Source organism: Lysobacter arenosi, assembly GCF_016613475.2.
Lineage (GTDB): Bacteria > Pseudomonadota > Gammaproteobacteria > Xanthomonadales > Xanthomonadaceae > Lysobacter_J > Lysobacter_J arenosi.
Window position 1 is genome coordinate 3,715,001 of record NZ_CP071517.1, and the last position, 57,027, is coordinate 3,772,027.

At 67.5% G+C, this 57,027-nt stretch carries 49 protein-coding genes, 2 rRNA genes, 1 other RNA gene and 1 pseudogene (2 of these 53 only partly in view); 33 read left to right on the plus strand and 20 right to left on the minus strand.

The genetic code is table 11. The annotated features are described in order from the left end of the window. A 23S ribosomal RNA gene (locus HIV01_RS17025) occupies positions 1-1,056 on the plus strand (it extends 1,807 nt beyond the left edge of the window). A gap of 164 nt (positions 1,057-1,220) precedes the next feature. Further along, positions 1,221-1,335: ribosomal RNA gene (gene rrf, locus HIV01_RS17030) — 5S ribosomal RNA — on the plus strand. Positions 1,336-1,516: 181 nt separating this feature from the next. On the opposite strand, the gene rpiA is transcribed toward rrf, so the two are convergent. From rpiA to HIV01_RS17065, 7 genes are all read right to left on the minus strand, one after another. Continuing rightward, entirely contained in the window at positions 1,517-2,179 is a 663-nt protein-coding gene (rpiA, locus tag HIV01_RS17035; RefSeq protein WP_200604080.1) for a ribose-5-phosphate isomerase RpiA, read from the minus strand. Positions 2,180-2,236: 57 nt separating this feature from the next. After that, positions 2,237-2,707: an EVE domain-containing protein gene (locus tag HIV01_RS17040; RefSeq protein ID WP_200604081.1), complete on the minus strand. Its 471-nt coding sequence runs from the start codon at positions 2,705-2,707 to the stop codon at positions 2,237-2,239. Continuing rightward, the gene (locus HIV01_RS17045) at positions 2,704-3,297 is read right to left on the minus strand and encodes a 5-formyltetrahydrofolate cyclo-ligase (RefSeq protein WP_200604082.1); all 594 of its coding nucleotides are present in this window, start codon (positions 3,295-3,297) and stop codon (positions 2,704-2,706) included. The genes HIV01_RS17040 and HIV01_RS17045 overlap by 4 nt, the downstream gene beginning before the upstream one ends. Before the next feature lie 152 nt (positions 3,298-3,449). Next, positions 3,450-3,636: non-coding RNA, 6S RNA (ssrS, locus tag HIV01_RS17050), on the minus strand. Positions 3,637-3,764: 128 nt separating this feature from the next. Beyond that, a complete protein-coding gene (locus tag HIV01_RS17055; RefSeq protein ID WP_158734165.1) occupies positions 3,765-4,070 on the minus strand; it encodes a cell division protein ZapA in 306 nt (101 codons plus the stop codon). Next, positions 4,067-4,288 (minus strand): TIGR02449 family protein, encoded by a 222-nt coding sequence (locus tag HIV01_RS17060; protein WP_158734166.1) that lies wholly within the window; start codon positions 4,286-4,288, stop codon positions 4,067-4,069. Before HIV01_RS17060 ends, HIV01_RS17055 begins: the two co-directional genes overlap by 4 nt. Before the next feature lie 107 nt (positions 4,289-4,395). Further along, complete coding sequence (locus HIV01_RS17065) at positions 4,396-8,970, minus strand: EAL domain-containing protein (protein WP_207527021.1); 4,575 nt, start codon at positions 8,968-8,970, stop codon at positions 4,396-4,398. A 193-nt stretch (positions 8,971-9,163) separates the two neighbouring features. On the opposite strand from HIV01_RS17065, the gene HIV01_RS17070 reads away from it, so the two are divergent. Next, positions 9,164-9,703 carry a UPF0149 family protein gene (locus HIV01_RS17070; RefSeq protein WP_200606199.1) on the plus strand — a complete coding sequence of 180 codons (540 nt, stop codon included), beginning with the start codon at positions 9,164-9,166 and terminating at the stop codon, positions 9,701-9,703. A 94-nt stretch (positions 9,704-9,797) separates the two neighbouring features. Beyond that, a complete protein-coding gene (locus HIV01_RS17075) occupies positions 9,798-11,123 on the plus strand; it encodes an aminopeptidase P N-terminal domain-containing protein (RefSeq protein ID WP_200604084.1) in 1,326 nt (441 codons plus the stop codon). A gap of 16 nt (positions 11,124-11,139) precedes the next feature. On the opposite strand, the gene HIV01_RS17080 is transcribed toward HIV01_RS17075, so the two are convergent. After that, positions 11,140-12,051, minus strand: a complete 912-nt coding sequence (locus HIV01_RS17080) for an AraC family transcriptional regulator (protein ID WP_200604085.1) — start codon at positions 12,049-12,051, stop codon at positions 11,140-11,142. A gap of 103 nt (positions 12,052-12,154) precedes the next feature. Between HIV01_RS17080 and HIV01_RS17085 the strand changes: the two genes are divergently transcribed. Continuing rightward, positions 12,155-12,898, plus strand: a complete 744-nt coding sequence (locus HIV01_RS17085) for an SDR family oxidoreductase (RefSeq protein WP_200604086.1) — start codon at positions 12,155-12,157, stop codon at positions 12,896-12,898. Positions 12,899-13,042: 144 nt separating this feature from the next. Next, the gene (locus HIV01_RS17090) at positions 13,043-14,251 is read left to right on the plus strand and encodes a hypothetical protein (RefSeq protein ID WP_245156860.1); all 1,209 of its coding nucleotides are present in this window, start codon (positions 13,043-13,045) and stop codon (positions 14,249-14,251) included. Positions 14,252-14,255: 4 nt separating this feature from the next. Here HIV01_RS17090 and HIV01_RS17095 read toward each other — a convergent pair whose 3' ends face one another. From HIV01_RS17095 to rph, 9 genes and pseudogenes are all read right to left on the minus strand, one after another. Next, complete coding sequence (locus tag HIV01_RS17095) at positions 14,256-14,735, minus strand: hypothetical protein (protein ID WP_200604088.1); 480 nt, start codon at positions 14,733-14,735, stop codon at positions 14,256-14,258. A gap of 99 nt (positions 14,736-14,834) precedes the next feature. After that, the gene (pepQ, locus tag HIV01_RS17100) at positions 14,835-16,157 is read right to left on the minus strand and encodes a Xaa-Pro dipeptidase (protein ID WP_425600241.1); all 1,323 of its coding nucleotides are present in this window, start codon (positions 16,155-16,157) and stop codon (positions 14,835-14,837) included. 124 nt (positions 16,158-16,281) lie between these two features. Next, entirely contained in the window at positions 16,282-16,632 is a 351-nt protein-coding gene (locus HIV01_RS17105; protein ID WP_200604090.1) for a PilZ domain-containing protein, read from the minus strand. 52 nt (positions 16,633-16,684) lie between these two features. Further along, the gene (locus tag HIV01_RS17110; protein ID WP_280633571.1) at positions 16,685-19,003 is read right to left on the minus strand and encodes a DUF1631 domain-containing protein; all 2,319 of its coding nucleotides are present in this window, start codon (positions 19,001-19,003) and stop codon (positions 16,685-16,687) included. Positions 19,004-19,235: 232 nt separating this feature from the next. Further along, a pseudogene (gene hemW, locus HIV01_RS17115) lies at positions 19,236-20,387 on the minus strand (radical SAM family heme chaperone HemW); the annotation flags it as partial. A 26-nt stretch (positions 20,388-20,413) separates the two neighbouring features. After that, the gene (locus tag HIV01_RS17120; RefSeq protein WP_200604093.1) at positions 20,414-20,719 is read right to left on the minus strand and encodes an antibiotic biosynthesis monooxygenase family protein; all 306 of its coding nucleotides are present in this window, start codon (positions 20,717-20,719) and stop codon (positions 20,414-20,416) included. A gap of 6 nt (positions 20,720-20,725) precedes the next feature. Continuing rightward, positions 20,726-21,322, minus strand: a complete 597-nt coding sequence (gene rdgB / locus HIV01_RS17125) for an RdgB/HAM1 family non-canonical purine NTP pyrophosphatase (protein ID WP_200606206.1) — start codon at positions 21,320-21,322, stop codon at positions 20,726-20,728. An 8-nt stretch (positions 21,323-21,330) separates the two neighbouring features. After that, entirely contained in the window at positions 21,331-21,720 is a 390-nt protein-coding gene (locus tag HIV01_RS17130) for a VOC family protein (RefSeq protein WP_200604094.1), read from the minus strand. 17 nt (positions 21,721-21,737) lie between these two features. Next, positions 21,738-22,511, minus strand: coding sequence for a ribonuclease PH (gene rph, locus HIV01_RS17135; RefSeq protein ID WP_200604095.1), 774 nt, complete (start codon positions 22,509-22,511; stop codon positions 21,738-21,740). 71 nt (positions 22,512-22,582) lie between these two features. Here rph and HIV01_RS17140 point away from each other — a divergent pair, with 71 nt between their 5' ends. The 5 genes from HIV01_RS17140 (at position 22,583) to HIV01_RS17160 (ending at position 27,398) form a co-directional block, all read left to right on the plus strand. Beyond that, positions 22,583-23,443 carry a YicC/YloC family endoribonuclease gene (locus HIV01_RS17140; RefSeq protein WP_200604096.1) on the plus strand — a complete coding sequence of 287 codons (861 nt, stop codon included), beginning with the start codon at positions 22,583-22,585 and terminating at the stop codon, positions 23,441-23,443. 13 nt (positions 23,444-23,456) lie between these two features. Further along, entirely contained in the window at positions 23,457-24,074 is a 618-nt protein-coding gene (gmk, locus tag HIV01_RS17145) for a guanylate kinase (RefSeq protein ID WP_200604097.1), read from the plus strand. Between the two features lie 179 nt (positions 24,075-24,253). Next, entirely contained in the window at positions 24,254-24,553 is a 300-nt protein-coding gene (rpoZ, locus tag HIV01_RS17150) for a DNA-directed RNA polymerase subunit omega (protein ID WP_158734183.1), read from the plus strand. A 226-nt stretch (positions 24,554-24,779) separates the two neighbouring features. Continuing rightward, positions 24,780-26,966, plus strand: coding sequence for a RelA/SpoT family protein (locus HIV01_RS17155; protein ID WP_200604098.1), 2,187 nt, complete (start codon positions 24,780-24,782; stop codon positions 26,964-26,966). 48 nt (positions 26,967-27,014) lie between these two features. Further along, on the plus strand, positions 27,015-27,398 hold the full coding sequence (locus HIV01_RS17160) for a RidA family protein (RefSeq protein WP_200604099.1): 384 nt from the start codon (positions 27,015-27,017) through the stop codon (positions 27,396-27,398). 49 nt (positions 27,399-27,447) lie between these two features. On the opposite strand, the gene HIV01_RS17165 is transcribed toward HIV01_RS17160, so the two are convergent. Further along, positions 27,448-28,485: an AraC family transcriptional regulator gene (locus HIV01_RS17165; RefSeq protein WP_200604100.1), complete on the minus strand. Its 1,038-nt coding sequence runs from the start codon at positions 28,483-28,485 to the stop codon at positions 27,448-27,450. 170 nt (positions 28,486-28,655) lie between these two features. Between HIV01_RS17165 and HIV01_RS17170 the strand changes: the two genes are divergently transcribed. The 11 genes from HIV01_RS17170 to HIV01_RS17220 all read left to right on the plus strand — a co-directional run bounded on the left by HIV01_RS17170 (position 28,656) and on the right by HIV01_RS17220 (position 42,368). Further along, complete coding sequence (locus tag HIV01_RS17170; protein ID WP_200604101.1) at positions 28,656-29,909, plus strand: parallel beta-helix domain-containing protein; 1,254 nt, start codon at positions 28,656-28,658, stop codon at positions 29,907-29,909. Further along, entirely contained in the window at positions 29,906-31,078 is a 1,173-nt protein-coding gene (locus HIV01_RS17175; protein WP_200604102.1) for an SO2930 family diheme c-type cytochrome, read from the plus strand. The genes HIV01_RS17170 and HIV01_RS17175 overlap by 4 nt, the downstream gene beginning before the upstream one ends. 96 nt (positions 31,079-31,174) lie before the next feature. Beyond that, positions 31,175-33,598 (plus strand): TonB-dependent receptor, encoded by a 2,424-nt coding sequence (locus HIV01_RS17180; protein ID WP_200604103.1) that lies wholly within the window; start codon positions 31,175-31,177, stop codon positions 33,596-33,598. A 79-nt stretch (positions 33,599-33,677) separates the two neighbouring features. Beyond that, a complete protein-coding gene (recG, locus tag HIV01_RS17185) occupies positions 33,678-35,798 on the plus strand; it encodes an ATP-dependent DNA helicase RecG (RefSeq protein ID WP_200604104.1) in 2,121 nt (706 codons plus the stop codon). Between the two features lie 120 nt (positions 35,799-35,918). Further along, on the plus strand, positions 35,919-36,935 hold the full coding sequence (locus tag HIV01_RS17190; protein ID WP_200604105.1) for a glucokinase: 1,017 nt from the start codon (positions 35,919-35,921) through the stop codon (positions 36,933-36,935). A gap of 57 nt (positions 36,936-36,992) precedes the next feature. Then, on the plus strand, positions 36,993-38,000 hold the full coding sequence (locus HIV01_RS17195) for a glycosylasparaginase (protein ID WP_200604106.1): 1,008 nt from the start codon (positions 36,993-36,995) through the stop codon (positions 37,998-38,000). Continuing rightward, positions 37,997-38,728, plus strand: a complete 732-nt coding sequence (locus HIV01_RS17200) for a copper homeostasis protein CutC (RefSeq protein ID WP_200604107.1) — start codon at positions 37,997-37,999, stop codon at positions 38,726-38,728. Before HIV01_RS17195 ends, HIV01_RS17200 begins: the two co-directional genes overlap by 4 nt. 37 nt (positions 38,729-38,765) lie before the next feature. Then, positions 38,766-39,701: a nucleoside hydrolase gene (locus tag HIV01_RS17205; RefSeq protein ID WP_200604108.1), complete on the plus strand. Its 936-nt coding sequence runs from the start codon at positions 38,766-38,768 to the stop codon at positions 39,699-39,701. A gap of 96 nt (positions 39,702-39,797) precedes the next feature. After that, positions 39,798-40,043, plus strand: a complete 246-nt coding sequence (locus HIV01_RS17210) for a type B 50S ribosomal protein L31 (RefSeq protein ID WP_158734120.1) — start codon at positions 39,798-39,800, stop codon at positions 40,041-40,043. Between the two features lie 503 nt (positions 40,044-40,546). Further along, complete coding sequence (locus HIV01_RS17215) at positions 40,547-41,848, plus strand: citrate synthase (RefSeq protein WP_200604109.1); 1,302 nt, start codon at positions 40,547-40,549, stop codon at positions 41,846-41,848. A gap of 16 nt (positions 41,849-41,864) precedes the next feature. Continuing rightward, the gene (locus HIV01_RS17220) at positions 41,865-42,368 is read left to right on the plus strand and encodes a hypothetical protein (RefSeq protein WP_207527023.1); all 504 of its coding nucleotides are present in this window, start codon (positions 41,865-41,867) and stop codon (positions 42,366-42,368) included. 101 nt (positions 42,369-42,469) lie between these two features. Here the strand turns inward: HIV01_RS17220 and HIV01_RS17225 are convergent, their stop codons facing one another. Together HIV01_RS17225 and HIV01_RS17230 are read right to left on the minus strand one after the other, a co-directional pair. Then, positions 42,470-43,135, minus strand: a complete 666-nt coding sequence (locus tag HIV01_RS17225) for a hypothetical protein (RefSeq protein ID WP_200604111.1) — start codon at positions 43,133-43,135, stop codon at positions 42,470-42,472. Positions 43,136-43,373: 238 nt separating this feature from the next. Continuing rightward, entirely contained in the window at positions 43,374-45,866 is a 2,493-nt protein-coding gene (locus HIV01_RS17230) for a penicillin-binding protein 1A (RefSeq protein ID WP_200604112.1), read from the minus strand. Positions 45,867-46,111: 245 nt separating this feature from the next. Here HIV01_RS17230 and HIV01_RS17235 point away from each other — a divergent pair, with 245 nt between their 5' ends. The 11 genes from HIV01_RS17235 to HIV01_RS17285 form a co-directional block, all read left to right on the plus strand. Continuing rightward, positions 46,112-47,170 (plus strand): pilus assembly protein PilM, encoded by a 1,059-nt coding sequence (locus tag HIV01_RS17235; RefSeq protein ID WP_158734115.1) that lies wholly within the window; start codon positions 46,112-46,114, stop codon positions 47,168-47,170. Next, a complete protein-coding gene (locus HIV01_RS17240; protein WP_200604113.1) occupies positions 47,170-47,955 on the plus strand; it encodes a PilN domain-containing protein in 786 nt (261 codons plus the stop codon). The genes HIV01_RS17235 and HIV01_RS17240 overlap by 1 nt, the downstream gene beginning before the upstream one ends. Continuing rightward, positions 47,952-48,626, plus strand: a complete 675-nt coding sequence (locus HIV01_RS17245) for a type IV pilus inner membrane component PilO (protein ID WP_200604114.1) — start codon at positions 47,952-47,954, stop codon at positions 48,624-48,626. Before HIV01_RS17240 ends, HIV01_RS17245 begins: the two co-directional genes overlap by 4 nt. Before the next feature lie 46 nt (positions 48,627-48,672). Next, positions 48,673-49,176 (plus strand): pilus assembly protein PilP, encoded by a 504-nt coding sequence (locus HIV01_RS17250; protein ID WP_200606207.1) that lies wholly within the window; start codon positions 48,673-48,675, stop codon positions 49,174-49,176. A gap of 19 nt (positions 49,177-49,195) precedes the next feature. Next, entirely contained in the window at positions 49,196-51,133 is a 1,938-nt protein-coding gene (locus HIV01_RS17255; RefSeq protein ID WP_200604115.1) for a type IV pilus secretin PilQ, read from the plus strand. 174 nt (positions 51,134-51,307) lie between these two features. Then, complete coding sequence (locus HIV01_RS17260; RefSeq protein WP_200604116.1) at positions 51,308-52,300, plus strand: AAA family ATPase; 993 nt, start codon at positions 51,308-51,310, stop codon at positions 52,298-52,300. A 23-nt stretch (positions 52,301-52,323) separates the two neighbouring features. Next, positions 52,324-53,274 carry a DUF58 domain-containing protein gene (locus HIV01_RS17265; RefSeq protein ID WP_200604117.1) on the plus strand — a complete coding sequence of 317 codons (951 nt, stop codon included), beginning with the start codon at positions 52,324-52,326 and terminating at the stop codon, positions 53,272-53,274. Beyond that, on the plus strand, positions 53,274-53,750 hold the full coding sequence (locus HIV01_RS17270) for a DUF4381 family protein (RefSeq protein ID WP_200606209.1): 477 nt from the start codon (positions 53,274-53,276) through the stop codon (positions 53,748-53,750). The genes HIV01_RS17265 and HIV01_RS17270 overlap by 1 nt, the downstream gene beginning before the upstream one ends. Positions 53,751-53,773: 23 nt before the next feature. Then, entirely contained in the window at positions 53,774-54,787 is a 1,014-nt protein-coding gene (locus HIV01_RS17275; protein WP_200606211.1) for a vWA domain-containing protein, read from the plus strand. Continuing rightward, the gene (locus HIV01_RS17280; RefSeq protein ID WP_200604118.1) at positions 54,784-56,493 is read left to right on the plus strand and encodes a VWA domain-containing protein; all 1,710 of its coding nucleotides are present in this window, start codon (positions 54,784-54,786) and stop codon (positions 56,491-56,493) included. Before HIV01_RS17275 ends, HIV01_RS17280 begins: the two co-directional genes overlap by 4 nt. Before the next feature lie 41 nt (positions 56,494-56,534). Continuing rightward, positions 56,535-57,027 carry the start of a BatD family protein gene (locus HIV01_RS17285; RefSeq protein WP_200604119.1) on the plus strand. The gene runs 1,193 nt beyond the window's last position, so only the first 493 of its 1,686 coding nucleotides appear in the window; the start codon lies at positions 56,535-56,537; its stop codon lies off the right edge, out of view.

Below are 57,027 nucleotides of genomic sequence, written 5' to 3' on the forward strand. Positions count from 1 at the left end.
GTTAATTGATGGGGTCAGCCGCAAGGCGAAGCTCTTGATCGAAGCCCCGGTAAACGGCGGCCGTAACTATAACGGTCCTAAGGTAGCGAAATTCCTTGTCGGGTAAGTTCCGACCTGCACGAATGGCGTAACGACAGCGGCGCTGTCTCCACCCGAGACTCAGTGAAATTGAAATCGCTGTGAAGATGCAGCGTTCCCGCGGCAAGACGGAAAGACCCCGTGAACCTTTACTATAGCTTTACACTGAACGTTGAGTTCTTCTGTGTAGGATAGGTGGGAGGCTATGAAACCGAGGCGCTAGCTTCGGCGGAGCCATCCTTGAAATACCACCCTGAAGTGCTTGACGTTCTAACCTAGGTCCGTAATCCGGATCGGGGACCGTGTATGGTGGGTAGTTTGACTGGGGCGGTCTCCTCCCAAAGTGTAACGGAGGAGCACGAAGGTACGCTCAGCGCGGTCGGACATCGCGCACTGTGTGCAAAGGCATAAGCGTGCTTGACTGCAAGATCGACGGATCAAGCAGGTACGAAAGTAGGTCTTAGTGATCCGGTGGTTCTGTATGGAAGGGCCATCGCTCAACGGATAAAAGGTACTCCGGGGATAACAGGCTGATACCGCCCAAGAGTTCATATCGACGGCGGTGTTTGGCACCTCGATGTCGGCTCATCACATCCTGGGGCTGTAGTCGGTCCCAAGGGTATGGCTGTTCGCCATTTAAAGTGGTACGCGAGCTGGGTTCAGAACGTCGTGAGACAGTTCGGTCCCTATCTGTCGTGGGCGTTGGAGATTTGAGAGGGGCTGCTCCTAGTACGAGAGGACCGGAGTGGACGAACCTCTGGTGTTCCGGTTGTCACGCCAGTGGCACTGCCGGGTAGCTATGTTCGGAAGCGATAACCGCTGAAAGCATCTAAGCGGGAAGCGCGCCTCAAGATGAGATCTCCCGGGACTTTAAGTCCCCTAAAGGAACCATCAAGACCAGGTGGTTGATAGGCAGGGTGTGTAAGTGCAGCAATGCATTGAGCTAACCTGTACTAATGATCCGTGTGGCTTGACCATATAACCTCAAGTTGCTTTGGCTTCCGACGCGTCGGACACCATTCGCCAAAAACTTGCTACAATTCCCAACCCATTCGCCGACACGGAGTTCATCCCGTGAAAGCAAACCAACGAGAGCGTGTGCGCGACTCAGTACATCGAGATCCGCGACCCTCCACCCTCTCCCTGGTGATAATAGCTGTGTGGTCCCACCCGATCCCATTCCGAACTCGGAAGTGAAACGCACATGCGCCGATGGTAGTGTGGCTTAAGCCATGCAAGAGTAGGTCATCGCCAGGGGCTTTACCCCGAAACCCCCAGCCAACAGGCTGGGGGTTTCTTTTTGCGCGCAGGAAAGTCAATGCCCGCAAGTTAATGCCGGCAAGTTAATGCCGGCAGCGGATTATCTGGCGGATGTGGGTTTGCCGGGGGCAAACCAAGGAAGAACCCCGGGGCGGGATGCCTGCCGGGGCTGCACTGATTACAGCAGCGTCGGTGGCTCGCCGCCGATGATCACCACGTCGGCGGGACGGCGGGCGAACAGGCCCACGCTGACCACGCCCGGAATCTGGTTGATCGCCTGCTCCATCGCGACCGGATCGACGATCGCCAGGCCGTGGATGTCGAGGATGATGTTGCCGTTGTCGGTGACAACGCCATTGCCGGCGGCGTCCTGGCGCCACACCGGCTGGCCGCGCGTCATCGCCAGGATCTCCCGCGCCACCAGGCTGCGCGCCATCGGGATCACCTCGACCGGCAGCGGAAACTTGCCCAGCACGTCGACGCGCTTGCTCGGGTCGACGATGCAGACAAATTTCTGGCTGGCCTCGGCGATGATCTTCTCGCGGGTCAACGCCGCTCCACCGCCCTTGATCAGGCGCTTGTGCGGATCGCACTCGTCGGCGCCGTCGACATACAGCGACAGCGGGCCGGTGGCATTGAGGTCGAGCACTTCGATGCCGTGCGCACGCAGGCGCTGCGTGCTCTGTTCCGAGCTCGACACCGCGCCCTTGATGCGGTCCTGGATGCGGGCCAGGGCATCGATGAAGAAGGCGACCGTGGAACCGGTGCCGACGCCGACGATCATGCCGTGCTCGACGTACTCGATGGCTTTTTCGCCGGCCAGGCGCTTGGCTTCGCTCATGGTTTCAACTCGTTGGTCTGGATTCTTTCTCGCTGCGCTCGGAGGGAGGCAGGGCGGTTACTCGAGCGACAGCAGGTACTTCCACTGCGCCGCCTGCACCGGGAACACCGACAGCCGGTTGCCCTTGCGGATCAGCGCGAAGTCCTCGCCGAGCTTGTCGGCGTGCTGCTTGATCTCGTCCAGCGAAATCGTGCGCTTGAGCTTGCGATCGAAGGCGACATCGACCAGGAACCAGCGCGGTTCCTCGCGCGTGCTCTTGGGATCGAAGTAGTCGGATTTCGGTTCGAACTGGGTTTCGTCCGGGTAGGCCTTGCTGGCCACCGTGGCGGTGCCGACGATTCCGGGAATCTCGGTATTGGAGTGGTAGAACAGCACGCCGTCGCCGATCTGCATGCCGTCGCGCATGAAGTTGCGCGCCTGGTAGTTGCGGACGCCATTCCACGGCTCGGTGCCGACCCGCTGAAGGTCGTCGATCGAGAACGCATCCGGTTCGGACTTCATCAGCCAGTAACGGCGGCGTGCGGTCATGCGGTGGCCCTGCTGCTGCAATCGATGGTCGTCGATTCGGTGCAGACCGCGTCCAGGGCGACGTCCCAGTCGGCGCGGTCGAGCGTTTCGACCCGTTGCGTGTCGAACGCCGCGCCGACCAGCCACGGCGGGGCCGGGCGCTGGTGGCGGAATGCGAAGCTGCGATCGTACCAGCCGCCCCCCATGCCCAGCCGGTGGCCGCGCAGGTCAAAGCCCACCAGCGGCGTCACCACCAGGCTCATCTGCTCCGGATCGAGCAGGGAGCTGGGTGCCACGTCGGGCTCGGGGATGCCATGGCGGTTGCTGACCAGCGGGTCGCCGGAGCGCCACGGCGCGAAGCGCAGGCGGCCGTCCTCGTTCAGCACCGGCAGGCAGTACACGCATTCGCGCGGCAACCGTAGCTGCCAGACGTGCAGAGCGATCTCGCCATCGGTGGCCCAATAGCCGGAGACGTAGCCGGTGGCCGGCGCGAACGGCAATGCCAGCAGGTGCGCGGCCAGGCGTTCGGCGGCGGCAATACGGTCGCCTGCGCCAAGGGCGCGGCGGCGGTCGCGGAGTTCGCGGCGCAGCGCCGCGCGGTCAGCCGTCATGCGGCGCTCGATCCTTTGCTGCGGCGGGCAGGAAAGCCGCCGGGTGGGGACAGGGTAAAAAAGATCGGGCGCGAAGTCGCGCCCGGTCCTGGGTTTGATCGTTGGTGCAACGATCGAGGCGGCGATCGCGGTGATCGTCGCCCCTGAATGAGTAGTCCTCCGCCGATGGCGATGCTTGCGAAACGACCTTGAACCCGGGGTTCAAGTGGGAACGCTTGGATGCCTTCGGGCTTCCCGCTACGAGGCGGACCTGCACTCCGGGCCTCCGTCGCGCCCCCGGTGTCGTCAATAAGGGACAAGGCGAATGTTTGCGCACGCTGTCGCGCACAGCAGAGGACGTTGCGAAGTATAGCGCGCAGCTTGTTAAGTGCATGCCCGCTCGTCGGCATCGCGATGGAACGGTTCAGTGCACGCGTGTGCACGATTCACGCAACGCGGATACGAAGCGCTACGGAGAGCCTCGCGACTCAGCGCGCAGGCAGGTCGAACAGATCGTCGAGGCGGCGATGCAGGTCGGTCAACGTGCGCGAAAATTCGCGGTCACGGCTCGACTGTTCGTTGCGCAACTGCTGCAGGTCGTGGGCGAGATTGAGTGCGGCCAGCACGGCGACGCGGTCGAGCGCGGCCATGCGGTTGTTGCCGCGTATCTCGCGCATCTTGGCATCGAGCAGCTTGGCCGCCGACAGCAGGCTGTCGCGCTCGTCGGGTTCGCAGCCGACGGTGTACTCGCGATCGAGCAGGCGGATGCTGACCGGTTCGCTGGCACTGCTCACGTATGCTGCTCCAGGGACTTCAATCGCGCGATCATCGCCTCGACACGGGCGCGTGCCTGTTCGTTCTTGGCAAGCAGCGCCGAGCGTTCGCCCATCAGCTGTTCCTGCTGTTGGCGAAGGCTGCGGTTCTCCTCGCCCAGCCGGCGCGAGCGCTCGGCAAGCTGCTCGACCCGGTCGGAGAGCGACTTGAGTTGGGCAAGAAGTTCGGCTTGATCCATGCCGCGCACGATAGCAGGGCCGGGGGACCGGTCAAGGACCCCGGTTCAGGCCGGAGTGGGATGGTCGGTTCCGCCCTGTTCAATCCGCCCCGTTCAATCCGCCCTGATCAACCGGGCGAACCGACCTTGCCGACCGAGCCGTTCCCCGTGGGGCCGGTTCCAGCCGCGCCGCTTCCAGCCGGGTCCGCATCAGTGGCTACGCTCCCGCCCGGCATCGATTGCGGCGTCCAGGCACGGATGAAGGCCAGGCAGTCAGCCGCTTCCAGCGGTCGCGCCAGCCAGTAGCCCTGGATCTCGTCGCAGCCGCGACCGCGCAGGAACTGCATCTGCGCTTCGGTCTCCACGCCCTCCGCTATAACCGTCAGCCCCAGCGAATGCGCCATGGCGATGACCGTCGTGGTGATCGCCTCGTCGTCGGCGTCGCGGGTGAGGTCGCCGATGAATTCCTTGTCGATCTTGAGCGTGTTGATCGGCAGGCGCTTGAGGTAGGCCAGCGACGAGTAGCCGGTGCCGAAGTCGTCGATGGCCAGGCCGACGCCGAGCGAGCGCAATGCATCGAGCGTGGCCGAAGTCTGGCCGGCGTTGGCCATGATCACGCTTTCAGTCAGCTCCAGCTGCAGCATCTCCGGCGGCACGCCACTTTCGACCAGTGCGCGTGCGACCTGCTTGGGCAGGTTGCCGCGCAGCAACTGCAGCGACGACACATTGACCGCCATCGTCAGCTGGTCCAGGCCGTTGTGGCGCCAGCGCTTGAGCACGCCGCAGGCTTCGCGCAGCGCCCATTCGCCGATGTCGAGGATCAGGCCGCTCTCTTCGGCGAGCGGGATGAACTGCGCCGGCGAGATGTCGCCCAGTTCGAAGCTGCGCCAGCGCAGCAGTGCTTCCACGCCGGTGATGCGCGACTGGTCCAGCGACAGCTTGGGCTGGAACACCAGGCGCAGTTCGTTGCGGTCGAGCACGCCGCGCAGCGCTGCAGAGATCGTCGCGCGACCGCGGATCTCCACGTCCATCGCCTCGGTGTAGCGCATGAACGTGCGACGGCCGGCGGCCTTGGCCTGGTACATCGCCGTGTCGGCGTGCTTGAGCAGATCGGTCGGAACAAGCGCGTGGTCGGGGTACAGGCTGATGCCGATGGACGGCGAGATCACCACGTCGTGGCGCTGGTCGATGTCGAGCGGCGTTTCGAAGGCGACCAGCACGTCGCGCGCGACCTGCTCGGCCTGCTCGACGTGTTCAAGGTTCTCCAGCAACACGGTGAACTCGTCGCCACCGAGGCGGGCCACGGTGTGCTGCGGTCCGACCGCCTGCTGCAGGCGGATCGCCGCGGCGCGCAGGATGCGGTCGCCGGCGGCGTGGCCGAGCGAGTCGTTGATGTCCTTGAAGCGGTCCAGGTCGAGGAACAGCATCGCGATGCGGCTGCCGTGGCGGCGTGCGCGCACGATCGCCCGCGACAGGCGCTCCGACAGCAGCGCGCGGTTGGGCAGGCTGGTCAGCGTGTCGTAGTTGGCCAGGTAGCGCAGTTCCTGCTCGGCGCGCTTCTGGTCGGTGATGTCGCCGAGCACGGCGACGTAATGGCCGTGCTGGCCGCTGGAGTCGAGCACTTCGCTGCCCTGGAACCAGCACAGGAATTCATCGCCATTCTTGCGCTGCTGCCAGATCTCGCCGGACCAGCGTCCGTTGCGACGCAGCTCGCTGCGCACGTGCTGGTAGAACGCCGGATCGTGCTGGTCGCTGTCGAGCAGGCGGGTCGGACGCCCGATCACTTCCGAATCGGCGTACCCGGTCATGCGGGTGAAGGCGGGATTGACCGAGACGAACTGGAACTCGCGGTCGAACACCGCGACCGCCTCGATCATGCTGTTGAGCACCTGGCCGGCGATCAGGCGATCGCGCTCGGCGCTGCGGTTGGCGGTGATGTCGCGGGCGGTGCCGGCCACGCGCAGGGCGCGACCGTTGGGCGAGCGTTCGACCACCCGGCCGCGTGCACGCATCCACACCCACTTGTTGTCTTCGCGCACGCGGTGTTCGGACAGGAACAGCGCAGCGTCGCCGCGCAGGTGGCGCTTGAGCTGTTCGACCGCCTGCGGCTGGTCTTCGGGATGGATCTGCAGATTCGAATCGACCAGCGTCTGCACGCCCAGGTCCGGAGTGAGCCCGGCCTGGTCGTCGGCGCGCGTGCGGCGCAGCACGCGGCTGTCGAGGTCGTAGTCCCAGAACTGCTCGCCCGATGCCCACAGCGCCAGTTTCAGGCGTTCGTCGCGCTCGCGGATCTGGGCGAAGTAGCCACGCTCGCGACGGCGATCGCGATGGCGGCGCCATGCCAGCACCAGCGCCAGGGCCAGCGCCGCCAGCACCGCACCAGCGGTCACCAGCGGATGACGCCACAGCGGCGGTGCGATGCGCACCGGGATCTCCAGCGTCTGCTCGTTCCAGACGCCGTCGCGGTTGGTGGCCTGGGCGAGGAAGGTGTAGTTGCCCGCCGGCAGTCGCGTGTAGGTGACGTCCTGCCCGCTGCCGTTGTCGACCCAGTCCTTGTCGAAGCCGTCCATGCGGTAGCGGTAGCGGATGCCGGCCGCCGGGGCGAAGTCGAGCGAGCCGATGCGCAGGCGCAGCAGGCCGGCGGCATCGGGCAGGTCGAGCCGGGTCTGCTGCCAGAGCGCGCGCGGTTCGGCGGTCGCTTCGCTGCCGACCCAGGCGCCGAGCAGCTTGATCGGTGCGCTGTAATCGGAGTCGACGATGCGCGTGGGATCGAACAGGTTCAGGCCGCGCACGCCGCCGAAGACGATGCGGCCGTCGCCCAGTTGCGCCATCGAACCGCCATGGAACTCCAGGTCCTGCAGGCCATCGGCGAGGCCGTAGCTGCGGGTGCGCTCGCTGCCCATGTCGAAGCTGATGATGCCGGCCTGCGTGCTCAGCCACAGCCGGCCGGCCGGACCTTCGGCGATCGCGAACACGACCGGCACCATGTCGCTGTTGAGCGTGCCGGTGAGCGGGTGGGCAAAACTGACGCCGCCGTCGGCCGCTTCGACCACGCGGCTCAGGCCGGCATGCGTGCCGACCCAGAGCGTGCCGTCGCGCGCCACGTGCAGGGCGCGCACGCGATTGCCCGGCAGGCTTGCCGGGTTATTGCTGTCGTGTCGGAAGTGACGCACCTTGCCGGTGGCGGGATCGAGCACGTCCAGGCCATCGCCGGTGCCGATCCAGACATGGCCGTGGCGGTCTTCCACGATCGCGTGCACGACCGGGAAGCTCAGGCCGTCGGGATCGTTCTCGCGATACCGGTAGTGGGTGACCTTGCCGCTCTCGGGAACGTAGTGGAACGCGCCATTGCCATGGCTGCCGATCCAAAGCGAGTGATCGCGCGCGACCGCCAGCGAACGCATCGGCTGGCGCTCCATGCCCGTCACCGCCAGGTGGCGGGCCTCGCGCCGCTGCGGGTCGAGCAGATAGAGGCCGACGTCGGTGGCTACCCACAGTTCGCCTGCGGTGGCTGGTGCGAATGCGGTCACGCGCGGTGGCGTCGCCTGGTCACCGAGCAGCGGGGTGAGATCGTCGAAGCGGTCTTCCGCCAGCTCGTATCGCAGCAGGCGGGTGTTGTCGGTGCCGAGCCAGAGCGCGCCGTCCTCGGACTGCGCGATGGTGCGAATGCTGTCGGCGGCAGCCGGGCTGCGCGGGCGCGAATGCTCGAGATTGAAGACGTAGCGGAAGCGCGTGCCGCGCGGATCGGCGACGGCGACGCCGCGGAACTGGCCGCCCACCCAGAGCATGCCGCCACGGTCGACCAGCAATGCATTGACGGCATCGTCGGGAAGGCTGGCCTCGATGCGAGGCTCCTCGTGCACTTCTTCGGCGTTGCCGGTGGCGGGATCGAAGCGGCGCAACCCATAGCCGTAGACCGACAGCCACAGCCGGTGGTCGGGCGTCTGCGCGATCGCCCGGACCGACGTCGCAGCCGGATCCGCCGGCGCTTGCAGCGGCCACGCCTTCACAAGGTCGCGGCCGTTACTGTGCAGCCGGAACAGGCCATCGCTGCGGCCCACCCACAGCTGGCCTGCCTGGTCCTGTTGCAGCGACAGCACCGGCTCCTGCGGGCCGACGCGTTGCACAGTGCCGGCCGGATCGATGCGATGCAGTCCGAGCGGACCGCCATACCAGGCCATGCCGTCGCGGGTCGCCAGCAGCGTCTGCCGGCTCGTGGCTCCGGCAGGCTGCGACTGCAACGACAGCACGGTCTGGCGCGTGCCGCTGTCCGGATTCAGCCGTTCCAGTCCGGCCGTGGTGCCGACCCAAAGCAGCCCGCGGTAGGGCAGGACCGCCACCACCTGGCGATGGGGGTGGCTGGGCGCCGACGCCGCGTAACGGCGGATCTTGCCGTTGCCCAGATCGAGGCGGCTCAGGTATTCCGAAGAGGTGCCCACCCACAATGCCCGTCCGCCCTCGAGCGCGAGCGCGGTGATGTTGCTGTCTGGCAGGCTCTGGGGGTCGCGCGGGTTGTGCCGGAAGGGCAGGTAGCGCTGGCCGTCGTAACGGTGCAGGCCGCCCTGGGTGGCAACCCAGACGAAGCCCTGCGGGTCCTGGACCATGGCCGTGACGGTGTTCTGGGTGAGGCCGCGCTCGCTGCCCAGGCGCGAGAAGTAGAAATCGCGCGTCGCCGCCGCTGCCGGCGCGGTCGCCAATGCCAACGCCAGTACCGGTCCGGCAAGCCGGACGAGCCAGACGATCCGGACGGGGAAGCAGGCTAGGGAGGGCGGACGCACGGACACCCGGGGTTTGAGTATTGCAGCGCGCAGTGTAGGCAAGCGTTCAGCCCGGCAACAAGACGCGCCTGCGTTGCTACACTGCCGTGACTCCCCCGAGCCTTGTCCCGTGCCCGAAATTGAACTGCCCGATTTGACCGCCATCGAGGCCGAGAGCCGCCAGCTGGCCCTTGCTGCTTCTCCCTTTGAGCTCCATGGCGGCCTGTGCGGCTGGCTCGCCGGCGGCGGTACGGCGGTGCGCGAATGGCCGGCCAAGGTGCTGGCCGACGATGCGCTGCCGACGCCTGCCGAAGGCGGCGCCCTGGACGAATTGCGCGAAGCCAGCGCGGCCCAGCTGGCCGACCGCAGCTTCGACTTCGCCCTGTTGCTGCCTGCATCCGACACCTCGCTGGCCGAGCGCAGCGGCGCGCTGTTCGACTGGTGCCGCGGATTCCTCGGCGGCTTCGGCCTGGCCGGCGGCGGCAAGATCAAGCTGTCCGACGAGGGCCAGGAAGCACTGGCCGACCTGGGCAAGCTCGCTGCCGCGCAACCGCAGAGCGACGGCGACGAGGAAGACGAGATCGCGCTGGTGGAGATCGAAGAGTTCGTCCGCGTCGCGGTGCTGCTGTTGCACGGCGACTGCGTGCTGGCCACGCAGCATCGGCAACGCCTGAACTGATCGAGCTGTCAGGATCGAGCTGTCTGATCTGCCCGTCCATGTGTCCGGGGCGCGTTCTCCCGTAGCGGGGAGGGCGCCCACTCAACGGTTATCCATGTCCAAGTCCATCACGATTCCCGCCAAGGCCTACGCCCGCCGCCGCAAGCAACTCATGCGCATGGCCGGCGACGACGCGATCCTGGTGCTGCCGGCCGCGCTCGAACGCATCCGCAGTCGCGACACGCATTACCCCTATCGCCAGGACTCCGACCTGCTCTACCTCACCGGCTTCCCGGAGCCGGAGGCGGTGCTGGTGCTGGTGCCCGGTCGCAAGCACGGCGAGGTGCTGCTGTTCTGCCGCGAACGCGATGCCGAGCGCGAAAGCTGGGATGGTCCGCGCTTCGGCCCGGAGGGTGCGGTCGAAGCGTTCGGCCTGGACGATGCCTATCCGATCACCGACCTCGACGACATCCTGCCTGGCCTGCTCGAAGGCCGTTCGCGTGTCTATTACCACTTCGGTCGCGACCAGGAATTCGATCTCAAGCTGATCGGCTGGCTCAACCGCGTGCGCGCGATGGTGCGCCAGGGTGCGCAGCCGCCGCACGAGTTCCTCGAACTGGGTCATCTGCTCGATGAGTTGCGTCTGTTCAAGGACCGCGACGAGATTCGAATGATGCAGCGCGCCGCCGACATCAGCGTGCTCGCGCACGAGGCGGCGATGCGCGCTGCGCGCCCGGGCGTGCACGAGTACCAGTTGCAGGCCGAACTCGAGCGTGTGTTCCGCCAGCATGATGCCGAGCCGGCGTACAGCAGCATCGTCGGTGCCGGCAGCAATGCCTGTGTCCTGCACTACCGCGCCAACAACGCACAAGCTCGCGACGGTGACCTGGTGCTGGTCGATGCCGGCGCCGAATACCGTGGCTACGCCGCCGACATCACCCGCACCTTCCCGGTCGGTGGTCGCTTCAGCAAGGAGCAGCGCGCACTCCATGATCTGGTCGGCGCTGCGCAGGCAGCGTCGCTGGCACAGGCGCGCGCCGGCATCCCGTACGAGGCGGGTCATGTGGCGGCTGTGGAGACGCTGACCGAAGGACTGCTCAAGCTCGGCCTGCTCAAGGGTCGGCTCGAGAAGAACCTCGCCGACGGCAGCTACAAGCGGTTCTATCGCCACAAGACGGGTCACTGGCTCGGTCTGGATGTGCACGACGTCGGCGAGTACCGCATCGATGGCGAGTCGCGCCTGCTCGAACCAGGCATGGTGTTCACGATAGAGCCGGGCCTGTATGTCTCGCCTGATGACAGCACGGTCGATGCGAAGTGGCGCGGTATCGGCATTCGCACCGAGGACGATGTGCTGGTCACGCAGGACGGTCATCAGGTGCTGACCGGGAAGCTGGCGCGCAGCGCCGATGAGATCGAGGCGTTGATGGCCGGCGGTTGAGGCCAGGCAGAGCTGACTACTGGGCGCGGGCGTACCGCCCCGGTGCCTGGCCGACGTGACGGCTGAACGCAGTGCTGAAGGTGCTGGCCGAGCTGTAGCCCACGCGCTCGGCGACCTCCGCCAGTCCGAGGGAGCCGGCGCGCAGCAGATCCTTGGCCACGGCCATGCGCCACGCCAACAGGTATTCCATCGGCGGCAGGCCGACAGTACGGCTGAAGCGTTCGAAGAATGCCGAACGCGACAGCGCCGCTTTCCTCGCAAGCTCGGCCATCGTCCACGGGCGCGCAAGGTGGCCGTGCATCTGCCGGATCGCCGGGGCCAGTCGTGCATCGGCCAGGCCGCGAAGCAATCCGGGTGGCGCGTCGTCGCCGGAGGTCGAGCGCAACGCTTCGATCAGCAACACTTCGACCAGGCGTGCCAGCAACAGATCGCGTCCCGGACGATCGTCTCCGGCCTCCTCACCGACCAGGCGCACGAGCAGCGAGAGCCGTTCGACTCCGCGCACGTGCATCACCGTCGGCAACAGTGGCACCAGCAAAGACGCATCGGGCGATCCAAACAGGAAGTAGCCGCCCAGTAGCCGCACGTCGGGCTTGCCGCCGCGCCTGCCGTGGCGGATCTCGCCAGTCGGCGCAGGCGTCAGCCTCGGGTCGATGTGCGCGGGTTGCGTTGTGTCCTCGTTCGACACCGACAGGCTCGACATCGTGAAGCCGGGCGTTGCAGGCAACAGCACGAAATCTCCGGTCTGGAGCACCAGGTCGGGATGGCCATCGACCGCGAGCCGGCAACGGCCGTCGAGCACGGCGCAGAAGCTGGGCTGGCCATAGTCGCTGTAGCGCACCGCCCAGTGCCCGGCCCCGCTGATGCCCTTGGAGAACACGGCGCGCGGCTGCAACAGCGCGATCACTTCGGAGAGAGGGTCCTGCATGTCTGGACGCTCGCAAATGAAATGCGGACTTCAGATGGTAGAGAGTCCTGGTGCCTTCCGCCATCGTATCCACCGTCAAATCCCCCTCGACGGAAAATTCCCCATGAAAACCGTACTCATCACCGGCTGCTCCTCGGGCTACGGCCTGGAAACCGCCCGCCACTTCCACGCCCGGGGCTGGAACGTCATCGCCAGCATGCGCACGCCCCGCGAGGACGTGCTGCCGCAATCCGACCGCCTGCGCGTGCTGCGACTCGACGTCACCCGGCCCGACAGCATCGCCGCCGCGATCGCCGCGTGCGGACCGATCGATGTGCTGGTCAACAACGCCGGCATCGGCCTGTTCGGGGCCTTCGAAGCCACGCCAATGACGACCGTGCGCGAGGTCTTCGAGACCAACGTCTTCGGCGTGATGGCGGTGACGCAGGCGGTGCTGCCGCAGATGCGCGAACGCCGCTCGGGTGCGGTGGTGAACGTGACCTCGAGCGCGACGCTGGCGCCGATGCCGCTGGTGGCCGCCTACACCGCGAGCAAGACCGCGGTCGAGGGCTTCACCGGATCGCTTGCCCTGGAGTTGGCCGAACTCAACGTGCGTGCAAAACTCGTCGAGCCGGGTTACGGGCCGGGCACGCAGTTCTCGGCCAACAGCGGCTCGCGCATGGACGGGCTCATCCCTGAAACGTATGCCGCCTTTGCACAGCGCACGCTCGCCTCGTTCATGCAGCCTTCGGAAGTAACGCTGCCGACCGATGTGGCCGAAGTCGTGTGGCGTGCTGCCAACGACGCGAGCGGCTCGCTGCATTTCGCGGCAGGCGCGGACGCGCTGGCGCTGGCGGGTTCGAGGTGATGGAGGAAAGGCGCGCCATGTCGCGGCAATGATGGTCCCTTCACTGCCGGGCCGTACGCTGGCGAGGTGCTACTGGCGCAGCTGAAAACGAAGAGGCGTCTGCGTCCGGCATCCACGGTTGCCGGACTGCTTGTAGCGTTGTGCGTGGGGCCACTTTTCGCCGGGTCTGGCGGTGAGTCCGACTGCCGGCAACGACTGTTGCAGGAACTTGGATGGCGTTTCGTTGCGGCGGATGTCGCCGCGATCGACATCCACGCTGGCGCGCCCTGCGATCGCGCCAGCCTGGCCGAGGCCATCGCGGCCGGGGACCTGGTGGTGCGGGTTCCACGCCACCTCGACGCCGCCGCGGGAAGCCGTCTCGAAGAGGAGTTGCTGGCGCACCCTGCGACCCACTGCGCCTATGCCTTCGCGCTTGGCAATGCGACGCGGCGCGCGGTCGATCGACTGGTGGCAAACCCGGGCTTTCGCTTCTCGTCCGTGCAGATGGGATGGATCGGATTCGGGCCGACTGGCGCAGCGCACGACGGCTGGAAGCCGATCGCCACGTTCGGGCGTGGCTACCAGCCCAGCGGCGCGAATTCGCGCGCGATCGAAGCCTTCTACACGGGTCAGGTGCGCGGCGAATGCGGCCTGGGGCGACAGGTTGCACAGTACGCCGCACAAGCCGAGCTCTATGGCATGGATGGTTTCGATGCCGAGTTCGCTGCCGACGAGATCGTCATCGGCACGTTCAATCGTCTCAATGAAACGCGAAGCATCCTGCTCGGATCCTCCGCGGGCGGGTTCACCCGCGACGGGCGCGCCGCGCAGGCCTCGCAACAGGGACGCCAGGCGTTCATGGGGCTTCCGGGCTTCATCTTCCACGTGTTCGATCGCAGCAAGCTGGACGATCTCAATAACCAGGCTGAGAACTTCGTCGTCTATGACGTCAGTGCCGAAGCGGCCGCAGCGCTGCGCGAGCAAGGTGGCCTGGAGTTCTACAACGAGCGCAACCGCGAAGTGTGGTCGCTGGCGCGGTCGGTCCAGGCGCGAAAGCCGCGACGCTTCTTCGAACGGCTTCTGTTCGAGCGTGACGCCACGTTGCGTGCGGACCAGTCGGCGGCGACGCAGGCCACGCTGGAACGGATCGATCGACTGCTTGACGATCCGTTCTACCGCGGCTTCGAGGTCTATGTGCACAAGCAGGGCGTGAAGCCGGTCGGCTTCCATGTCGCGCGGCTGCTCGATCGCAATCCGCGCACGCCGTTTCGCATTGAACTGGGACTGCACAACCTGCACACGACGTTGTACCGGCGTTACCTCGACCACCGTCTGCGCGAATGTGAAGCAGGCTTGCCGCAGGCGTCGCCGTGAACGCTCACGGAGCCGGGCCAAGCGTGGTTTCGATGATCGTGCGCAACGAGGCGGCCGGCGCGCCTGCCTCGTCGACGATGCTGCGCGCGCATGCCTGCACGCGCGCCTGACCGCACAGGCCGACGTAGTTGTTCCAGTAGACATCGAGTTCGCGGTCGACCGGACGCACCGTCACCACCACCGAGTAGACCGTGCGGCGACCGATGTTGTCGTCGGGATCGAGCGTGGCGATCTTCAGGCGGACGCGCGCACCGTTGGCGACATCGACCGGCACCAGATCCGTGGACTGGCGCAGTTGCTCGGCGATGGCCTCGACGAACTGCCTGCCGACGGGGTCCACGGCGGAGGCGGAGACATGGACAGTGAGGGGGGCCTCCGGCGCGGGAGCGGCAGGTGCGGCGGTAGTCTCCGGCACGACGTCCTGCGCATGGGCCAGCGCCCCGGCGAACGCCAGCAAGATTCCCGGCAATGACGATCGCAGCATGGTGCTTCCCGACGCAGGCCCGTGATGAAGCTAACGTCGTGCGGGTCAATTGCAGGTAATCGCAGCCGCCCTCCCGGCAGGGAGGGCGGCTGGACGTGGTCAGGCGGCCGCGTCGAAGCCCTCGCGGGTGAGATTGGCCGGCGCGCCGTCGGTGCAGGCCACGTCATCCTCGATGCGGATGCCGCCGTAGGGCTTGAAGGCCTCCACGCGGGCCCAGTCGATGCTGTCGGCGTGGCCGTTGGCCTTCACTTCGTCGAGCAGCATGTCGATGAAGTAGATGCCCGGCTCGATGGTGACCACCATGCCCGGCTCCAGCACGCGGGTCAGGCGCAGGTAGGGGTGGCCGTCGGGCTTGGCGATCGTGCCGCCGTTGTCGGAGGCGGCGAAGCCGGCGACGTCGTGCACCTGCAGGCCGATGCCGTGGCCGATGCCGTGCGGGAAGAACGCGCTGCTGACGCCGGTGGCCAGCGCCGCTTCCGGCGACACCTTGATGACCCCGAAGTCCTTGAGGATCCCCGCCAGCGCCAGGTGCGCATCGACGTGAATCTGCTTGTAGTCGCTGCCGGCGCGAACCTGGTCGCACATCTTCAGTTGCGCGGCGTCGACGGCGTCGATCATCGCCTGGAACTCGCTGCCGGCATCGAGCGCATAGCTGCGGGTGATGTCGCAGGCATAGCCGTGGTGCGCCGCGCCGGCATCGATCAGGAAGCTGCGCAGTGCGCTGGGCGGGGTCAGATCGCGGTCGGTGTAGTGCAGCACCGCGCCATGCTCGTTGAGGGCGATGATGTTGTTGTAGGGCAGGTCGTTGGCGTCCTGGCCAGCGGCCTGGCAATACACCAGGTGGATGCCGAACTCGCTGGCACCGGCGCGGAAGGCGCGCTCGGCGGCGCGGTGGGCGCGAACACCGCGACGCGTCGCCTCGCGCATCATCGCGATCTCGTACGGCGTCTTGTAGGCGCGGTGGTACTCGAGATAGTTCACCACCGGTGCGGGGTTGTTGGGCACGAAGGCACCGAGCGCGCTCTGCGGCTCGCCGAGGATTGCGCAGCGCGCGGCGTTGGCCGGCAGGTGCTGCAGCGCCTCTTCGGGCTTGCGGATCACGACGATGTCGAAGTGCTCGGCCCAGTAGCCGCTCGGTGCCGCCGGCACCACGTGCCAATAGTCGAACGGCTGCAGGAACACCAGCTTGGGCTTCTGCCCCGGCGTGGCCACCAGCCAGCTGCCCGGTGCGCGGGTCAGCGGCAGCCAGGCCTTGAACTGCGGATTGACCGCATACGGGTAGTCGCGGTCGTCGAACACCTGGTAATGCGAGGTGCCGCTGGGGATGACCAGGTGGTCGAAGCCGGCGCGGGCCAGGGCCTGTTCGGTGCGGCGGTGCAGTTCGGCGAGGTGCTGCGGGTACAACGTGGCGAGCGTGGTCATGCGAAGGCGGCGAAAGGGCGGAGACCGGACCATTTTGCCGCATTGGTCCGGCAGGCGTCGTTACCGTGCTTGCCCGTTACCCTTGTCGCCGCGTCCTGCGAGCACTACATGAATGCGCAGGATGTCAGGCCGGGTGGCCGTTGCCCGAGTCCAGCCAGTTGCGCAGCTGCTGCAGCTCGCTTTCAAGCATGGTGATGAAGCGGAAGCCGGACCAGGTCTGGCCGGGCGTGCTGGACTTGTCCTGCCACAACAGGTGCGCGCCGACTTCGATCGGCGATGCCTGGTGCGGCGTGCCGCGCAGGTTGAAGCGCAACTGGTACAGGGCATCGTCGACCAGCGGCGCGGAGGCGATCAGCAGCATGCCGCTTTCGGACAGGTTGCTTAGCTGCCCGATCACGGTGTCGGTCATGGTGTCGACGACCTGCACCGGCTCCTGGATGGAGCGGCGGCGGGCGCGGCGGAATTCTTCGTTCATGCGCGGTCCTTGCCCTTGCAGGCGTGCCTGGCTGCGATGCGGTCGTGGTCCATCATGCTTGCGCCTGCTGCGGCGCGGTCGGGCCGGAGACGAAATTACTCAGCGCGCTGACGACCGCATTCCAGGCGCGATCGACCAGACGGCTCTTCTCGACGGTGACGATGCGCGCGCGTCCGTTGGCCATCTGCCGCGCCAGGCTGTCGAGCGACTGCTCGCCGACGCGCTGGCCACGCTGGTTGACGAACAGTGCGTTGTCGGTCAGCGGGCTGAACCAGGACAACCTGCGACGAATCACTTCGCCCGGTGCGTCGAGGTCGAACTCGAACCAGGTGCCGAACGGCAGCGTGCGCAGGTGCTGCCAGCATTCCTGCTCGTGCGGGTTGCGCGGCTGCACTTCCTGCGGGCGTGCGCCTTCGTCCTCGCCCAGTCGCGTGCGCGACTTGAGCTTGAGCGCCAGTTCGGTGCGGGTGGCGGCATCGTCGTTGGCGGCATGGCCGGTGGTGAGCTGGCGCGAGATCGCGCCGGCATCGTCGACGTGGTAACCGACCTGGGTCAGTGCCTGCTCGATGTCCTCGCCCAGCGGCTCCGGCGCCGGTGCCCGGTTCTCGACGGTGTTTGCGGCGATGATCTGGCGCGTGGCCTCGAGCTGGCGCTGCCACTCCTCCGATTCCTCGCCGTGGCGCAGCAGGGTCAGCGTCAGTACGTCGGTCCAGGCCTGGGTGAGCAGGGTGTGGACGAACTTCGGCAGCTTCTGGTCGTTCAGCGCCTGGCTGATGGCTTCGGTCGCCTGGTGCTTGGCCAGCACCAGCTTTTCCTTGCCGCGCGCGGCTTCGACGTGGCGACGCTCGGCCACTTCGGCCTTGCGGGCCATCAGGCGCAGGTGTTCCTGCAGTTGCTGGTTGGCCGACTCGAACACGCCGTCGTCGCCGTCGTAATGCTCGACGACGTGGTCGACCGCGCGGCGTAGCTGTTCGTTGAGCGCGGGGTCGGCCTCTTCCTTCGGCAGCCAATGCGCGCCGGCCTCGGCGACGGCGTTGAGCAGCTGGCGCGCCGGATGCTCCTGGCGCACGAAGAACGCCTGGTCCTGCAGCGCCAGGCGCAGCAGCGGCACCTGCAGGCGGTTGAGCAGCGAGGAGACCGCGGCGTCGTTGCGAAGCTCGCGCCCGATCTCGTTGTAGAACTGGTCGAGCAGTTCAAACGTGTCGGCGTCCTCGCGCGTCAGCGCGGCCGCTTCGCCACGCTGTTGCCGCGCCTGCGCAAGCAGGGTCTGGCGGACGTCGTTGAGGTTACGAGGCGGCGTCAGGTGCGCCGGCATCGACTGCAGCCCGGCCAGTGCGTTGGAGACGTCGTGTGGCGAGAGCGTCGGTCGCTGCGGGCCGGTGTCGCCACCGGTGCGCAGCTTGTCCATCAGTTCGCGGCGACCGTTGAGCAGGTTCTGCAGCGAAACGTAGGAGTCGTGGTCGTCGCCATGGCGCGGGACCGGCTGCCCGGGCCAGGCGGTGTGTGGACGGTTCGGATCGAACAGGGGACTGCTGGCGTCGGCGCCGCGGCGCGGCACCATCGAATCCTCGCGTTGCCCCCGGCTTTGCCCTTCGTCCTGCCCTTGTCCTTGTCCTTGTCCTTGTCCCTGTGCATGCCCCTGGCGTTGCGCCTTGCCGCGGCCGCGTACCGGCACGAACGACAGGCTCGGCAGCACGTTCTCGCGTGCGAGCAGGGCGTTCATCGTTTCGACCAGTTGCGCATAGCCCGACATGACGTGCTGGTCGAACACCTTGTACAGGTGCAGTCGGGCCTCGGGCGTGATCTGCAACGACTGCGTGGCCTCAGCCAGGATCCGGCACAGGTGGTAGGGACCCACTGGCAGGCGATCGGCGTCGAAGGCCGGGGCGCCGCCGAGCACGCCAAAGCGCTGGCCCAGCAGCAGCAGCGGCAGGCCCGCGCGCGCTTCGTGGCGGATGGCGATGCTGCGCAGCAGGTTGGCTTCGTCGGCTTCGCCGTCGTCGACCAGGCGCAGGTCGCGGAAGGTGGGCAGGGCCGCGGGTGCTTCGGTTGTCGGGGTCGGATCGCGGACCGTGGTCAGTTCGCCTTCCAGCAGTGCCAGGAAGTGCGGAACCAGGTCGGAGCGGTTGAGCCGCGCGGTGCGCAGCGTTTCAAGGTGGGAAGCCTGCTGCGCCGACGTGCGCGCCTGGTCGGCATGCTTGAACAACTGCTGCTCGAACTCGCCGAGCATGTGTTCGAGCTGGCGCGCCATTTCATCCGAGACCAGGGCATACAAATGCTCCAGTACCCGGCGAACCCGCTTTGGCAACGCGGCTGACGCCAGCGTAGGCCGAGGGATCGAACTACCAAGGGGTTCGAACGTTGCGGACATTTAGGGGCACCCTGTGATCGGGACGATCATGCATTGTCCCCCCGCGCCCCGCCAGCCTCTCGCCCCAGCGGTCCCTCAGGGAGCGACCAACTGTTGTAACGGCGTGGGCGGCCGCCAGCGGCCAGCTTGAGCCTGCGTACGCGGCCTCAAGCTACTTGGCGTGGTCGACCATGACGCGTTGCGCCAGGTTCGGACCAGCCGGGTCAACATTGGCGTCGTCGGACCCGTCATCGACGAGGAACAGCTCGACCACGTCGTTGGTGAAGCGCCGTCCGAGCTCGGTCGGACGGACCCGGTCGCCATCGACTTCGAGCCAACCCTGTGCGGTTGCAGCATCGAGTTGCGCGGCGATCGCGCTGCGCGCCAGGCCGGTGCGGGCTTCGAATGCGGCCAGGCTGAAGCCTTCGACCAGGCGCAGCGCGTTGAGCATGTACTCGAAGGGACGTCGTGCCGGTTCGACGCGGTCGTCGCCGCCGATCGCGCCGGCATGCCCAGCCTGGACCAGGTACTGCGTCGGGTGCTTGGTCTTCCAGCGCCGCAGCACGGTCTGCTCGGCGCCAAGGGTCAACTTGCCGTGCGCGCCGGCGCCGATGCCCAGGTAGTCGCCGTACTGCCAGTAGTTGAGGTTGTGCAGGCACTGCCGGCCCGGCTGCGCGTAGGCGCTGACTTCGTACTGGGCGTAGCCGGCGGCGGCGAGCAGGCCCTGGCAATGCTCCTGCATGTCCCAGCTGGCGTCGTCGTCGGGGATGCCCTGCGGCGGCCGCGCGGCGAACACGGTGTTCGGCTCCAGGGTCAGCTGGTAGTGGCTGACGTGGGTGGGCTGCAGGGCGAAGGCGAGTTCCAGGTCGTGCTCGGCCATCGCCAGCGTCTGCTGCGGCAGTGCGTACATCAGGTCGAGGTTGAAGTTGTCGAAGCCGGCATCCTGGGCCAGCTTCACCGCCGCCTCGGCTTCGCCGCTGTCGTGGATCCGGCCCAGCCGCTTGAGGCAACCGTCGTCGAAGCTCTGGATGCCAAAGCTCAGGCGATTGACGCCGGCCTGGCGATACAGCTCGAAGCGGCCGTGCTCGGCGGTGCCGGGGTTGGTCTCCAGGGTGATCTCGCACCCCGGGACGAAACGCAGGCGGCTGCTGGCCTGCTGCAGGAAACGGTCGATGTACTCGGGCGGGAACAGGCTCGGCGTGCCGCCGCCGAAGAACACCGAGTGAACGTTGCGGCCCCAGGCCAGCGGCAGGTCGTAATCGAGGTCGGCCAGCAGCGCGTCGATATACGTGTCGAACGGCAGCGCGCCACGGCCCTCATGCGAATTGAAGTCGCAATACGGACACTTGCGCACGCACCAGGGCAGGTGGACATACAGCGACAGCGGCGGCGTGGTCAGCGACAAGACGGTTCTTCAGTAAAGAGGGAGGGTCAGCCGGCGTCGGGCGCCGTGAACGTGCCCAGGTGGCGCTCGCTTGCGGTCAGCGCATCGCCCTGCGCATCGAGCGCGATGTAGCGCGGGTCGCGTGCCAGCTGCATTGCAGTGTAGTCCTGCGCGCTGCGCCAGCGGTCGAGGGTGAGGTAGTGGCCCTGGCGCTCGCCATGCAGCAACTGGGTACCGAGGTAGCCGGCGTGGTCGCGGAACAGGATCACCCACGGTCCTTGTTCGCCGTACAGCGCCTCGAATGCCGCTTCTGCACCGGCACGGACGTCGTATTCCCAGACCGTCACGAACATGGCATTTCAGCGCGTGGCGCCGACCAAGAGTTGTCGCAGCGCGGCCAGGGCACGGCCGCGGTGACTGATGCGGTTCTTCAGTTCCTTGTCCAGCTCGGCCGCGCTGTGGCCCTGCTCGGGATCAAGGAACACCGGGTCGTAGCCGAAGCCGCCATCGCCGCGGCGCGCGTGCAGGATGCGCCCCGACCACGTGCCTTCGGCGATGAAGGGCTGCGGATCCTCGGCGTGGCGCAGCAACACGATCACGGCGTAGAAGTGGGCGCCGCGCCGCTCGTCGGGAACGTCGCGGAGCGCTTCGAGCAGCTTGTCGATGTTGGCGTCGGCATTGCCATGCACGCCGGCGTAACGCGCCGAATACAGACCGGGCGCGCCGCCCAGGGCATCCACGCACAGGCCCGAGTCGTCGCCCAGCGCCGGCATGCCGGTTTCGCGCGATGCCTTGCGCGCCTTGAGCAGCGCGTTCTCGACGAAGGTCAGGCCGGTTTCATCGGCATCGCCGACGCCCAGTTCACCCTGGGTCACGAACTCGATGCCGCTGCCGCCGAGCAGCTCGCGGAACTCGCGAAGCTTGCCGGCGTTGCTGCTGGCGATCACCCATTTCATCGGCAGGGTCATGCTTTCAGTTCCAGCAGGTCCCAGCGGTTGCCGTACAGATCCTCGAACACGGCGACGGTGCCGTAGGGCTCGAAGCGCGGTGCCTCGAGGAACGTCACGCCACGGGCGAGCATCGCGGCGTGATCGCGAAGGAAGTCGTCGGTGTGCAGGAAGAAGCCGACACGGCCGCCAGTCTGGTTGCCGACGTGCGCGCGCTGATTGTCATCGCTGGCCTGCGCCAGCAAAAGTGCGGTCTGCGCGCCGTGCGGGGCCACGCGCACCCAGCGCTTGCCGTCGCCCAGGTCGATGTCATCGAGCAGGTCGAAGCCGAGCGCGCTGGTGTAGAAGGCGATGGCTTCGTCGTAGTCGCGTACGACCAGGGTGACGTTGGCGATGGTCCGGTTCATGGATTGAACGCGCCCCCTCAGCCCGCCAGCGCCTCGCGCTGCTTCGCCACCAGTTCCGCGATGCCGGCCTCGGCCAGTGCCGTCAGCGCATCGAGTTCCTCGCGACGGAAGGCGTGGCCTTCGGCGGTGCCCTGCAGCTCGATGAAGCCGCCGCCATCGTTCATGACCACGTTCATGTCGGTGTCGCAGTCGCTGTCTTCGGCGTAGTCCAGGTCGAGTACCGGAACACCGCGATAGATGCCGACCGACACCGCCGCGACCGCGCCGAACACCGGATCGCGGCTGATCTCGCGGCGCGACTGCAACCAGCGCACGGCATCGACCAGGGCGACGTAGGCGCCGGTGATCGCGGCGGTGCGGGTGCCACCGTCGGCCTGCAGCACGTCGCAGTCGAGGGTGATGGTGCGTTCGCCGAGCAGCTTGCGGTCGACGCAGGCGCGAAGCGAGCGGCCGATCAGGCGCTGGATCTCGAGGGTGCGGCCGCCCTGCTTGCCACGCGCGGCCTCGCGGTCGCTGCGGGTATGGGTGGCGCGGGGCAGCATGCCGTACTCGGCGGTGACCCAGCCTTCGCCCTTGCCGCGCAGGAAGGCCGGCACCTTGTTGTCGACGCTGGCCGTGCACAGCACCCGGGTCTCGCCGAAGCTGACCAGGACCGAACCTTCGGCATGGCGGGTGTAGCCGCGCTGGATGCGGACTTCGCGCATTTGCGCGGGCGCCCGCCCGCTGGGGCGGACCACGGTCGGCGCGGTCTGGCCGGCGGAAGGGGCTTGCGGCGTGCCGGTCGTGGCCATGAGAAGGGTGATTACCGTGTTTGGGGCGCGCGAGTTTACCATTCGCACCCTGTCAGCCCTTGGATTCGATGATGATCCGCAGCATGACCGCCTTCGCCAGCGGCGAACGCGTCACCCCGTGGGGCACGCTCGGCTGCGAGCTGCGCTCGGTCAACCACCGCTTCCTCGAGCTGGGCGTGCGCCTGCCCGACGAACTGCGCGCGCTGGAGCCGGCGCTGCGCGAGCGCGTCGCTTCCCGCGTCGCCCGCGGCAAGATCGACCTGGCGCTGCGCCTGCGCACCGCCGATGGCGACGGCGCGTTGCAGCTCAATCCCGGCCGGCTGCGCGAACTGAGCGAGCTGGCGCTGGACCTGGAGGCTCGTTTCCCGCGCCTGCAGACCGATCTGACGCAGCTGCTGCAGTTCCCCGGCGTGCTGCAGACGCAGTCCGCCGACCCGGCGGCGCTGCAGGCGCAGGCGCTGGAACTGCTCGAGCAGGTGCTCGACGAGTTCATCCGTGCACGCGAGCGCGAGGGTTCCAAGCTCTCGGCAGTGATCATCGAACGCGTCGACGGCATCGCCGCGATCGCGGCGGAAGTGCGCACGCTGATGCCGATCATCCGCACCGGCCAGCGCAACAAGCTCGAAGCGCGCATGGCCGATCTTGCCCAGCCGCTCGACTCCGGCCGCCTCGAACAGGAGCTGGTGATGTGGCTGCAGAAGCTCGATGTCGATGAGGAGCTCGACCGGCTCGATTCGCATGTCAGCGAAGCGCGCCGCGTGCTCAAGCTCAAGGAAGCGGTCGGCCGGCGCCTGGATTTCCTGCTGCAGGAGTTCAATCGCGAGGCCAACACCCTGGGTTCCAAGTCGGTCGACGCGCGCAGTTCGGCCGCGGCCGTGGAGCTCAAGGTGCTGATCGACCAGGTCCGCGAGCAGATCCAGAACATCGAATGACACGAGCCCACTGATGCGCGGAACCCTCTTCATCGTCGCGGCACCGTCGGGTGCCGGAAAGTCCAGCATCGTCAATGCGGTGCTGGCGCGCGACCCGAACATCTGCCTGTCGATCTCGTTCACCTCGCGCCAGCCGCGACCGGGCGAGCGCCATGCCGAGCACTACCACTTCGTCAGCAAGGAAGCGTTCGAAGGCATGGTCGCGGCCGGCGACTTCTTCGAGTCGGCGCTGGTGCATGGCGACTGGAAGGGCTCGGCCCGGCAGTCGGTCGAACCGCAGCTGGCAGCCGGCAAGGACGTGCTGCTGGAGATCGACTGGCAGGGTGCGCGCCAGGTCCGCTCCAAGGTGCCCGATGCGGTCAGCGTGTTCATCCTGCCGCCGTCGCGCAAGGCGCTGGACGAGCGCATGCGCAGCCGCGGCCAGGACAGCGAGGAAGTGATCGCGCAGCGCCTGGCGGCGGCGCGCGAAGAGATGTCGCACTACGGCGAGTTCGACTTCGTCATCGTCAACGAGCACTTCGACACCGCGGTCGACGAGATGTGCGCGATCTTCATCGCCAGCCGGGTCCGCCGCGACCAGCAGGTGGCGCGCCACTCGCGCCTGATCACGGCGCTGCTGGCGGACGAGTGAGTCCGCCCCTCCCGGGCGCCCAGGGCGCCGGGGGAGGGCAAAAGGCGGGCTCCTGGCGACTCGAGTATCAGCTAACTGTTTGATTTTCAACGATCCGCTTGCTTCGCCCCCGCGGCGCGACTACACTCTGCGGTCCCTTACAAGCCTGTATGGACGGCCCGCCGGCCGCCAGGAGTCCCATGGCCCGCATCACCGTTGAAGATTGCCTGGAAGTGGTCGATAACCGCTTCGAACTCGTCATGATGGCCGCCAAGCGCGCCCGCCAGCTGGCCAATGGCGTTGATCCGCAGCTGGACAACAGCGAAGCCAACGACAAGCCGACCGTGCTGGCCCTGCGCGAAATCGCCGCGCGCCGCATCGACACCGATTACATCGATGCCGTCGAGAAGGCCGAGCGCGAGCGCAAGGAGCGCGAGGCGCTGGAATGGGCCGCCGCTGAAGTGGTTGCCGACGACGACCTGTCCAAGGGCGACGACTGATCCACCCCTGAGACACGTTTGCGGGCCAGTTTCACCAGTACCGCGAAATGCACGGCCCCGCCTTGGCGGGGCCGTTTGCATATGTGCTCCCCGACCCGTTTCCGGACGCATGGCACTTTGGATCGCGGACATTCGCCGCCATATCCGGGGAACCTGTCCGGAAACAATGAAACGCCTGAGGGGCCGCTGATTGCACACCGCGCCGCCGCACGCGTAGATTCTCTCCATGAGCCCCGCAGAGTCCGCGATCAGCACGCATCCCGCCATCGTCCTCGATGACGCGGATGTGCCGGACTATGTGCGCGAACTGGAAAACGCAGCCGAGTACCTGCCCGAGCCGCAGCGCCACAGCCTGCGCCGGGCCTGGGCGATCGGCGCCGCCGCGCACGCCGGGCAGACCCGCAAATCCGGCGAGCCGTACATCACCCATCCGGTGGCGGTGGCCAAGGTCCTGGCCGACCAGGGTCTGGACGTCGAAACCCTGATCGCGGCGATCCTGCACGACACCATCGAAGACACACCGCTGACCCGCGACGGCCTGGCCAGCGAGTTCGGCGAAACCGTGGCCGAACTGGTCGACGGCGTCACCAAGCTCGACAAGCTGCAGTTCCGCGACCGCCAGGAGGCGACCGCGGAAAGCTTCCGCAAGATGCTGCTGGCGATGTCGCGCGACCTGCGCGTGATCCTGATCAAGCTCGCCGACCGCCTGCACAACATGCGCACGCTTGGCGCGCAGAGCATGGAGGCGCGTCACCGCATCGCCCGCGAGACGCTGGAGATCTACGCGCCGATCGCCCAGCGCCTGGGCATGAACCTGATCAAGGCCGAGCTGCAGGACCTGGGCTTCCGTGCGCTGCATCCGTGGCGGCACGCGGTCATCGAAAAACGCCTGCGTACGCAGCCGGTCGTGCGCCGCGAATCGCTGGTGCAGATCGAGGCGCAGCTGGCGCAGCGACTGGCCAAGGAGCGCGTCCCGCACCGACTGGTCAGTCGCGTCAAATCGCCGTGGAGCATCTACACCAAGATGCGCTCGGAGCACAAAACCTTCGCCCAGGTGATGGACGTGTTCGGCTTCCGCGTCGTCGTGCGCACGGTGCCGGACTGCTATCACGCGCTGGGCGTGGTTCATGCGGCGTACAAGCCACTGGACTCGCGCTTCCGCGACTTCATCGCGATTCCGAAGGCCAACGGCTATCAGTCGCTGCACACGGTACTGTTCGGCCCGTATGGCTCACCGATCGAAGTGCAGATCCGCACCGAGGAGATGGACCTGATCGCCGAGCGAGGCATCGCCGCGCACTGGTCCTACAAGCACGGCGGCGACGGCCCCAGCAGCGCGCAGAGCCGCGCCCACAGCTGGATCGCCAACCTGGTCGAGTCGCAGCGCTCGACCGGTTCGTCGCTGGAGTTCCTCGAGAACGTCAAGGTCGACCTGTTCCCGGACGAGGTTTACCTGTTCACGCCCAAGGGCGACATCATGTCGCTGCCGCGCAACTCGACCGCGCTCGACTTCGCCTACGCGGTGCACACCGATGTCGGCAACCGCGCCGTGGCCGCGCGCGTGGACGGCAAGCTGGTGCCGCTGCGCACGCGCCTGGCCAGCGGCCAGCGCGTGGAGATCATCACCGCCAAGTCGTCCTCGCCGAAGCCGCAGTGGCTCGAGTTCGTCGTCTCGGGCAAGGCGCGCACTTCGATCCGCCAGCAGCTCAAACAGCTGGAGCACGAGGACGCGGTACAGCTGGGCCATCGCATGCTCGACCGCGCGCTGGAGGCACTGGGCATCTCGCTCGACCGCGTTCCGGCCGTGCGCATGGAAGCCTACCTGGGCGAGTTCCGCTACCCGCGCCTGGAAGCGCTGCTGGCCGACATCGCCCTGGGCAACCGCATGCCGCAGCAGGTTGCGCAGGCGCTGGCGCGCGAGACGCCGGGCAAGGCGCTGCGATCGAAGGACCTGCCGTTGCAGCCGCTGTCGCAGGACAAGATCCTGATCACCGGCGCCGAGCGTGGCGTGATCAGCTTCGCCAACTGCTGCCTGCCGATTCCCGGCGACGAGATCATGGGGTACCACACCGCCGGCAAGGGCATCGTGGTGCACCGGCTCGACTGCCCGAACGTGGCCGACTACCGCAAGTCGCCCGATCGCTGGGTGCCGATCGGCTGGGACCGCCAGGTCAGCGGCGATTTTGCCGCGGCGCTGCGCATCGAGGTCGACAACCGGCCCGGCTCGCTGGCGCAGGTCGCGGCGGCCATCGCCGAAGCCGAATCGAACATCGACCGCGTCGAATACCTCGACCGCGATGCGAACGTGGCGGTGATGCGCTTTGCCATCGAAGTCAGCGGTCGTCGCCACCTGGCCGACGTCATGCGACGCGTGCGGCGGCTGGGCGTGGTGCTGGGCGTGCAGCGGATGTAGCGGCCTGTTGTTGCTAGCATTGGCCTCTGACTTCCCGAGAGCCACTCCATGTCCCGCCAGATCATCCACACCGACAAGGCCCCGGCCGCCATTGGCCCGTACTCGCAGGCCGTGCGCGCCGGCGATACCGTCTACCTGTCCGGGCAGATCCCGCTTGATCCGGGCACCGGCCTGCTGGTCGAAGGCGACATCAGCACCCAGGCACGTCGCGCGTTCGAGAACCTCAAGGCCGTGTGCGAAGCCGCCGGCGGTTCGCTGTCCGATGTCGTTCGTCTTGGCCTGTACCTGACCGACCTTGGCAACTTCGCCGCGGTCAACGCGGTGATGAGCGAGTTCTTCAAGGCGCCGTATCCGGCGCGTTCGACGATCGAAGTGTCGGGCCTGCCGCGCGGCGCCGGCTTCGAAGTCGATGCGGTGATGTTTCTGGATTGATCGGGAAAACACCGTCATTCCCGCAGTGCGGGGATGACGGTGGGATGGCTCAGCCCTGCGCGCGCATCTCGCGCGGCGCCACGCCCGTCCAGCGCTTGAACGCGCGACGGAATTCGCGCGCGTCCTTGAAGCCGACCGCCGCGCCGACGTTGGCGATGCTCAGCTTCTGATCGCTCAACATGGCCCGCGCCGATTCGCTGCGCACCCGGTCATGCAATTCGCTGAAGCTGGTCTGCGCCGCCTGCAGCTGGCGGCGCAGCGTGCGCTCGGTCAGATGCAACGCCGCGGCGATGTCGACCAGGCGCGGGTTGTCGGCCAAACGCTGCAACAGCAGGCGCTCCACCACGGCCACGATCTCGCTGCGTGGCTGTCCTGCCGGCATCTGTTCGTCGCATAGCGCCAACACGCGCTGGGCACTGGCGGGGTTGCCGGCCGGCATGGCCGTCCCCAGCCATCGCGCATCGATGACCACGCGATTGCGCGGGCAATCGAAACGCACTTCGCAGTCGAACACGCGCGCATAGTCAACGGCGTAGTCCGGGGCCGGGTAGGCCAGCTCAAGCACTGTCGGCCGGAAGTCCGCGCCGAGCAGGCCGCGGCACAGCATCAGGCAGCTGGCGAACAACTCCTCGCACAGGAACGGCTCCAGCTCCGGGTCCGGAGTGCGCATGCTGGCGACCATGCCAAGGCCTTCGCCGCCGTCGACGTCGAGCTCCAGTTCCATCATCGCGCCGGTGATCGGCGCGTAATGGACGCCGAGCTGCAACGCTTCGGCGAAGCGTGGCGCAGTCAGCATGGCCAGGCCCAGCAGGCCGAAATGGCCGATGTTCTGGCGCTCGCCCAGGACCAGGCCCGGCCCGCGGATGGGCAGGTTGCGCACCGCGCGACGGATGATCTGACAGGTCTGGCGATAGGACAGATAAACCGGGGTTTCGCCGTCGAACTCGGCCGGGCCCAGGCGCAGGCCGGCGAACCAGGCCTCGCAGCCGATGCCGGATTCAGCGGCCATGGCGACGAGGCCGGCAACGATGCCGCTCTTGATGTTGGCCACGCTCTGGCGCGGGTCGTCGTGGTCGATTGGTTGCATACGCTTGCGTAGCTTGTCCGGTTTGCCCCCCTGAGTATGCCGGGTTTGCCCTCCACCGGCGTCCTCCGAAGGTCACAGACTGCGTTTTACTTCTTCCCCCTGCGCCATGCGGGCCGGGAAGGCCACCGGGGCGACCGGGATTGTCTGGAACGGGGACGGACGCAAACCTTATGAAGCGCATCACTCTCGGCATCGCGATCGCGGTTGGCGTGGCCAGCCTGGCTGGCTGCCAGAAGCAGGAGGCCGCGGCCCCGGTCGCCGACGCCAACTACCAGAAGGTGCTGATCGGCCGCCTGCTCGATGCCAAGGCCGGCGACGTGATCGAGATACCGGCCGGCCGCTTCTCCTTCGACCGCAGCCTGAGCCTGCGCGTGGACGGCGTGACCATTCGCGGCGCCGGCATGGACAAGACCATCCTCAGCTTCAAGGGCCAGAAGGCCGGTGCCGAAGGCCTGCTGGTCAACGCGGGCAACTTCACCCTGGAAAACCTCGCCATCGAGGACAGCAAGGGCGATGGCCTGAAGATCAACGAAGGCGAGAACATCACCATCCGCGGCGTGCGCGTGGAATGGACCGGCGGTCCCAAGACCAGCAATGGCGCCTACGGCATCTACCCGGTGCAGACGACCAACGTGCTGATCGAGGACTCGGTCGCGATCGGCGCCTCCGACGCCGGCATCTACGTGGGCCAGTCGAAGAATGTCGTGGTGCGGCGCAACCGCGCCGAGCGCAACGTTGCCGGCATCGAGATCGAGAACACGATCGGCGCCGACGTCTACGAGAACACCGCCACCGACAACACCGGCGGCATTCTCGTGTTCAACATGCCCAACCTGCCGCAGCCGGGCCACACCACCCGCGTCTACCGCAACAAGGTGATCGCCAACAACACCGGCAACTTCGCCGCCAAGGGCGCGGCCGTGGCCAGCGTGCCGGCCGGCTCGGGCGTGGTGATCAACTCCAACGACAAGGTCGAGATCTTCGACAACGACATCGCCGACAACCAGACGGCGAACGTGATCATCTCCAGCTACTTCTCCACCGGCTACATGACCGAGAAGGGCGTGGCCAAGGCCTTCGATCCGTATCCGGAAGAGATCGCCATCCATGGCAACCGCTTCAAGGGCGGCGGCGACAAGCCCGACGGTCTCGACCTGAAGGCGCTGCGCGTGGCGATGTTCGGCCTCAGCGGCCGCCTGCCTGACGTGCTGTGGGACGGATACGTCAACACCGCGCGCCCCGGCGGCGCGCAGGTCTGCATCGACAATGGCGCCGCGGAAACGCTCAACGCCGACGGCCCGAACAAGTACAAGAACCCGAGCCTGGTCACCGCCGCGGTGCGCTGCAAGCTGCCGCCGTTGCCGGTGGTAACGATTCCGGCCGACGGCGGTGCCGCTGCGACGAAGGCGGCTCCGACGGCATGAAGCAACTGTTCGTGATCGGCGCGGCCGTGATGCTGGCCGCGATGTCGCTGGTGGGATGCAAGCGCAGCCACGAGCCGGTGCAGTTCCATGCGACCGGCCACCCGGAAAACCTCAGCGACTGGCACGTGCTGTCGGTCGCCGACGGCCACCTGCGCATGAACGAGGGCGTCGAACCGTACGCCCTCAACAGCGCGTTGTTCAGCGATTACGCACATAAGCTGCGCACGCTGTGGCTGCCACCGGGAACCAAGGCCACGTACCAGGATTACGAAGCCTTCGACTTCCCGGTCGGTACGATCATCAGCAAGACTTTCTATTACCCGCGTGCAGAAAATATCAATGGTGGGGGCGACTCGGTGCTGCGCGTGGCCGAGACGCCGGCGGAAAGCCGCGATGGCCTGGACCTGTCCAAGGTCCGCCTGATCGAGACGCGCCTGCTGGTGCGCCGCGAGAAGGGCTGGGTGGCGATGGCCTACGTGTGGAACGCGCAGCAGACCGAGGCGGTGCTGGCCCGTGCCGGCGACTCCATTGCGATGACGCTGCAAAAGCCGGACGGCAGCGGCAAGCAGGACTTCAGCTACATGGTGCCGGACGAGAACCAGTGCGCCGGCTGCCATTCCACCAACAACACCACGCGCGAGCTGCATCCGATCGGCCCGAAGGCGCGCCATCTCAATCGCGACGATCCCTGGCACCCGGGCAGCAACCAGCTCGCGCGCATGGTGTCGCTCGGTCGCCTGCAGGGCCTGCCGATGTCGGGCGTGCCGCGCAATGCGCGCTTCGACGACACCTCCGCCGCGCTCGGCGACCGTGCGCGTGCCTACCTCGACGTCAATTGCGGCCACTGCCATAACCCCAAGGGTCCGGCCGACACGTCCGGTCTCTGGCTCGACGCGGGCACCACCGATTCGCGTCGCCTGGGGCTGTGCAAGCCGCCGGTTGCGGCCGGGCAGGGCACGGGCGACCACATGTTCGACATCGTCCCGGGCCGACCGGACGATTCGATCCTCGTCTATCGCATGGACAGCCTCGATCCGGGTGCGATGATGCCCGAGCTCGGTCGGGGAACCGTGCACGAGGAAGGCGTTGCCCTGATGCGTGACTGGATCGGCGCATGGTTGGGCAGTTGCGCCGATACGGAGCAGAACGTCGCGATGCAGTCGCGATGATGCAATCGTTGTGAAGTAACCACTTGCCGAGCGGTCCGGTCGAACATGGGCCGCCGGTGCCAAAACAACAAGAAAGTCATTGGGAGGGGAGTTCCGATGTCGCCACGCAAGAGCAGGCTCGCAATCAGTCTGGGCCGCGCACTGTCAGGTCTGGCATTCACCGCGGCGATGCCGCTGGCCATGGCGCAGACCGCCGACGCACCGGCGCCGGTCAGCGCCACGCAGCTGGACACCATCACCGTTACCGCGCAGAGCCGCGAGCAGGAACTGCAGGACGTGCCGATCGCGCTGCAGGTCGTCACCGAGCAGCTGCTCGAGGACGTCGCTGCCGAGGACCTCGGTGACATCGACAGCTTCGTCCCCGGCCTGCAGATCAACAGCCTGCAGCCGACCCAGCCGAGCTTCCAGCTGCGCGGCATCGCCACCGACGACTTCGGCATCGGTACAGATCCGGCTGTCGGCGTGTATGTCGACGGCGTCTACGCCGGTCGCGGCGGCGGCGTGCTGCTGCCGTTCACCGACCTGCAGCGCATCGAAGTGCTCAAGGGCCCGCAGGGCACGCTGTTCGGCCGCAATACCGCGGCCGGCGCGATCGCGATCATCACCACCCGCCCCGAAGACCAGAACGGCGCGCGCGCCAAGCTGCGCCTGGGCAACGACAACAAGCAGTACTTCGAGGGCATGGCGAACATCGCCGTGAGCGAGGACTCTGCGTTCCGCTTCAACGGCATCTTCAACCACAGCGACGGCTGGATCCAGGATTCGGTCACCGGCGAGGACCTTGCGCCGGAGAACAACTGGGCCACGCGTGCTTCGTTCCAGACCAAGTTCGGCGACAGCACCCGTGCCTGGATCACCTGGGACCATGAGAGCCTCGACCAACTCGGCCAGGCCACCACCGGCGTGGTGCCGATCCCGGCATTGCCGATGCTGCCGACCGCACCGGCCGACCCGTCGCAGTTCCTCGATCCGCTGAAGATTGCGACCGCGACCGATGCGCAGGGCAACGCCGAGACGCGCGAGTTCGATGGCGTGACGTTGATCGTCGACCACAACTTCGGCTGGGGCAGCCTGACCTCGACTTCGGCCTGGCACCAGTACGACTCGCTCAACCGCGTCGAGGAAGACGGCACCAACCTCAGCTACCTCTACGTCGATTCGACCAACACCGAGAGCAACGAGAACTTCTACCAGGAGTTCAAGTTCACCGGCAGCACCGACCGCGTGGACTGGTCGGCCGGCGTCAGCTACTTCCAGGAAGAGGCCGACCAGACCAGCGAGGTCAACGCGCTGACCGACTCGATCGACACCATCGCCAACAACATGGGCCTCGCCCCGGGTGGCCTGTTCGGTCCGATCACCCAGGTCGCCAACATGTTCGGCATTCCGGTCGACCTGACCGGCCTGCCGTGGAACGAGAAGTTCGTCAACACGCTCGACACCAAGGCGTACGCCGCGTTCGGCGACGCCACCTGGCACGTCAACGACAAGCTCAACCTGACCGCCGGCCTGCGTTACACGCGCGACGAGAAGGACTTCACCTGGTTCAACGACCACCGCAGCGCGCCGCAGCTGGACTCCCAGCTCAACCTGCTCGATGCGATCGGTTTCTTCGATGCGATCGGCCTGCCGAAGGAGATGTTCATCTTCGACGTCGCCTTCATCGATCCGCCGGCGATGATCAACAAGGGCGTGCTCAACCGCGCCAAGAAGTCGTGGGACGACTGGAGTCCGCGCTTCGTCGCCGACTACCACTTCGCCGAGAACCTGATGGGCTTCGCCTCGCTGGCCAAGGGTTACAAGGCCGGCGGTTTCAACGCACTGCAGATCGGCAGCGAGTTCGAGAACGAAGACGTCTGGAACTTCGAGACCGGCATCAAGCAGTCGTTCCCGGACCAGCGCCTGGCCTACAACGTCTCGGCGTTCTACTACGTCTACGACAACCGCCAGGCCGTCACACTGGACATGACCACGGCGATTCCGCGCTTCGTGGTCAACACCTCCGACCAGGAAGCCTACGGCGTCGACTTCGACGTGCGCTGGCAGGCCACCGACGGACTCGGCTTCGACTTCAACGCCGAGTACCTGGATTCGACCTACAAGTCGTACATCAATCCGCAGGGTGTCGACCTGGCGGGCGAACCCAGCGGCGCGCCGAAGTGGTCGTTCGCCGCCGGTGCCAACTACGTGTGGCACCTGGGCGATGCCGGTGACATGCGCGCGTCGCTGCGCCACTCCTATGTCGGCGAATGCCGCAGCAACGACGAGTCCGCCAGCTTGCTCGGCTGCGGCACCGGTGCCGGCGCGATCGACATCGGCGAGGCGCAGAACCTCACCGACGTGCGCCTGGGCTGGACCTCGGCCAACGGCCACTGGGGTTGGGCGCTGTACGGCAACAACGTGTTCGACAACCAGTACGTCAACTCGCTGGGCACCTACGGCATGACCGTGCTCGGCACCGTTGGCGCGCGCATGACCCAGCCGCGCCAGTACGGCCTGGAAGTCAGCGCGAAGTTCTGACCGGGAGGCAGGGCCTCCACCGACCCCGGCACATCGTGCCGGGGTTCAGGTTTTGCGGCGATCCGGGCATCCTTGGCGGATGCCGACACGCAAGGGCGGGATTGCCGTCGCTCTCCATCACCAGCAACCGATCAGCAGCCTGCGCGGCGTTGGCCCGCGCGTGGCCGAAAAGCTGGCCGCGCGTGGCCTGACCACGCTGCAGGACCTGTGGCTGCAGCTGCCCCGGCAGTACGAAGACCGCACCGCACTCACCCCGATCCTCCTGCTGCAGCCCGGCGTGGCGGCGCAGGTGGAAGGGCGGGTCGAGGCGGTTGAGCGTGGCTTCCGTTACCGGCCGACGCTGCGCGTGGCCATTGGCGATGACTCGCGCGCGACGCTGGTGCTGCGCTTCTTCCATTTCCGCGCGGCCCAGGTCGCGCAGTTCCAGCCGGGCGCGCGCGTGCGCTGCTATGGCACGCCGCGACCGGGCCAGAACGGACTTGAGATCGTCCATCCCAGCTACCGCATGCTCGACGAGGAAGCCGACGCCGAACTGGGCAGCAGCCTCGATCCGGTCTATCCGGCGATCGAAGGCATTGGCCCGGTGTCGCTGCGCCGCCTGATTGGCCTGGCCCTGGATCGCCTGCCCGACGAGGAGTCGCTGGAACTGCTGCCGCGCGAGCTGCGCGACGGATTCAAGCTGCCTTCGCTGCGCGAGGCGCTGCTGACCGTGCATCGGCCGCCGCAGGACGCGGACGTCGCCGCGCTCATTGCCGGCCGCCATCCGGCGCAGCGCCGGCTCGCGCTCGAGGAACTGCTGGCGCACCACCTCAGCCTGCGCCGCCAGCGCATCGCCCAGCAGGCCCACGCCGCGCCGGTGCTGCGCAAGACTGCGCTGGCCGGGCGCCTGCGCAAGGCGCTGCCGTTCGCGCTGACCGGTGCGCAGCAGCGCGTGTTCGACGAGATCCGCGCCGACCTCGCAAAACCGCATCCGATGCTGCGCCTGGTGCAGGGTGACGTCGGCAGCGGCAAGACCGTGGTCGCGGCGCTGGCGGCGATGCAGGCGGTCGAGGCCGGCAAGCAGGCGGCGTTGATGGCGCCGACCGAGCTGCTGGCCGAGCAGCACCTGGGCAACCTGCGTGGCTGGCTCGAGCCATTGGGCGTGCGCGTGGCCTGGCTGGCCGGCAAGGTCACCGGCCGTGCCCGCGCCAAGGTGCTGGAGGAAGTCGCCTCAGGCGAGGCGCAGATGGTCGTGGGCACGCATGCGCTGATGCAGGAGGGCGTGGCGTTCCGCGACCTCGGCCTGGCCATCGTCGACGAGCAGCACCGCTTCGGCGTGCACCAGCGCCTGGCGCTGCGCGACAAGGGCGTCGGTGGCAACGGCAATGGCGACGCGATCGTCCCGCACCAGCTGGTCATGACCGCCACGCCCATTCCGCGCACGCTGGCGATGGCCGCCTATGCCGACCTCGACGTGTCGGCGATCGACGAGCTGCCGCCGGGACGCACGCCGGTGCAGACCGTGGCGCTCAGCGCCGAGCGGCGACCGGAACTGGTTGAGCGGATCCGCCGCGCCTGCGCCGAGGGCCGCCAGGCGTACTGGGTCTGCACCCTGATCGACGACAGCGACGAGGTCATCGCCCAGGCCGCGCAATCGACCTTCGAGGACCTGTCCAAGCGCCTGCCGGAGCTGCGCGTGGGCATGGTCCACGGCCGCATGAAGGCGGCCGAGAAGCAGGCGACGATGCGCGCCTTCAAGGAAGGCGCGACCGACCTGCTGGTGGCGACGACGGTCATCGAGGTCGGCGTCGACGTACCCAATGCCTCGCTGATGATCATCGAGAATGCCGAGCGCCTGGGCCTGGCCCAGCTGCACCAGCTGCGCGGCCGCGTCGGCCGCGGCAGTGCCGCCTCCAGTTGCGTGCTGCTGTACCAGTCGCCGCTGTCGCAGATGGCGCGGCAACGCCTGGAGACCATGCGCGAGACCAATGACGGCTTCGTCATCGCCGAGAAGGACCTGGAGCTTCGTGGCCCCGGCGAGCTGCTCGGCACGCGCCAGACCGGCCTGGCCCAGTTCCGTGTCGCCGACCTCGGTCGCGACGCCGACCTGCTGCCGCAGGTACAGGACATCGGTGAGCGCCTGCTGCGCGAATCGCCGGAGCTGGCGCAGCGCATCGTCGCGCGCTGGGTCGGCGGGGCGGTGCGGTTCGCCGGGGCGTAACTGGCACGTAGCTGTCGGATTGGGGCCCTCCGGCGGTCAGAAGGTGCCTGTGTGCCGGTCGGTCTTAACACCACAGTGGCATCATGAGCAGTCCGACCCCCGGTCGTCCCTCCGCATTCCGTGATTGCCGATCCCGCAAAAGAGTCCGCTGCCCGCCAAGGCGCCCAGCCGTTCATTGCCGCCGACGTCGGTGGCACGCATGCGCGCCTGGGCCTGGTCCGGGTGGGCGCCGACGGCAAGGTCGACGTGCTGCAGTACCGCCGCTACGCCTGCGCCGAGTATCCGAGCCTGGCGGCCATCCTCGACCAATTCGCCGGTGAGTTCGCCGCCGAGCGCACCCACGCCGTGGTGGCGATCGCCGGCCGCCTCGAAGGCGACACGCTGATCAACAGCAACCTGCAGTGGCCGGTGTCGGTGCGCAGCACGCGCGAGGCCGCCGGTGTCACCCACCTGGCCCTGCTCAACGATTTCGAGGCCGTGGCCTGCGCCATGTCGTACGTCGATGCCGCGACGATGACGCGCGTCTGCGGCCCGGAGCGCTCCGGCAACGGCCCGGCGCTGGTGCTGGGCCCGGGTACCGGCTTCGGCGCCGCCCTGTGCCTGCCCGGTTCGCAGCAGCGCGCCCCGTTGCGCGTGCTCGCCAGCGAGGCGGGGCACGCGGCCCTGGCCGCCGGTACCGCGCGCGAACTCGACCTGGTTCGTCATCTGCTCAAGCGCTGGCCGCATGTCGACAACGAGCGGGTGCTGTCGGGTCCCGGTCTGGTCAACACCTACCAGGCGCTGTGCGAACTCGACGGCGCCGCGCCGGTGCTGGACAACCCCGAAGCGATTGCCGCCGCCGCCCAGGCGGGCAGCGATGCGCGCGCGGTGGAGACGCTGGAGTTGTTCTGCGCGCTGCTCGGCAGCCTCGCCGGTGACCTCGCGGTCACCTTCGGCGCGGATGCGGTGTACCTGGCCGGTGGCATCCCGGCACAGATCCGTCCGTTCCTGCTCGACAGCCAGTTCGCCGCGCGCTTCCGCAACAAGGGCGTGCTGGGCGAAGTCCTGGCGCGCGTGCCGGTGTGGCTGGTCGACCATGGCCAGCTCGGCCTGGTCGGCGCGGCGGCCTGGTACTACGAGCGTCATTCGGGCTTCTGAAAAAAATTCTCTGACAACGCGGCGGGGGCGGGCGCGCTCCTGCAGAACGGGAGTGCCATGACCAATCGTCGCCAGTTCCTCCAGTCCTCCCTGCTCGCTGCCGGCGCGCTGGCGCTGCCCGGTGCAGGCGCCGCTGCGACCACGAATCGTGCCCGCGTCGTCTCGACCTGGGATTTCGGCGTCGGCGCCAACGCGGCCGCATGGCGCGTGCTCGGAAAGGGCGGCAGCGCCCTCGATGCGGTCGAGGCCGGCGCGCGCTGGGCCGAGGCCGACCTGTGCAATCCGACTGTCGGACGCTGCGGCAATCCCGATCGCGACGGCGTGCTTACCCTCGATGCCAGCATCATGGACGGCGACGGCCGCTGTGGTGCGGTCGCCGCGCTTGAAGACATTGCCCACCCGGTGTCGGTGGCGCGCGCGGTGATGGAGAAGACGCCGCACGTGATGCTGGTCGGTGCCGGCGCGCAGCAGTTCGCCGTCGCCCAGGGCTTCGAGAAGACGCCGCTGCTGACCGACCAGGCGCGCGAGGCCTGGCGCGAATGGCTCAAGACCGCGCAGTACACGCCGCAGATCAACGCCGAGCGCCAGCAGCGCCCGGGCGACAAGAGCAACCACGACACCCTCGGCATCCTTGCGCTTGACGCCAAGGGACGCCTGGCCGGTGCATGCACCACCAGCGGCATGGCGTGGAAGCTGCACGGCCGGGTCGGCGACAGTCCGATCGTCGGCGCGGGGCTGTATGTCGACAACGAAGTTGGCGCGGCCACCGCCTCGGGCGTCGGCGAGGAGATGGTGCGCAATGCCGCCAGCTTCCTCGTTGTCGAACTGATGCGTCAGGGCAGGTCGCCGGCCGATGCCTGCCGCGAAGCGATCGAGCGCGTCGTGCGCAAACGGCCGGAGGCCAGCAAGCAGTTGCAGGTGTGCTTCCTCGCACTCAACCGCGACGGCGAGGTCGGTGCGTTCGCTCTGCACAAGGGCTTCGTCTACGCGTTGCACGATGGCGGCAAGGGGCCGCACGACCAGCTGCACGAATCGGCCTCGGTCTACACGACGGAACAGAAATGAGCCGCCGGCCGCTGGAGATCGCCGCCAACTCCGTGGCCTCGGCGCTGGCGGCGCAGGAAGGCGGTGCCGATCGCGTCGAGCTGTGCGAGAACCTCGGCGATGGCGGCTGCACGCCGTCGTACGGCACGATCGCGCTGGCCCGCGAACGCCTGCGCATCCCGCTGTACGTGCTGATCCGGCCGCGCGCTGGCGATTTCCTCTATGACGCGCTCGAACGCGATGTGATGTTGCGTGACATCGAGTCATGCGTGCGCCTGGGTTGCGACGGTGTCGTGATTGGCGCGCTCGCGGACGATGGCTCCGTGGACGAGGCGGTCTGCCGCGAACTGATCGCGGCGGCTGGCGCGCTGGGCATCACTTTCCATCGCGCCTTCGACGTCGCGCGTGACCAGGCGCAGGCGCTGGAGGCGGTGATAAGTCTGGGATGCGAGCGGGTGCTCACGTCGGGCGCGCGATCGACAGCGCCCGAAGGCGCCGACACGATCGCCGCGCTGGTTCGGCAAGCCGATCGGCGCATCCGGGTGATGGCTGGCGCGGGCATCAGCGAACACAACCTCGCCGGACTGGTCACCCGCAGCGGCGCGGACGAATTCCATGCTTCGGCGAAAGTGATCCGCTCCTCGCGCATGCAGCTTGTCGGCAAGGCCATCGCCGGACTTGATGCGCAGTGGCTGCAAAGCGATGCCGATCGTGTCAGGGCACTGCGTGCGGCGCTTGATGCGGTCTGACGTGCAGGCTTGTCATCTTCCCGGCCATAATCGGTCCATGAGCGAAAAGATCCCCCTGCTGATCGATACCGACCCGGGCGTCGACGACGCGCTGGCCCTGCTGCTGGCCTTCAACGATCCACGCCACGACGTCGTTGGCCTGACCATCGCCGCCGGCAATGTCGGCCTGCGCCATACCGTGGCCAACGCGCTGAAGCTGTGCGAGGTCGCCGGCGTCGACGTGCCGGTGTTCGCCGGCTGCGCCGGGCCGCTGCTGCACCCGGCCCCGGATGCGGGCTACGTGCACGGCCAGGATGGTTTCGGCGATGTCGGCTATGAGCCGGCGCGCCAGCAGGTGCAGGCCGAACATGCCGCGCTGGCCATCCTGCGCCTGTCGCACGAGCATGCCGGCAAGCTGCTGCTGGTCGCATTGGGTCCGCTGACCAACATCGCACTCGCGCTCAAGCTCGATCCGACACTGCCCGAGCGCGTGGCGCGTTTCGTGGTGATGGGCGGCTCGGTCACCGGCCACGGCAACATCACGCCGGCGGCCGAGTTCAACATCTACTTCGATCCCGAAGCGGCGCACATCGTTTTCGAAGCGTTCGCGCATATCGACCTGGCCGACTGGGAAGGCACCATTGCCCACGGCCTGCATCACGAGCGGGTCGAGCAATGGCTGGCCGCCGACTCGGAGCGTGCACGCTTCTACGAGCGCATCTCGAAGAAGACGCGCGAATGGTCGGCCGACCGTCGCGGCGATTACTGGCATTCGGCCGACGCCTACGCCATGGCCTTTGCCCTCGCCCCGGACGGGGTGCTGGAAGAGGCGCAGCGCCCGCTGTCGATCGAGCTGGGCCATGGCCATGCCCGCGGCATGACCGTGGTCGACTGGCAGCGCCAGAGCGGCCGCCCGGACCGGGCCAGGATCCTGCTGCGCTACGACCAGGCCCGCCTGGAGGGGTTGATTCGCGACGCCCTCGCCGCTGTGTGACCCCGGCTGCTTCATCCCGGGCAAAATCCGGACTTGCCCGGGCGGGGCGGGGCCGCTATACTTCCGCGCTTTCCCGCTTAAAGATTGGTGAGTGCCATGAAGGCCGGCATCCATCCCGAATACCGCGAAGTCGTGTTCCAAGACGTGACCACCGACTTCCAGTTCCTGACCCGCTCGACCCTTGGCAGCAAGGAATCGATCAAGTGGGAGGACGGCAATGAGTATCCGCTGATCAAGGTCGACATCAGCTCGGCTTCGCACCCGTTCTACACGGGCAAGCACAAGATCATGGATACCAGCGGTCGCGTCGACAAGTTCCGCAAGCGCTACGCCCAGAAGTGATCTTCCGGGCCATGCCTCAGGCATGGCTTTTCCGAAGGGTCATCCCGAGCGAAGCGAGGGATCTGCCGTAGCGCATCTGCCCGTGCCACAGCACGGACCAGGTGCAGCGCGACGACCAGGATATCCGCAACGGCTGCCGAAAGGCGGCCGTTGCTGTCTTGCGTGATTGGTCCGCCAAGCCCTGCTCGGCCGTCGTGTCGCGCACGAGACTTCCCCCAGCGGCTGCCGAAAGGCGGCCGTTGCCGTTTCTGGCCATTGGCTGGCGGGCGACCCGGCAATTCCGTCCGTGACAGTCGCCCTGGGCGCCCGGGCCCCGTGGCTGCGACGCACCGTTGCGATCGCGGGGTGCAAGCCGACCAAAGTCCGAGCCTTGGCTCCAGGTCGTTGTGCGATAATTCACTATCGCGGTTCGGCCGAATTCGGCGTGACCCCGTGCCCATTTTTTGGCCCCACTCGCGCCCGGCCTGTCCCCGCGGCAGGCATGCAGACTTGAGGAGTGTTTCGTGTCCGATTCCAACAACAAGTTCGACCAGGTCTCCCTGACCGCTGGCGACAAGACCGTGACTCTGCCGGTCCACCATCCGGTCCTTGGCCAGCCCTGCATCGACATTGGCAAGCTGCCGAAGGAAACCGGCGCTTTCACCTATGACAACGGCTTCACCGCCACCGCCAGCTGCAAGTCGGCGATCACCTACATCGATGGCGATGCCGGCGTGCTGCTGTACCGCGGCTACCCGATCGACCAGCTGGCCGAGCATTCGAGCTTCCTCGAGGTCGCCTACCTGCTGATGAACGGTGAACTGCCGAACCAGGGCGAGTTCGCCAAGTTCGAGCACGAAGTCACGCATCACACGATGATGCACGAGGCCTTCCGCACCTTCCTGTACGGCTTCCGCCACGACGCCCATCCGATGGCGATGCTGGTCGGCATGCTCGGCTCGATGGCGAGCTTCTACCACAACGATCTCGACCTGGAAGATCCGGAGCAGCGCCGCCTGGCCGCGATCCGCCTGATCGCCAAGGTGCCGACGATTGCCGCCGCCTGCCATCGCTATTCGATCGGCTGGCCGATGCGCTATCCGAAGAACAACCTCGAGTACACCACGCGCTTCCTGCACATGATGAAGGAAGTGCCGAGCGAGCCGCTGGAGCTCAGCCCGGTCGCCGCCAAGGCGCTCGACCTGCTCTTCATCCTGCACGCCGACCACGAGCAGAACGCCTCGACCTCGACCGTGCGCCTGGTCGGTTCCACCGGTGCCAACCCGTATGCATGCGTCGCCGCCGGCGTCGCCGCGCTGTGGGGCCCGGCGCACGGCGGTGCCAACGAAGCCGTGCTGAAGATGCTCGAGGAGATCGGCCGTCCGGAGAACGTCGGTTCGGCCGTGGCCAAGGCCAAGGACAAGGAGTCGGGCTTCCGCCTGATGGGCTTCGGCCACCGCGTCTACAAGAACTTCGACCCGCGCGCCAAGATCATCCGCGAGATGACCCACAAGGTGCTCGGCGAGCTCGGCGTCAACGATCCGCTGCTGGAAGTGGCGATGAAGCTGGAAGAGGCGGCGCTGAAGGACGAGTACTTCGTGCAGCGCAAGCTCTACCCGAACGTCGATTTCTACTCGGGCATCATCTACAAGGCCCTCGGCATCCCGGTGGAGATGTTCACGGTGATGTTCGCCATCGCCCGCACCGCCGGCTGGGTCGCGCATTGGCTGGAGCAACAGAACGATCCGGAAAACAAGATCGGCCGTCCGCGCCAGATCTACATCGGTTCGCCGCAGCGCGACTACGTCGACGCTGGCAAGCGCTGAGTCTTCGTTCGCGCACATGGCCGGCGTTCGCGCCGACGCAACGACCAAGCCGCGGCCACACCGCGGCTTTGTCGTTTTCAAATGGCTGGTCTATGCGTTGCTGGCCGGCGATGTCGTGCTGTACGCGCTCTATGGCCGCGTCACCGAGCTGATCGATACCGCGGCGTGGTTCGTCCTGCTGCTGCTGTTCGAGTGGGAGACCGGCGGCTGGCCGTTGCCACGCCGGTGGCTGCCGATGCTGCACGGTGTCCGCGCGTTGGCGTCCGTCGCCGTCGTGGTCGCGGTGGTCGGTTATGCGCTGGAGCGGGTCTGGCTGGACTTCGCCAACGAAGTGGTCTGGCTGGGCGTGATTGCGCTTCTCGAGCTGGAGGTTCGCCTTCCGCCTGATGCACTGCGTCTGCACAAGCTGCGCCGTGTCGTCGCCTCGCTGCTTTACCTGGCGCTGGTGGGATTCATGCTGACCTGGGCGGCGATGGGCATTGGCGGCGAGGATCCGCGCGCTGCGTGGCTCGATACCTAGGACGCGTTGTTGTGGCTGGTCGCGTTCGTGGTGATCGAACTCAACGTGTTCGGATTCACCGGCAATTCCCGCGTGCGCAGGGCGCTGCGGTAACCCAGCCCCTACAGCGGCGTCGCGCCGTTCTCGTAATCGAGGATTTCGTCGTCGGCCAGCAGCTGCCGCAGCTGCGTGGCGCTGGCGCGCTTCATCGGCTTTTCGTCGGTGTTCGACAGCGGCGCCTGGCGCAGGATGTCCAGCGGCAGCACGGTGAGGTCGAACGTGATGTCCTCGGCGCTGAAGACATACACCGGGAAGTCGTCGGCGCGCTCGCGGTCCAGGCGCAGGCGGCGGCTGCGCGCTTCAGCCGGAATGCCGTGCTGGTCGAGGAAGCGCGGCGGCGCATCGGGGTCGTCGCTGTACAGGTGCAGAGCCACCGGGCTGCGCGTATCAGCGGTGCCGTCCAGCACCGGGCCGACCAGGCGCGGCTCGAAGGACTTGAAGAACTCGAGCGCGCGCAACGCCGACTCGCGGCGCTGGCGCAGTGCCGGGATGTTCTCGCGCTGGAACAGGCGCTGGTACTCGCGCAGTGCCTCTTCGATCTCGCGGTTACGCGGCAGCGAGGCGTCGTCAAAGATGCCCAGGCGCTCGGCGGCCTTGAGCTTGGCCTGGTGGTAGTCGCGGATTCCGCCTTCCGCCATCAGCCGGGCAGCCTCGTGGGCGAGGCGATGGCGGCGTTCGCGGGTGCGTGTCTGTGCGTGCAGATTGGCGTGCTGTCGGGCGTGTGGCATGTCGACCTCCGCATCTGGCACGTCGTCGGCGACCGGTTGCGCCGCGGCCGAAACTGCACCGGCAGCAGAAACCTAGCACGTTTCATCGCGCCTGGAAGTTACCGCTTCTGGCGTCTGTGCGGCGTTCATTTTGCCGGCCGAGCATGAACCAATGCCCTCTGTCCGGCTGTCGAGCCGTCGCGGAAACGACGACGCCGGGCGAACCCGGCGTCGTTGATGACCTGCAGGTGCGGTGCGATCAGAAGATGTCGAACTCTTCCTCGGCCGGCGCCGTCTCGGCCGGGCCGTAGTCGACATAGCTCTGCATGCGCTCGAGGTCCTCGGCCTTGACCCATTCGACGATGCCGCCGCCTTCGCCCGGCACCAGCGCGCCGCTGGCCGACACCGACACCTTGACCATGCCTTCGGGCGGCTCGTTCGGCGAGATCGGCTGGTCCTTCAGCGCCACGCGCATGTAGTCGATCCAGATCGGCAACGCGGCCTTGCCGCCGTACTCGCGGTAGCCCAGCGACTTGTAGTTGTCGCGGCCGACCCAGACGGTGGTGACGTAGGGTCCGCCAAAGCCGGAGAACCAGGCGTCGCGGTGGTCGTTGGTCGAACCGGTCTTGCCGCCGACGTCCTCGCGTTCGAGCACCTTGGCCGCGGTGCCGGTGCCGCGCAGGACCACGTCGCGCAGCATCGAGTTGATCTGGTAGGCAATGCGGTTGTCGATCGCGCGCGGCGCCAGTACCAGGTTGCTGGTGTCGATCTCCGCCTTCTTCGGCTCGTCCTTCGGCTTGCTCTCGGTCGCGGCCGCCGGGGCTGCATCCGGGCCGAGGTTGAAGCCATCGACCACCGTGGAGGTCTGCACCGCCCGGTTCGCGCTGCCCGCATTGCCGCAGGCAGGGCAGGCGATCGCCGGCTTTTCCTTGAACACCACGGCGCCTTCGCGGTCCTTGACCTCGTCGATGAACCACGGCGTGATGCGGAATCCGCCGTTGGCGAATGCAGCGAAACCGCGTGCGACCGAAATCGGCGTCAGCGAGGCGGTGCCCAGCGACATCGACAGGTTCGGCGGCAGTTCGGCCTCGTCGAATCCGAAGTGGCTGATGTACTTGCGCGCGTAGTCGACGCCGATGGCGTCGAGCAGGCGCACCGACACCAGGTTGCGCGACTGCACCATCGCCTCGCGCAGGCGCATCGGGCCGGCGAAGTTTCCGCTGTCGTTCTGCGGGCGCCAGATGTGGCCGCGACGGTCCTTGAACACGACCGGTGCATCGAGCACCACCGAGGCCGGATTGAAGCCGCGTTCGAACGAGGCGGCGTACAGGAACGGCTTGAAGCTCGAGCCCGGCTGGCGTCGCGCCTGGGTGGCGCGGTTGAACTTGGCGCCGGCGAAGCTGTAGCCACCGGACAGGGCGCGCAGTGCGCCGTTGCCCGGCTCGAGCGAGACCAGCGCGGCCTGTGCCTGCGGGATCTGGTCGAGGCGGTAAGCAGGCGCCGGCATCGGTCCGGTCTGGCCGGGCTTGGCCGGCGGCGGGTCCGTGCGCAGCACGCGCACCAGGTCGCCGCGCTTGACCAGGCTGGCCGGGCTGCGTCCACCGAAGCCCTGGTTGGGGCCCAGTTCGATTTCGCTGCCGTCGGCCAGGACCAGCTGCACCTGGCTGCCGTTGCTGCCGGTGACGATGGCCGGAAGCAGCGAGGCCTGCGCCGGAATGCCGCGCAGGCGATTACGCAGCGTTGCCGCGTCTTCGCCGGCGGCGAGGTCGAAGTGCTGCTCGACGCCGTGCCAGCCGTGGCGACGGTCGTACACCGACAGGCCGTCGCGGATGGCCTGGTCGGCGGCGACCTGCAGGACCGGGTCGATGGTGGTGGTGACGTGATAGCCGCGGGTCAGTGCCTCGGCGCCGTAACGCGCGACCATTTCCTGGCGGACCATTTCGGCCACGTACGGCGCATAGACCTCGACCGGACGCTCATGCGGAGTGGCGTGCATCGGCGCGGCCTTGGCCTGGTCGGCCTCGGCCTGGCTGACGTAACGCAGGTCGGCCATGCGCTGCAGGATGTAGTCGCGACGTTCCTTGGCGCGCTCGGGATTGCTGAGCGGATTGCCACTGGACGGGAACTTCGGAATGCCCGCGAGCGAAGCCATTTCGTCGAGCGTGAGCTCACCGAGCTTCTTGCCGTAATAGAACTCCGCGGCAGCGCCGACACCGTAGGCGCGATTGCCGAAGAAACTCTTGTTGAGGTACAGCTCGAAGATCTCGTCCTTGCTCAGTTCACGCTCCATGCGCATCGCAAGCAGCATCTCGGCGAGCTTGCGCGTGTAGCTGTATTCGTTGCTCAGGAAGAACTGGCGCGCGACCTGCTGGGTGATCGTGGAGCCGCCGGGAACGCGACGCGCATCGGTCGTGGCGAGCAGCCACACCGCGCGGCCGATGCCCTTGAAGTCGACGCCATGGTGCTTGTAGAAGCGCGCGTCCTCGATCGAGATGAAGGCCTGCTTGAGCCGGTCGGGGACGTCCTGGATCGAGATCGGGTAACGCCGGGTCTCGCCGAACAGGGCCATCAGGCGGCCGTCGCGGGCGTAGACGTACATCGGTTCCTGCATCTCGACCGTGCGCAGGGTCTCGACGTCGGGTAGCTTGGGGGCGACGAGGTAATACAGGGTGCCCAGGGCAATGGCGCCAAGCAGGGCCAGGCCGGCGGACGCGATCAGCGCCCAGCGCAGCAGGCGGCGGAAACGGGGCATCAAGGCAGGTTCCGATTGCGGGTGTAGTGGCCGTGGAGTATAGATGAGCCGGGGAAAGGCACTTGAGCGGGGCAAGGGCGGGGCGGACGGGCCAGACGGGGCAGGGCTGGCCAGCCGTGCAAGGGGCGGAAAGTGACGCAGTAAGGCAATTCCGAACGGAACAGTTGCCATGCCGCGCAAACTTCGATATTTAAAGCGGGGTCACACGAAGCGCACGTAAGCGCCTGTGACAAGGGGAGAATACCGTGGGGATCGTCACAAAAAGCCAGCCGGCAGTCGTCGGCGTGGATATCAGTTCGACTGCCGTAAAGCTGTTGCAGCTCTCCCGGGCCGGCAACCGCTACCGCGTCGAGCATTACGCGGTTGAACCGCTGCCACCCAATGCCGTGGTCGAGAAGAACATCGTCGAGGTCGAGGCGGTGGGACAAGCGATCAAGCGCGCCGTGGCCCGCTCGGGCACACGGGCCAAACATGCCGCCGCCGCGGTCGCCGGTTCCTCGGTCATCACCAAGGTGATCCCGATGCCGGGCGACCTGGACGATGACGACCTGGAGTCGCAGGTCGAGCTCGAGGCGGTCAACTACGTCCCGTACCCGATCGAAGAGGTCAACCACGACTTCGAGGTCCTGGGTCCGATGCCGGGCAGCCCGGACATGCTGCAGGTGCTGCTTGCAGCCTCGCGCTCGGAGAACGTCGAAGTCCGTGCCTCGGCGCTGGAGATCGGCGGCCTGACGCCCAAGGTGATGGACGTCGAAGCCTTCGCGCTCGAGAACGCCTTCGCCCTGGTCGCCGACCAGCTCGGCGGGCCGCGCGACGGCCTGGTCGCCTTGGTCGACTCCGGCGCAACCATGACCACGCTCAACGTCCTTCGCCAGGGTCGCAGCCTGTATGCCCGCGAACAGGTGTTCGGCGGCAAGCAGCTGACCGACGAAGTGATGCGCCGCTACGGCCTGAGCTACGAGGAAGCCGGACTGGCCAAGCGCCAGGGCGGCCTGCCGGAGAGCTACGAGGCTGAAGTGCTCGAGCCGTTCAAGGAGGCGATGGTCCAGCAGATCAGCCGCCTGCTGCAGTTCTTCTACGCCGGCAGCGAGTTCAACCGCGTCGACCAGATCGTCCTGGCCGGTGGCTGCGCCTCGATCGCCGGCATCGCCGAGATGGTCGAAGAGCAGCTCGGCGTGCCGACCACGATCGCCAACCCGCTCGCCCACATGACCCTGGGGCCGCGCGTGCAGGCGCACGCCCTCGCCCAGGATGCGCCGGCGCTGATGATCGCCTGTGGCCTCGCCCTGAGGAGCTTCGACTGATGGCACGCATCAACCTCCTCCCGTGGCGCGAAGAACGCCGCAAGCTGCGCCAGAAAGAATTCGCGGTGATGTTCGCGATGGCGGCTCTGGGCGCAGTGTTGCTGTCGTTCGTGATCATCACCTACTACAACGGCCAGATCGACGGCCAGAACGAACGCAACACCTACATGCGTGACCAGATCACGCAGGTCGACAAGGCGATCAAGGAGATCGAGGAACTCGACAAGAAGAAGGCCAAGCTGCTCGCCCGCAAGGAAGTGATCGAAGAGTTGCAGGCCAACCGCTCGCAGATGGTGCACCTGTTCGATTCGCTGGTGCGCACGATCCCCGACGGCGCCGTGCTTACCTCGATCAAGCAGGACAGCCAGACCCTGACGCTTGAAGGCCGCGCGCAGTCCAATGCCCGCGTCAGTACCTACATGCGCAACCTGGAAGGCTCCGGCTGGATGACCAAGCCGGACCTGTCGATCATCGAGGCGCAGGGCACCGACAAGGGCCTGCCGTACGTGTTCAAGCTGCAGGTCCAGCTGGCCAACCCGAACGCGCCCAAGGACGAGGACGGCGATGGCATGCCGGACGCGCCCGCGGCACAGACCTCGCAGATCGCGCAGGCAGCCGATGCCACCGCCGCCGGCACCGCGCCGGCAGGTGTGGCACCGACGGCACCGGCACCGGGCGCGGCCCCCGCACAACCGGCAAGCACTCCGGCCTCCGCGCCGGTAGCGACCCCCGCCAACGCGCCGACGGCGCCGGCTGCAGCGCCGACCAAGGGAGCGGCGTCATGAGCAAGAAGAAATCCATCAAGCTCAACGAACTCGATTTCAACAACATCGGCTCCTGGCCGCAGCAGGCCAAGCTGGGCTTCTGCGTCCTGGTCTCGCTGCTCATCGTCGGCCTGGCCTGGTACCTGTTCGTCGCCGACAAGCGCACCGAACTGCAAGGACTGGAACGCCAGGAAGCGGACCTTCGTGCCGAGTACGAGACCAAGCAGGGCCGCGCCGCCAACCTGGAACCGCTGAAACAGCAGCTCGCACAGATGGAGCAGCAGCTCCAGCAGATGCTGCGCCAGCTGCCGAGCAAGACCGAGATGCCCGACCTGATCGTCGACATCTCGCAGACCGCGCTCGCCACCGGCATCACCAACGAGCTGTTCCAGCCCGGTGGCGAACAGCCCAAGGAGTTCTACGCCGAGAAGCCGATCGCGCTGCGCATGGTGGGCAGTTACCACCAGTTCGGCGGTTTCGTCAGCGGCGTGGCCTCGCTGCCGCGCGTGGTCATCATGACCATGCACGACATCTCGCTGAAGCCTCGCAGCAAGGAAGCTGGCGCCGCGATCACGCCCAACAGCCCGCTCGAGCTGGCCGGTACGGTCAAGACCTACCGCTACCTCGACGAGGATGAAGTGGCCAGGCAGGAAAAGGCCGCGGCTAGCAACGGCCAGAAGGGAGGGACCTGAGATGCGCGCAATTTCCATTGTTGATGGCGCGGCACCGCGTGTCCTCATGCTGGCAGTCGCCTTGGTCCTGGCAGGCTGTTCGCGGGGCATCACCAGCACGCCTGGTGAGTCGCCCAATCTCGAAAAGTGGATCGCCGAGGTCAAGGCACGCCCGGCACCGCCGCTGGATCCGCTGCCGGTGATGCAGCAGTTCGAGACGTTCGAATACAACGCCTACGCCATGCGCGATCCGTTCAGCACGGCGTTCACCGACGAGGACGGCAGCAATGGCCCGCGTCCGGATTCGGCGCGCCGCAAGCAGACGCTGGAGCAGTTTCCGCTCGACAGCCTCGACATGGTCGGTACGCTGGGCAAGGGCGGCGGTGTCGTGGCACTGGTGATGGCGCCGGACAAGGTGACCTACCGGGTCCAGGCGGGCGCGTACATGGGGCAGAGCGACGGTCGCGTGACCGGCGTGTTCGAAGACCATATCGAATTGGTGGAACTGGTGCCGGACGGCGCGGGTGGTTGGCTGGAACGCCCGGCCACGGTCGCGTTGGAAGATCAATAGGGATTGGGGGATAGCAACGATGACCGTTTTCAACACACGCATGCGACCGGCCCGTCGCCCGCTGCTCTTGCGCAGCGGGTCGGTGGGTCTGATGGTCGGCGCAATTGCCGCCTTCAGCGCCGTCCACGCCGCCGCACCCGCCACGACACCGGCCACGGTCGCACCCGCGGCCAGCGCCGATCCGGCCAAGCAGCTGCCGGGCACCATCGCGGTGTCCAACATCGACTTCAAGCGCGGCACTGACGGCTCCGGCCGCCTGGTCGTGAAGTTCAGCGGCGACGGTGCCGCGCCGGACCTGCGCAACCAGGGTTCCAGCGTCGTCATCGACGTCGGCAACGCACAGCTGCCTGCTTCGCTGCAGAAGCCGCTGAACGTCGTCGATTTCGCCACGCCGGTGCAGCGCATCGAGGCCCGTGCCAGCGGCAAGGGCATGCAGCTGGTGCTCAACACCAGCGGCAACTTCGAGTCGATGGCCTACCAGACCGGTCGCGAGTACATCGTCGAAATCGTGCCGCGCACGGGAGCTGCCACCGGCCGCGCCGTCGGCGCCACGGTCGATGGCAAGCCTGCCGCCACCGGTGGTCGCGCCTACAGCGGCCGCCCGGTCACGTTCAACTTCCAGGACATTCCGGTTCGTACCGTCCTGCAGCTGATCGCCGAAGAGTCGGGCCTGAACGTCGTCGCCTCGGACACGGTCACCGGCAACATCACGCTGCGCCTGATGAACGTGCCGTGGGACCAGGCACTGGACATCGTCCTGCAGGCCAAGGGCCTGGACAAGCGTCGTAGTGGCAACGTCGTGTGGGTCGCCCCGCAGCCCGAAATTGCCAAGTACGAGCAGGACAAGGAAGACGCGCGCATCGCCATCGACAACCGCGTCGACCTGGCCACCGAGTATGTGCAGATCAACTACCACAATGCCGGCCAGATCTATAAGGCATTGACCGAAGCCAAGGGCATTGGTGGTACCGGCGGCGGTGGTGGCGGTTCGGGCGGCGGCAACCAGGACAGCGGCTTCCTGTCCTCGCGTGGTCGCATCGTTGCCGACGAGCGCACCAACACGCTGATGATCAGCGACATCCCGAAGAAGATCACGCAGATGAAGGAGCTGATCCGCGTGATCGACCGCCCGGTCGACCAGGTGCTGATCGAAGCTCGCGTCGTCATCGCCACCGATACCTTCGCCCGCGACCTTGGCGCCAAGTTCGGCATCAGCGGTGCCAGCGGCAAGCCGGGTGATCGCAGCTCGGTCGGCTTCGGCGGCAATAGCGACGCAGCCTCGGCCAACGCCGCCTCGCGCGCCGACGCGGTGCAGAACGGCAGCAATGCCTTCGACGTCACCCGCTCGCTGATGAGCAACCTGCCGGCCGCTTCGGTCACCAACCCGAGCGCGCTTGCGCTGTCGATCCTCAACGCCGGTTACCTGCTCGATGTCGAGCTGTCGGCGATGCAGGAAGAGGGCCGTGGCGAAGTGATCTCGAACCCGCGCATCGTCACCAGCAACCAGCGCGAGGCGGTGATCCGCCAGGGCCAGGAAGTCGGTTACGTGACGATCTCGCCCCAGCAGGGTGGCAACTCGATTCCGATCCCGAACGTGCAGTTCAAGGACGTGCTGCTGGAGCTGAAGGTCACTCCGACCATCACCCACGACGGCCGCGTGTTCCTGAACATGAACGTCAAGAAGGACGAGGTCGAAGGCTTCACCAACACCTCGATCGGCCAGGTCCCGCAGATCGCCAAGCGCGAGGTCAACACCGCCGTGCTGGTGCAGGACGGCCAGACCGTGGTCGTCGGCGGCGTCTACGAGTTCCGCGATCGCAGCGACATCTCCAAGGTTCCGTTCCTGGGCGACGTGCCGTTCCTTGGCAACCTGTTCAAGCGCAAGGGCCGCAACAAGGACAAGGCCGAGCTGCTGATCATGGTCACGCCGAAGGTGCTCAAGGTCGAGCAGCGGTAAGCTCTCAAGTCCTCGCGATTTGACGGAAAGCCCGGCGAAAGCCGGGCTTTCTGCGTCATGGCCCTACGCTGGGAAGGGCGGGCAGGGGTGCCTGTCGCTGAATGGGTGACGGCGCTGCTGAACCGCGCCGCCGAACTTCGGTCAAACTGGACCTGCCCCGCATTCGAGACCCCCATGGACCGCCGCAGCGACGACCTGCCCCGTGTGCACGATGCCTTCCGCGCCCTGCGCGAGGCGCTTTCGGCCGAGATCGTCGGCCAGGCGGCGCTGATCGAGCGACTGCTGATCGCCCTGCTCGCCGATGGCCACCTGCTGGTCGAAGGCGCGCCAGGCCTGGCCAAGACCAGCGCCATCCGCGCCCTGGCGGCGCGCATGGACGCCGAGTTCGCCCGCGTCCAGTTCACGCCGGACCTTCTGCCTGCCGACCTGACCGGTACCGAAGTGTGGCGGCCGCAGGAAGGGCGCTTCGAGTTCCAGGCCGGGCCGATCTTCCATCCCATCCTGCTTGCCGACGAGATCAATCGTGCGCCGGCCAAGGTCCAGTCGGCCCTGCTCGAAGCCATGGGCGAACGCCAGGTCACCGTTGGGCGCGCGACCTACGCGCTGCCGGCACTGTTCCTGGTGATGGCGACGCAGAACCCGATCGAGCAGGAAGGCACCTTCCCGTTGCCGGAAGCGCAGCTGGATCGATTCCTGATGTACGTGCGAATCGGTTACCCCGAGATCGCCGCCGAGACCGAGATCCTGCGCCTGGCCCGCGAACGGGCGCGCGTCGCCCTGCACGCGCCGGCACCGGTGGTTGAACGCATGCCGCTGTCGGATGTCTTCGCCGCGCGCGCAGCCGTACTCGAGCTGCACCTGGCGCCGCCGGTGGAGCGTTACCTGATCGAACTGGTGCTCGCTTCCCGTGATGCCGCGCGCTACGACCCGGCACTGGCAAGGCGCATCGCCTGGGGCGCCAGTCCGCGCGGCTCGATCGCGCTGGAGCGCTGCGCACGTGCGCACGCGTGGCTGGCCGGCCGCGACTTCGTCACCCCCGACGATGTCCGTGTCGTCGCGCCCGACGTGCTGCGCCACCGCATCCTGCCCAGCTACGAGGCCACGGCCGAAGGTTGGGACGGTGATCGCCTGGTGGCCGAACTGTTGCAGCGGGTGCCCTTGCCCTGAGCCGATGGCCCGGAGTGGATGCAATGACGTCGATGCGCGCTGGCGATGACCACCCAGCTACCGCGGGCAATGGCCTGACGCCATCGCTGGCGGAGCTGGTCGCGCTGCGCTCGGTCGTGACCGCGCGTGGTCAGGCGCGCCGTGGCCGCTTCGGCGTGAGCGGGCATGCACTGTCGCCGCTGCGCGGCCGCGGCATGGAGTACGCCGAGTCGCGCGAATACTCTGCCGGCGACGATGCACGCCACATCGACTGGCGACTGACCGCACGCACCGGCCGCGCTCACACCAAGTTGTTCCAGGCCGAGCGCGAACGACTCAGCCTGATCGTCGCGGACACCGCGCCGGCGCTGTACTTCGGCACGCGCGTGCGCTTCAAGTCGGTGCAGGCGGCGCGCGCGGGCGCGATCGCCGCGTGGGCCGGCGTGCGCGACGGCGATCGCATCGCCGCCTTGCGCGGCAGCCGCGCCGAAGCGCCGGTGGCGCCGGCGGCAGGGCCGCGCGGTGCGCTGCGCGTGCTCGATGCGCTGGTGCGCTGGTATGCGCAGCCGCCGCCGGACGATGCCGGGCTGGATGTCGCCCTCGATCACGCGCAGCGGCTGCTGCGGCCGGGTTCGCGGCTGCTGGTGCTTGCCGATGCGCAAAGCGTCGCGGCCATCGCGCAACGACGCTGGCCGGCACTGTCACAGCACCATGAAGTGATCGTGCTGCTGTTGACCGATCCGTTCGAGGATGCACCGCCGAAATCGCCTTTGCCGTTCCAGGTCCACGACGCTCAAGGTCACGACACCCGTGTCGAACTCGACCTGGCATCGGCTGCGCAGCGGCAGGCCTGGCGCAACGAATTCGCGCGGCCGATGGAACAGGTGCTGGCGCAGCTTCCGGCCGCCGGCGTCCGCGTACAGGCGCTGTCGACGCAGGCAGCGAGCGATTCATGGCTGCCGCTGCTGGGCCGCAACCGGCCGCTGGTGGCGTGATGGGTGGCAATGCGCTGGTCCTGCGCGACATCCACTTGCTGCCGGCGCCGCCGTGGTGGCCGCCGGCCCCGGGCTGGTGGTTGCTGGCCGCAGTGCTATTGGCGCTTGTCGTGGCCGTCGCGTGGCTCAGGCAGCGCCGCCGACGCCAACGTCAGGCGATAACCGAATTGTTCGATCGCAGCGTCGACGCCGCCGGCTCACCCGCCGCGCAGGTTGCGGCGATGTCGGAGCTGCTGCGCCGTGCCGCGCGCCGCCGCGACGCCGGGGCTGACCGGCTGCAGGGCGAGGCGTGGCTGGCGTTCCTCGATGCGCAGTCGCCGTCGCGACGAGGTGCCGTGGCGAGCGACGACTTCAGTCGCGGTCATGGCCGTCTGCTGCTCGACGGCGGCTACCGCCGCGATGTCGCCGCTGCGGACGTACAAGCGCTGCGGACGATGGTGCGGGCCCGCTTCCTGCAATGGATGGGGGCGAAATGAGCGGCACGCTGATCGATGCGTTGATGGCCACGCTGCTCGCCCCGTGGCACTGGTTGCTCGATACCTTCGCCTGGCCGTGGTTGTTGCTTGCACTGCCGCTGCCGTGGCTGGCGCGTTGGCTCCTTCCGAGTGCGCGCGGCACCGCGGCAGCGTTGCAGGTTCCATATGGCGAGCGCCTCCAGCGTGTCGCCGCAGTGGGTCGTCGCGGCTTCGGCGGCAGTGCCGGTGCACTGGCGTGGCTGGGCTGGATACTGCTGTGCGTGGCCGCGGCGCGGCCGCAACAGCTCGGCGAAGCCGTGCAACCGCCGCAGGCCGCGCGCGACCTGATGCTGGCACTGGACCTGTCGGCGAGCATGCGTGAGCCGGACATGGACCTGGGCGGTCGCAGCGTCGATCGACTTACCGCTGCCAAGGCCGTGCTCGCCGATTTCCTCGATCGTCGCGGCGGCGATCGCATCGGCCTGATCGTGTTCGGTCGTCGCGCCTATGCGCTGACGCCGCTGACGCTCGATCTCGACTCCGTCCGCGAACAGCTCAACGACAGCGTCATCGGCCTGGCCGGGCAGGAGACCGCCATCGGCGATGCCATCGCCCTGGCGGTCAAGCGCCTGCAGGCGCGACCGGCCGAGCAGCGCGTCCTGGTACTGCTGACCGACGGCGTCAACACCGCCGGTCTGCTCGACCCGGCCAAGGCGGCGCAGATCGCGCATGCCGAAGGCGTGCGCGTGCACACCATCGCCTTCGGCGGCGAAGGTTCGATGTCGCTGTTCGGCGTGCCCATGCCGATGCCCGGCGCCGGCGATGAAATCGACGAGGCCGGCCTGCGTGCGATCGCGAAGACCACCGGTGGTCGCTTCTTCCGCGCGCGCGACACATCGCAGTTGGTGGACATCTACGCCGAAATCGACCGGATCGAACCGATCCGGCAGCCGGGACAGGCGCTGCGTCCGCGCATCGAGCGCTATCACTGGCCGCTTGCTGCGGCCTTTGCCTGCGCCTTGCTCGCCTTCGCGTGGCCGCGCCGGAGGCTGGCATGAGCGCCGCCGCGTTCGACTTGGCCGCGCTGCACCTGCTGCGCCCGCAGTGGCTGTGGGCGTTGCTGGCGCTGCCGCTGCTGGCGTGGCTGTGGCGATGGCGACGACATCGCGCCAGCGTCTGGCACGACACCGTCGATGCGCACCTGTTGCCGCACCTGCTGGCGCAGCGCGGCGATGCGCGAGCGCGCTGGGCGAGCGGCCTGGCCGTGCTTTCCTATGCCGTCGCGGTGCTGGCGCTGGCCGGACCGAGCTGGCGCCAGGTCGCACAACCGTTGTGGGAAAGCCGGGCACCGCTGGTAATCGCGCTGGACCTGTCGAGCGCGGCCACGGCCGCGGACGTGCCGCCGTCGCGACTGGCGCAAGCGCGCGCGAAGATCGCCACGCTGCTGCGCGAACGCGCTGGCGGACAGGTCGCCCTGGTCGCCTATGCCGGCGATGCCTACACGGTCGCTCCGTTGACCGAGGACACCGCCAACGTGGCGCTGTTCCTCGATGCGCTGGCACCGGACGTGATGCCGGTCGACGGCCAGCGCGCGGATCGCGCCATCGACTGGTCGGCGCAATTGCTCAAGCGCGCCCGCTTCGATCGCGGCGACATCGTCCTGCTGACCGCGCAGGCCGACGAGCCCGCGCGCGATGCCGCCGCCCGTGCCGCCAGGCAGGGCTATCGCGTGTTCGCCCTGGGCATCGGCAGCGCCGCCGGAGCGCCTTATCGCCGCAGTGATGGCAGCTTCGGCCAGGCGCGACTGGACGCCGGATCGCTGCGCACGCTGGCGAGTGCGGGTGATGGCCGATACGCGGCGCTGGCGGAAGGCGACGACGACCTCAGGGCGCTGGGCATCCTCGATCCGCGCCAGGACGACGCCGCCATTGCCCGCGGCAAAGGCACGGCATGGCAGGACCAGGGCTACTGGCTGCTGCCGCCGTTGCTGCTGCTGGCGCTGTTCGCGTTCCGCCGTCGTGCGGTGATGCTGTTGCTGCCGATTTGCTTCGTGTGGCCGGGCTCGCAGGCATCGGCCGCGGACCTCTGGCGTCGAGCCGACCAGGTCGAACATGCGCGCATGGAGCAGGCAACGCAGGCCTACCGGCGCGGCGATTTCGCCGAGGCCGCGAAACTCTACGGCGATGCCCGCGATGCCGACGCCCATTACAACCGCGGCAATGCATTGGCCAAGGCCGGGCAGTATCCTCAGGCGATTGCCGCCTACGACGAAGCGCTGAAGCAACAACCCGGCATGGACGATGCGATCGCCAACAAGCGGGCGGTCGAGGCGGCGATGAAGCGGCAGCAATCGTCAAAGTCGAAGAACGACTCGCAATCGGGTCAGTCGCAGCCATCACCCGATGGCAAGGGCGATCCCTCGCAGCAGTCTGGCAAGGGCAAGGAGCAGCAACGCAAGCCCGAACAGGCACCGCAGCAGTCGCAGCAGCAAGCGACCCAGCCCGCCGATGCCCAGGCCCAGCGCGATGCCGACGCCGCCCAACGCGAACGCATGCAACGCGCGTTGCAGCAGCAACAGCGCAACGGCCAGCAGGACGCGCAGCGTCGCGCCGGGCAGGCCAACGAAACGCCGCAGCAGCGCGAGCAGCGCCTGGCCAACGAGGCTTGGTTGCGCCGCGTGCCCGACGACCCGGGCAGCCTGTTGCGCGAGAAATTCCGGATCGAGCAGGAGCGCCGTCTGACCGAGGGCCAGGGACCGCAATGAGTGTCATCGCCGACAAGCAACACCGATCCCCATCAGCGCGCATGCTGTTGCGTCTGGCCGCCTGGCTGCTGTTGTCAACCGCGAGCCTGGCGGCATCGGCGCAAACACGCGCCTGGCTCGACCGCGATCGCATCGCCCTGGGCGAAACGGTCACGCTCAACATCGAGACGACCTCGACGGCGGCATCGGAACCGGACTACGCACCGCTGCAGGCGGACTTCACCGTCAGTGGCCACACCAGCCGCCGCGAGTTCGAAAGCATCAACGGCCGCAACAGCATGCGCCTGCTGTATGCAGTGGCGTTGCGGCCGCGCCGCGACGGCGTGCTGACCGTGCCCGCGCTAGCGCTGGGCAGCGAACAGACGCAGCCCTTGTCACTGGTGGTCACGCCCGACGGTGGTCGCGCCACCGGTCGTGCCGGCGACGACGTCTTCATCGAAAGCCAGGCCGACGACGCCGACCCCTACGTGCAGCAATCGGTCGGCTGGGTGGTGCGGCTGTACTCCGCCGCGCCGCTGGTGTCGGGGCAACTCG

Coding starts and splice junctions, on each gene's coding strand:
- rpiA (WP_200604080.1), bottom strand. CDS start 2,179: ATGAGCGAAGCCAAGCGCCTGGCCGGCGAAAAAGCCATCGAGTACGTC.
- HIV01_RS17040 (WP_200604081.1), bottom strand. CDS start 2,707: ATGACCGCACGCCGCCGTTACTGGCTGATGAAGTCCGAACCGGATGCG.
- HIV01_RS17045 (WP_200604082.1), bottom strand. CDS start 3,297: ATGACGGCTGACCGCGCGGCGCTGCGCCGCGAACTCCGCGACCGCCGC.
- HIV01_RS17060 (WP_158734166.1), bottom strand. CDS start 4,288: ATGGATCAAGCCGAACTTCTTGCCCAACTCAAGTCGCTCTCCGACCGG.
- HIV01_RS17075 (WP_200604084.1), top strand. CDS start 9,798: ATGTCCAAGTCCATCACGATTCCCGCCAAGGCCTACGCCCGCCGCCGC.
- HIV01_RS17080 (WP_200604085.1), bottom strand. CDS start 12,051: ATGCAGGACCCTCTCTCCGAAGTGATCGCGCTGTTGCAGCCGCGCGCC.
- HIV01_RS17085 (WP_200604086.1), top strand. CDS start 12,155: ATGAAAACCGTACTCATCACCGGCTGCTCCTCGGGCTACGGCCTGGAA.
- HIV01_RS17095 (WP_200604088.1), bottom strand. CDS start 14,735: ATGCTGCGATCGTCATTGCCGGGAATCTTGCTGGCGTTCGCCGGGGCG.
- pepQ (WP_425600241.1), bottom strand. CDS start 16,157: ATGACCACGCTCGCCACGTTGTACCCGCAGCACCTCGCCGAACTGCAC.
- HIV01_RS17105 (WP_200604090.1), bottom strand. CDS start 16,632: ATGAACGAAGAATTCCGCCGCGCCCGCCGCCGCTCCATCCAGGAGCCG.
- HIV01_RS17110 (WP_280633571.1), bottom strand. CDS start 19,003: ATGTCCGCAACGTTCGAACCCCTTGGTAGTTCGATCCCTCGGCCTACG.
- HIV01_RS17120 (WP_200604093.1), bottom strand. CDS start 20,719: ATGTTCGTGACGGTCTGGGAATACGACGTCCGTGCCGGTGCAGAAGCG.
- rdgB (WP_200606206.1), bottom strand. CDS start 21,322: ATGAAATGGGTGATCGCCAGCAGCAACGCCGGCAAGCTTCGCGAGTTC.
- HIV01_RS17130 (WP_200604094.1), bottom strand. CDS start 21,720: ATGAACCGGACCATCGCCAACGTCACCCTGGTCGTACGCGACTACGAC.
- rph (WP_200604095.1), bottom strand. CDS start 22,511: ATGGCCACGACCGGCACGCCGCAAGCCCCTTCCGCCGGCCAGACCGCG.
- HIV01_RS17140 (WP_200604096.1), top strand. CDS start 22,583: ATGATCCGCAGCATGACCGCCTTCGCCAGCGGCGAACGCGTCACCCCG.
- gmk (WP_200604097.1), top strand. CDS start 23,457: ATGCGCGGAACCCTCTTCATCGTCGCGGCACCGTCGGGTGCCGGAAAG.
- rpoZ (WP_158734183.1), top strand. CDS start 24,254: ATGGCCCGCATCACCGTTGAAGATTGCCTGGAAGTGGTCGATAACCGC.
- HIV01_RS17155 (WP_200604098.1), top strand. CDS start 24,780: ATGAGCCCCGCAGAGTCCGCGATCAGCACGCATCCCGCCATCGTCCTC.
- HIV01_RS17160 (WP_200604099.1), top strand. CDS start 27,015: ATGTCCCGCCAGATCATCCACACCGACAAGGCCCCGGCCGCCATTGGC.
- HIV01_RS17165 (WP_200604100.1), bottom strand. CDS start 28,485: ATGCAACCAATCGACCACGACGACCCGCGCCAGAGCGTGGCCAACATC.
- HIV01_RS17170 (WP_200604101.1), top strand. CDS start 28,656: ATGAAGCGCATCACTCTCGGCATCGCGATCGCGGTTGGCGTGGCCAGC.
- HIV01_RS17175 (WP_200604102.1), top strand. CDS start 29,906: ATGAAGCAACTGTTCGTGATCGGCGCGGCCGTGATGCTGGCCGCGATG.
- HIV01_RS17180 (WP_200604103.1), top strand. CDS start 31,175: ATGTCGCCACGCAAGAGCAGGCTCGCAATCAGTCTGGGCCGCGCACTG.
- recG (WP_200604104.1), top strand. CDS start 33,678: ATGCCGACACGCAAGGGCGGGATTGCCGTCGCTCTCCATCACCAGCAA.
- HIV01_RS17195 (WP_200604106.1), top strand. CDS start 36,993: ATGACCAATCGTCGCCAGTTCCTCCAGTCCTCCCTGCTCGCTGCCGGC.
- HIV01_RS17200 (WP_200604107.1), top strand. CDS start 37,997: ATGAGCCGCCGGCCGCTGGAGATCGCCGCCAACTCCGTGGCCTCGGCG.
- HIV01_RS17205 (WP_200604108.1), top strand. CDS start 38,766: ATGAGCGAAAAGATCCCCCTGCTGATCGATACCGACCCGGGCGTCGAC.
- HIV01_RS17210 (WP_158734120.1), top strand. CDS start 39,798: ATGAAGGCCGGCATCCATCCCGAATACCGCGAAGTCGTGTTCCAAGAC.
- HIV01_RS17220 (WP_207527023.1), top strand. CDS start 41,865: ATGGCCGGCGTTCGCGCCGACGCAACGACCAAGCCGCGGCCACACCGC.
- HIV01_RS17225 (WP_200604111.1), bottom strand. CDS start 43,135: ATGCCACACGCCCGACAGCACGCCAATCTGCACGCACAGACACGCACC.
- HIV01_RS17230 (WP_200604112.1), bottom strand. CDS start 45,866: ATGCCCCGTTTCCGCCGCCTGCTGCGCTGGGCGCTGATCGCGTCCGCC.
- HIV01_RS17240 (WP_200604113.1), top strand. CDS start 47,170: ATGGCACGCATCAACCTCCTCCCGTGGCGCGAAGAACGCCGCAAGCTG.
- HIV01_RS17245 (WP_200604114.1), top strand. CDS start 47,952: ATGAGCAAGAAGAAATCCATCAAGCTCAACGAACTCGATTTCAACAAC.
- HIV01_RS17250 (WP_200606207.1), top strand. CDS start 48,673: ATGCTGGCAGTCGCCTTGGTCCTGGCAGGCTGTTCGCGGGGCATCACC.
- HIV01_RS17255 (WP_200604115.1), top strand. CDS start 49,196: ATGACCGTTTTCAACACACGCATGCGACCGGCCCGTCGCCCGCTGCTC.
- HIV01_RS17260 (WP_200604116.1), top strand. CDS start 51,308: ATGGACCGCCGCAGCGACGACCTGCCCCGTGTGCACGATGCCTTCCGC.
- HIV01_RS17265 (WP_200604117.1), top strand. CDS start 52,324: ATGACGTCGATGCGCGCTGGCGATGACCACCCAGCTACCGCGGGCAAT.
- HIV01_RS17270 (WP_200606209.1), top strand. CDS start 53,274: ATGGGTGGCAATGCGCTGGTCCTGCGCGACATCCACTTGCTGCCGGCG.
- HIV01_RS17275 (WP_200606211.1), top strand. CDS start 53,774: ATGGCCACGCTGCTCGCCCCGTGGCACTGGTTGCTCGATACCTTCGCC.
- HIV01_RS17280 (WP_200604118.1), top strand. CDS start 54,784: ATGAGCGCCGCCGCGTTCGACTTGGCCGCGCTGCACCTGCTGCGCCCG.